A 54899-nucleotide genomic window follows, 5' to 3' on the forward strand; every position below is an offset into this window, starting at 1 on the left:
CGGTAAAACTGGTGGCAAGGGTGCCCGTAAGCAATCGGCAGCAGCACGGCCGAGCGGCACGCCCGACGGGCGGACGGTCAGGTGTTCGCGCGAGACAGAACGGCGACCAGGAAGTCGGAGTCCGGGCCGAAGGGGCGCAGATCCCAGGTCGAGAGCAGGAGGTCGGGGGAGAGGCCGCTCGCGGCGGCGTCGGCGAGGAAGTCGTCGAACAAGTAGTCGCGGCCCGCGCCGAACCCGATCACCGCGCGCCCGCCGGGGGCCAGGTGCCCGGCGAAACGGGCGAGGACCGCGGTCCTGGTCGGTGGTGCGACGAAGGTGAGCACGTTGCCCGCGCACACGACGATGTCGAACTCGCCGGGCAGGTCGAGCTCGGCGAGGTCGCCGACCAGCCAGGTCGGGCCGGGGTGATCGGCGGTCGCGGCCGCGATCAGCACCGGATCCACATCGACGCCGACGACCGTGTGCCCGGCGGTGTGCAGATACCCGCCGACCCGCCCCGGCCCGCAGCCCGCGTCGAGCACCCGCGACCCGCGCGGCAGCATGGCGTCGACCAGCCGCGCCTCGCCGACGATGTCCGCACCCCGCGCCGCGAGCCTGCGGAAGCGTTCGATGTAGCGCGGGGAGTGGGTCGGGTCGGCGGCGGTGATCTCTTCCCACTTGCTCGGGATTCGCGGGTCCATGCTCCCAGTGTGTCCGCACCGGGCCACGGCATACTTGCCGGGTGTTGATCAGGGGAGCCCGCGCCGGCGACGTGGCGGCGATCGCCGCGCTGCACGCCGCGAGCTGGCGCACGGCGTACGCCGGGATGATGCCGGACGAGTTCCTGGACGGTGACCTGCCCGCGGACCGGCTCGCGGTCTGGCGCGAACGCTGCGCCGCCGCCGTCCCGCCCGGCCTGTTCATGGCCGAGGACGGCGGCGAGCTGCTCGGCTTCGGCTATGCGACCGCGACCCCCGACGGCCGGGTACTGCTCGACAACCTGCACGCTGCGCCCGGCCGCACCCGGGCAGGCATCGGGACACGGCTGCTCGGCACCGTCTTCGACTGGGCGGCGGCCGCCCACCCCGACCGCGGTGTCTACCTCGAGGTGCTCCAGGCCAACACCCCTGCCATCGCCTTCTACGAACGCCACGGCGGTATCCGGACCGACACGCGCACAGCCCATTTCGAGCAGGGCTTCGACCTCCCCGAGTTCGAGTACAGCTGGCCCGCCGGCTTCCGGCTGCACTGACGCTCTGTTAGGGTCGACCCCGTGACTGCCGGGTCGGCTTCGTGCCGTGAGCGAGACGGGTTCCCGGCCGCCCCCTGACCTCGGGGCGGGCCCGCGGCCCACCTGTTCCGTCGATGTGCGTATCGAATCATCCACGGAGCAAGGAGCTTTCATGTCACTATCCCAGGTCGAGGTGCGCTTCGACCACACCATCGTCGCCGCGAAGGACAAGCACGAGTCGGCGCGGTTCTTCACCGAGGTCTTCGGGCTGCCCGCGCCGCGGGAGTCCGGATTCTTCGTCGAGGTGCAGCTCACCGACGGCCGGGTCTTCGACTTCGCCGAGCCGCCCATCGACTTCCCCGGCCAGCACTACGCCTTCCACGTGAACGACGAGACCTTCGACCGGGTCATGGCGCAGCTGCACGAGCGCGGCGTCACCTACTGGGCCGACCCGCGGATGAGCAGGCCGGGGGAGATCAACACCAACCACGGCGGGCGCGGCGTCTACTTCGACGACCCGTCCGGGCACCACCTCGAGGCGCTCACCGCCCGCTACGACGGCTACCCGGCGCTGAGCTGACGGTGATGTTCGGCAGGTGACGAGCCGCCCCGGCCTCCGCTGACCCGGCGATGCCCGACATCGCCCTGCTCGACGGTGTGGTGCCGACACTGCTGCCGGTGTCGGCACTCACCGGGCTCGTCTGGCTGCTGGTGCACACCCGGCCGCGGCCGATCACCGCCTGCCTGGTCGCGGCCGCCGCGGTCACCGCGACCGCGGCCTGGCTGGCCACCGACGTGTGGCTGCTGTTCCCGGATCGGCTCGAGCCGCGCACCTACTGCTCGATCGGGGTCGCGGTACTCGCCGCGCTGCTCGCCCTGGCCGGGCGGCGCGCACTCGGCGCCCTGGTCGCGCTGCTGGTGATCGCCGCCTGCGCGAACCGGATCAACGCCGATTTCGCCGCCTACCCGACGCTGCGCTCGGTGTTCGAGCCGCACGCACCGAACGAGATCGCCTTCCGCGACGTGCGCCCCGCGCCTGCCGCGCAGCTCGATCCCGGCCCGCTCGAACAGACCTGGCAGCCGCCGCCCGGACTCCCCGCCACCGGGCGGATCACCCGCACCCGCATCCCCGGAACCGAATCCGGCTTCCAGGCCAGGCCCGCCGAGATCTACCTGCCGCCCGCCTACTTCGCGGTGCCGCGCCCGCGGCTACCGGTCCTGGTGCTGCTCTCCGGCCAGCCCGGCTCCCCGGACGATTGGCTCACCTCGGGCAACCTGGTTACCACCATGGACGGCTTCGCCGCCCGGCACCACGGCCTCGCCCCCGTGGTCGTCGTCGCCGACGGCACCGGCGGGACCTGGAAGAACCCGCTCTGCGCCGACACCGGCCGCGCCCGCGCCGCCACCTACCTCTCGGTCGACGTCCCCGCCTGGATCCACACCCACCTCACCGTGGCCGAGGAGGCCCGCGGCTGGGCGATCGCCGGCTCCTCCTACGGCGGTACCTGCGCGATCCAGCCGGCGCTGGCCCGGCCCGAGGTGTACCCGACCTTCCTCGGCATGTCCGCGGAGTCCCAGCCCAGCCTCGGTGATCCCGAGCGCACCCTGGGCGAGGGGTTCGACGGCGACACCGCCGCCTTCGCCCGCGCCGACCCGCTCGCGCTGCTGCGTGCCAGGAGTTACCCGGACACCGCCGGGGTGGTCTCCGTCGGCACCGCCGCCGACGACACCGTGCCGGAGGCGAAGAAGATCAGCGCGGCGCTGCGTGCCGCCGGCGTGCGGGTCCGGTTCCTCGAGGTGCCGGGCGGGCACGATTGGACGGTGTGGTCGGGGGTGCTGGAACAGGTGCTGCCCTGGCTCGCCGAGCGGTCGGGGGTGGTGGGATCGTCCTGACGCCGCCTCATCGCGCCGGCTCCGCCACCGGGAGGGTGCGGAACCGCATTCGCCACCGGAACACGGTGGCGCCGGTGCGCGATCCACCCCGCGACGATCCCCGACCGGCCCGAGCCCGGCGGGGAAGATCAGGACGGCGGCCAGCACGAGGTTCAGGGCCGCCACCGCCACGGCGTTGCGCGCCCCGGTGCGGGTGTCGCCGGTGCCGCCGAGCACCCCGCGCTGGTGCGCGGTGACCGCGGTGAACGGCAAGCCGCACAGCAGGAACCACAGCACGAGCGTGGCCTCCCCGCGATCCAGCCCGTCCGGCGCGGTGGCCCGCACCAGCAGTGGTGCCGCGACTCCCGCGCCCAGCGCGACCAGCGCGCCGATCACCGCGGTGGCGCGCAGCCCGGCCCGCGCCAGCGCCCGGATCGCCGCGGTGCCGTGGTGACCGAGCAGGGCGGTGTCGGTCGCGCCGAGCACCATCGTCGTGGCCGAGGTGAGCACAACCGGTACCGCGATATCGGCGACCTGCCGAACCCTCCCCATGGAGGGACTGTAGGTCCCGGGTACCGGCCAGCAGGTACCCGAATGTACCGAAACCTGCAATGACATGCGGGAACCGCCGATCGAGAATTCTTCTCACACGTTCGATTCACCGCACACCGAAGGAAGAACACCATGACCGCGACCGTCCGCTCCGATCTGATCCTCTCGCACAAGGTGGTCACCGCCGACGTGACCGCACCGTTCGACCACGTCGACATCGCGACCTGGCTGAAGACGCTGCCCACCCACGAGTACCAGCGCTGCGCCCCCGGCGATCACAAGGCGGCCGGCTACACCGTCGACGACGACGGCACGCCGATGTCGATCAATGTCGAGATGATCGGCACCGGGCTGGTCATCCAGCAGTACCGCTTCGAGGAGGCGAGCGCGCACTACTGCCGGATGGTCTCGCTCTCCGACGTGCTGACCCCCGCGGGCTGGACCACGACGCAGGTCATCTGGGAGCTCGGCATCGAGCAGCTCGAGGGTGACCGGCTGCGCTACATCAACACCGTCACCTCGCACCCGACCGAGCACTTCCTCGAGTTCATCACCGGCACCGGCCAGACGTTCGAGGAGGCGGCCGCCGCCAGGCAGCAGTCCTCGGGCGAGCACTGCGAGCTGGAGACGCCCCACTACGCGCGCAGCATCGCCGAGTACGCGATCGCCCACGCGGCCGCGGTCGCGGCCTGACAAGCGCCGAACTCCCGCCGAACGCCCGCCACAACCCCCGGAGCACCGACCACCATGACCGCAGCCATCCGATTCACCCGCCCCGGACCCCCGAGCGTGCTGCGCCTGGTGCCGGTCGAGCACCGGGCACCGGGGCCGGGCGACGTGCTCATCGCCGTCGAAGCCGCGGGCGTCAACAATGCCGACCTGCTCGAGCGCCGGGGGCACTACCCGGTACCCGCGGACGCACCGCCCGGGCTCGGACTCGAGTGCGCGGGCACGATCACCGCGGTGGGGCGCGAGGTGCGGGACAGGCAGGTCGGTGACCGGGTGTGCGCGCTGCTCGCCGGTGGCGGTTACGCCGAGGAGGTCGTCGTTCCCGCGGGGCAGGTGCTGCCCGTTCCGCGGGGACTCACCATGATCGAGGCGGCATCGTTCCCTGAGGTCGCCTGCACGGTGTACGCCAACCTCGCCATGCTCGCCGGGCTGCGGCGGGGGCAGTCGGTGCTCGTGCACGGTGCGGGCGGCGGGATCGGGTCGTTCGCGATCCAGTGGGCGGCCGCGATCGGCGCGACGGTGATCACGACCGCGGGCAGCCGGGCGAAGGTCGACGCCGCGTACGCGCTCGGGGCGCACACGGCGATCGACTACCGCACCGGCGATTTCGTCACCGCCACCCTCGACGCCACCAACGGCCGCGGGGTCGACGCCGTCCTCGACGTGGTCGGCGCCGACTACCTGCAGCGCAACCTGCGCTGCCTCGCCCCGGACGGGCACCTGGTCATCATCGGCGGCTCGGCGACCCGCACCCCGCTCGACCTGGGGGAGCTCATGGTCCGGCGGGCGAGCGTGTCGGCGACGATGCTGCGCGGGCGGCCGAAGGCGCAGAAGGCCGAGATCGTCGCGGGCGTCATCCGGGACGTGCTCCCGCTGATCGAGGCGGGCAGGATCCGGCCGGTGATCGACTCGGTGTTCCCGCTGGCGCAGGCCGGCCGCGCGCATGAACTGCTGGAGAGCGGGCGCACCGTCGGAAAGATCATCCTCACCTCGGGGGCGGTCTGAGCCGGGTGGCGACCCGCGCGCCGGTGTCGGCGAGCTCGGCCGGTTCGATGACGGCGACCGCGGCCTCGGCCTCGGCCGCCCCCGAGTGCCGGGGGAGCGCGGCGAGTGAACCGGCGAGGAAGCTCACCGCATCGCCGCCCGGGATCGGGCGGGGGGTGAAACGGGAGCCCGCCGGGCGTGGCTCGCCGATCCGGTCGAGCCGGAAGGTGCGCCAGTCGTCGCGGTCACGGTCCCAGGCCACAAGGTACCAGCGACGTCCCGCGGTGACGAGCTGGTGCGGCTGGACGAGCCGCGGGCTCTCCTCGCCGTCGCGGCGTCGGTAGCCGAAGCGCACCTCCTCGCGATCCCGGCACGCCGCGGCCAGTACGGCGAGCGCTCCGGGGTCGACGAGGTCCTCGTCGGTGATCCGCCGCAGCGAGGAGACGCTCGACTGCAGTGCGGATACCCGGCGTCGGAGCCGATGCGGCAGCAGCTGCTCGATTTTGATCGAGGCGCGCAGCGACGTCTCTTCGATTCCGCCGATATCGGCCTCCGCCGCGTAGCGCAGCCCGATCGCCACCGCGACCGCCTCGTCGTCATCGAGGATCAGGGGTGGCATGTGGGTTCCTGCCGCCAAGCGGTAGCCGCCGTATCGACCCGTCGTGGCGTCGACCGGATAGCCGAGCCCGCGCAGCCGGTCGATGTCGCGGCGCACTGTTCGCTCGGTGATCTCGAGGCGTTCGGCGAGTTCGGCGGCGCGCCAGAACCTGTGGGTCTGCAGGAGCGAGAGCAGGTGTAGTGCTCGGCCGGTGGGGTCTGTCGGCATTCGCTCACTGTGCCGCGCCTTCAGGACCGGACATGTCCGGAATGCGTTCTACGGTGGCGGCCGCATCCGAGAGAAGGAGTACGACATGGTCGATTTTCCCGAGCCCACGCTGGTCCCGGTCAATGGCATTCAGCTCGAAGTGTTCGAGGCGGGACGGGAGAATGCCGGGAATCCCATCGTGCTGTGTCACGGCTGGCCGGAACACGCCTTCGCCTGGCGCCATCAGATATCGGCTCTCGCCGAAGCGGGCTATCACGTCATCGTCCCGAACCAGCGGGGGTATGGGAATTCGTCGCGGCCGGTCGAGGTGACGGCGTACGACATCGAGCACCTGTCGGGCGATCTCGTCGGCCTTCTCGATCACTACGGCTATGAGGACGCCGTCTTCGCCGGTCAGGACTGGGGTGCGACCGTCGTCTGGGGCCTGGCCCTGCTGCACCCGGAGCGGGTGCGCACGGTGATCGCGCTGAGCGTGCCCTACCCCGAGCGCGGGGAGAAGCCCTGGGTCGAGTTCATCGCCGACATTCTCGGCAGCGATTTCTACTACGTCCACTTCAACCGGCACCCGGGCGTGGCCGACGCCGTATTCGACGCGAACACCGCGCGCTTCCTCCGCAACATGTTCCGCAAGAACCAGCCTCCCGGGCCGCAGCCGGGAATGGCGCCGATCGATCTCGCGAAGGCGGAGAAGCCCGTCGGCGAGCCCCTCATGAGCGACGACGAACTCGCCGTCTTCATCGCCGCCTTCGAATCATCCGGCTTCACCGGCGGCGTGAACTGGTACCGGAACGCCGACCGCAACTGGCACCTGCTCGCGGACGTCGACCCGATCGTCCGGCAGCCTGCCCTCATGATCTACGCCGACCGGGACGTGGTTCCGCGCGGCGCGAACCTGACGGAGTTCGTGCCCGATGTGGAGGTGGTCGAGCTGGATTGCGGTCATTGGATCCAGCAGGAGAAGCCGGAGGAGACGAATCGGGCGATCCTGAAATGGCTGGAACAGCAGGGATAGCGCGGGCACCAGCGGCCCCCGGCGAAGTCGCCGGGGGCCGCCGGGGAGTCTCGTGGTCGGCGGCGGGGACCCTGCCGCTCCTGCGGTCCGGACCGGGCGCTACTCGGCGATGAAGGCGAGGATGTCGGCGTCGAGCGCCTTCTGGTACTCGCCGTAGATGCCGTGCGGCGCGCCCGGGTAGACCTTCAGCGTGGCGTTGCGGACCAGCTTCACCGACTTCTCCGCGGCGGCGGCGATCGGCACGATCTGGTCGTCGCCGCCGTGCGCGATCAGCATCGGCACGTCGATGGCCTGCAGGTCGGCGGTCTGGTCGGTCTCGGAGAACGCCTTGACGCAGTCGTAGGCGGCGGAAAGGTTGACCAGCATGCCCTGGCGCCAGAAGTCGTCCTTGGCGCCTTGCGAGACCTGCGCGCCCTCGCGGTTGGCGCCGTAGAAGGACTCGGCCAGGTCCCGGTAGAACTGCGAGCGGTCGTTCAGCACGCCCGCGCGGATGCCGTCGAAGACCTCGATCGGGGTGCCCTCCGGGTTCTCCGGGGTCTGCACCATGAGCGGCGGGACCGCACCCGCGGTGATGAGCTTCGCGACCCGGCCGTTGCCGTGCTGGGCCGCATACCGCACGACCTCGCCGCCGCCGGTCGAGTGCCCGATCAGCACCAGGTCGCGCAGGTCGAGCGTGTCGACCAGGGCGGCGAGGTCGGCGGCGTAGGTGTCCATGTCGTTGCCGGTGCCGGTCTTGCCGGAGCGGCCGTGGCCGCGGCGGTCGTGCGCGATGGCCCGGTAGCCGGCGTCGGCGAGCAGCTTGAGCTCGAGCTGCCAGGCGTCGGAGGAGAGCGGCCAGCCGTGGCTGAGCAGCACCGGCTGGCCGGTGCCCTGCTCGGTGTAGTAGATCTCGGTGCCATCGGCGGTGGTGATGTACGGCATGGTGTCCTCCTGAGCGGGGTCTCTGTCCTGCTCAAGACTCGTCCGTGACGGTTGTCGTGTCGTCGCTGCTGACGCCCATTCCGGCCGGGGGCTGCCCGGTGCCCGAGTTTCCGGCTAGCCGGTATTGCCCTTCCCGGGTGGCGCTCCGACGGTGCGGTGCCGGTCAGCGGATCTGCGTCGCGATGGGGATGCGGGCCCGGACCGTTGTGCCTCGCCCCGCCGGGCTCACCAGGGTGAACTCGCCCTCGACGGCCTCGACCCGGTCGCGCAGGCCGACCAGGCCCGAGCCCTTCTCGGCGCGGGCGTCGCCGATGCCGTCGTCGGCCACCGCGAGCAGCAGGTCGTCGCCGTCGAGGTGCGCGGAGATCGACACCTCCGACGCCTGCGCGTACTTGGTGGTGTTGGTCAGCGCCTCGGCGACGACGTAGTAGGCGGTCACCTCGACCGGCTCCGGCAACCGGCCGGGCACCTCGACCCGCAGCGACACCGGCACCCGGGAGCGCCGGGCGAGGGTCTTGAGCGCGGGCCCGAGCCCGCCGCGGGACAGGATCGCGGGGTGGATGCCGCGGGAGAGCTCCTGCAGGTCGGTGTGCAGGTGGGTGACCGCGTCCACCAGGGCGTCGAGCCGGTCGCGCAGCGCGGGCTGGTCGTCGGGGATCGTGGCCTGCGCCGCGCGCAGATCCAGGCCGAGCACCACGACGCGCTGCTGCGCCCCGTCGTGCAGATCGCGCTCGATGGTGCGCCTGGCCTGGTCGGCGGCGGCGATGACCCGGGCGCGCGAGCGGGTCAGCGCGGCCCTGGCCTCGCTGTTGTAGACGGCGGTCGCCACCAGGTCGGCGAAGTCGGCGAGGCGCAGCGACAGCCCCTCGGGTGCGGCGCGCTCGGTGACGCCGACGACGATCGAGCCCCACGGCCGGTCCTCGACCGTGATCGGGACGCCGATGCCGCTCCGGATCCCGCGTGCGCGCAGCCGGTCGGCGATGGGGCCGGTGGCGCCCGCGTAGTCGAGGAGCGCGGGCGCGCCGGTCTCGGCGACCAGGGTGGAGACATTGGTTCCGCCGAGTGGCAGCCGCTCGCCGACCGTCAGGCCGTTGGCGGCCGCCCCCACCGCGGTGTCGTCGCGCGCGGCGAGCACCTCGCCGGTGCCGTCCGGGTGGAAGCGCAGCAGCGTGACGTGCTCGACCCCGAGTTCGTCGGCGAGTTCGGCGGTGACCGCGAGGAAGACCGCGCCCGGGTCGGCGCGGGCCGCGACCAGGGTGGCCACCCGGCGCAGCGCTGCCTGCTGCCGCCCGAGCGCGTCGGTGCGGGCGTAGAGCTCCTGGCGGTCGTGCGCGGCCGCGAGGAGTGCCTCCAGGTTGGGGACCATGCGCTCGACACGGCGGCGGTCGGCGTCGGGGAGATCGGCGGGGAAGACCAGCGCCGCTTCCGGGCGGTCGTCGTCGAACAGCGGGATGCCGCGCCGACCAGGGCCCACCGGCGCAGCGGGCTCGGCGAGGGTGATCCCGGGCAGTTCGAGCATCTCGGACAGGCGCGTGCTCGCCGCCGCGAGCGCGGCCGGACGGTCGGCGGCGCGCAGGACCGTGCGTGCCAGCGCGGCGGAGAGGTCGGCCTCGCGCCTGCGCTGATCGGAGTCGAGCGCGCGTGAGCGCGACTGCCCGACCAGCAGGTTGGTCAGCAGCGCGAGCACGAGGAAGACGACGACCGCTGGCACGAAGGTGCGGCCCTCGCTGCTCTCCACGGCGTGGAACCAGGTGTAGGCGCCCGCGCTGGCCACCGAGGTCGCCACCGCCAGCCGGAAATCCCAGCCCGCCGAGACCACGAGCACCCCGAACAGGAAGACGGCGCCGAACGCGTTCTCCGGAAAGACCTGCTTGAGCAGGTGCACGATCCCGAACTCGGCCGCGATCAGCACCATCGCCGTCAGCACGCCCCAGCGCAGCGGCGGCGCCGTCGGCCGCAGCACGACCGCGGCCGCCCGCTCCCACGGCGACCCGCGGTCGATATTCCGGCTAGCGGGCATGACCCGGCCTGCGCTCTCTGCCACCCTCGACAGTGTGAATGACCCCTACCCCGCGCGCTGCCTGATAGTGGACGACAATCCCACGTTTTGCGCCAAGGCACGCAGCGTGCTGGAGGACGGCGGGATCGCGGTGGTCGGCACGGCGTCGAGTCTGCGCGATGCGGTGGCGCTGGTGCGGTCGGCGCGCCCCGACCTCGCGCTGGTCGATATCGACCTGGGCGCGGAGAGCGGGTTCGACGTGGTCGAGGCGCTGCGCGCCGAGCCGGTCTCCCCGCTCGCGCTCGTGCTCATGTCCACCCACGACGAGCTCGAGTTCGCCGACCTGATCGAGGCGAGCCCGGCGGTGGGGTTCGTGCCCAAGTTCGCCTTCTCCACCGAGCTGATCCGCCGCATCGTCGGCTGAACGCCGCGGGTCAGGTGGTCGCGTCGAGGAAGATGATGACCGCCCGCACCCGGCGGTGATCGTCGGGCGTCTCGGTGAGGTCGAGCTTGGTCAGGATGCTGCGCACGTGCTTCTCCACCGTGCCCTCGCTGATCCACAGCCGCCTGCCGATGCCGGAGTTCGACAGCCCCTCGGCCATCAGGGTCAGCACCTCGCGCTCGCGCGCGCTGAGCGCCTCGAGCGGGTCGTCCCTGCGCCGGGCGGCGACGAGCTCCTGCACCAGGGCCGGGTCGATCACCGAGGCGCCGTTGGCGATCCGGTGCACGGTCTCGACGAAGTCGCTCACATCGGTGACCCGGCTCTTCAGCAGGTAGCCGATGCCCTTCCCGCCGTCCAGCAGCTCCAGGGCCTGGTCGACGTCGACGTGTGCCGAGAGGACGAGGATCGCGGTCTCGGGGAATTCCCTGCGGATGCGCAGGGCGGCGTCGAGGCCCTCGGCGGTGTGGGTCGGGGGCATGCGGATGTCGACCAGGGCGAGGTCGGGGCGTTCGTTCGCGACGATGGTGAGGAGCTGCTCGGCGTCGCCCGCCTGGCCGATCACCTCGACGTCCGCGTTCGTGAGCAGGCTGGCCAGGCCCTCGCGGAGAAGGATGTCGTCGTCGGCGAGTGCTACACGCATCAGGGTCGGGCCTCCGGTCGCGGGCGCATGCTCGGCTCCTCTGGTCTGTTCGCCCGGCCGGGCGCGTGGCATTGCACTGTATCGGGCATCGCGAACCGCCGCTGCCGCGCGTTCGGCACCGATCGGTCGGCATACTCGATGGCTGCCTGCTGTCCGAGCGGCGGGACGGCGCGGGGGTTGTCGCGCCGTGCACGGATCGAACGGTTCCGTACGACCTGGAAAGGCGCGATGACCTACGAACCCGCCCCGTTCTTCCTGCGCCTCGCCGCCAGGATCCTCGATCTCGCCTTCTGCCTGGTCCTCACCTTCGCGGTGGCGATACCGGTGGGGCTGCTGGTCCTTCCGGTAGCGGCCCTGGCCGGCGAATCCGCCGAGGATGCCGTGCTCACCCTCGGCATCTGGCTGTGCTACTTCATCGCCTACGTGGGGCTCGAAGTGTTCCTGCTGATGCGTCGTGACGGCCAGACACTGGGCAAGGGGCTGCTGGGATTGCGGGTCGTGCCCGCGGGGGAGTGGGCGCGGCCGCGCCTGGCCCCGGGACCGGCGACCATCCGCATGCTGATCATCTTCCTCCCCTTCGTCTTCATGTCGCTGGCCGGCTCCTACCCCGAGTCGGAGCTCCTCGACGGAATCGCCCTGGCCGGGGTCTTCGTCTCGCTCGTCAGCCTGGTGCTCGCGACGCTCCCCGGCCGGCGCCGAGCCGTGCACGACCTGGCTGCGCGGAGCCGCGTGGTGCGAGCGCCGCGGCGAAAGATCGAGCTGAGGAAGGATCTGCCGATGGCGCTTCCCGGCAAGGTGGATCTGGGCAAACGTTCCTGAAGTGCCGCGGTACGCACGCGAATCGGCCCGGAGCCGAGGCTCCGGGCCGATTCGGGAGAGCGCGGGTTACCGCACCGCGTTGCGGCGCCCGGTGACCAGGTTGACCAGGAACAGCAGGATGACCGCGCCACCGAGGCAGGTGAAGAAGCTGAACCACAGCCCCCCGCCCTCGACGTCGACGCCGAGCAGCTTCAGGAGGAAACCGCCCAGCAGGCCGCCGATCACGCCGACGACGATGTTGAGCAGGATGCCCTGCTGGGCATCGGTCTTCGCGATCTTGCTGGCGATCCAGCCCGCCAGGCCACCGATGATGATCCAGCCGAGGATTCCGAGACCGAGCATGGCACTCTCCGTTCTTTCCGAAACTGTTGGTGCGCGCCCTCATACGCGCCCCATCCAGTCCGCGGCATACCCCGGCTTCTCCGGCTCAATCACTCCGGTTCCGGCGAATTCACCGCAGGGTGCCCGCGGGTCGCGCCGGTCGGCGCCGAGCAGCTCGGCCATGGCCTGCTTGGTCGTCCCGGCTCGGTCGGCCGAGCCGCTCACGGTGGTGCCGGTGTCGTCCACGTGCTGGAAGACGGCGCTGTGCGCCGCCCGTACCCGGTCGCGGCCAGGCGGGCGAACGCGAGTTCGTCGAGCGCGGTGAAGGCGTCGCGGAGCAGTACCGCGGTGTTGGACGGGCGGGGGCGCCGAGCATGGAGCAGGTGCTCGCGCTGGCCGAGCGGCACGGGATCGTGATGCTCGGGGCCGGTGCCGAGCGGCGGCTGACCGGGGTGTTCCGGAAATCTCCGCACCGGTGCGGGAGTTCTCCGGAACATGCCCGGCGGAGGGGCCGTCAGCCGATCGGCGCCGGAGCGAAACCGTTCGCGCGCAGCACCTCTGCGGTGGCCGTCGCCATTTCCAGCGCGCCGGGGGTGTCGCTGTGCACGCAGAGCGCCAGCGCGGTGGCATCGTCCGGTGCGACGGCCACCATCCCGCCGTCGACCGCGCGCACCCGGCGCTCGGTCACCATGGTCAGCGCCCGCCGGGCGGCCTCCTCGACCTCGGTGACCAGCGCCGCCGGGTGCGCCCGCGACACCAGCCGCCCCTCGGTGGTGTAGCCGCGGTCGACGAAGACCTCCGCGATGGTGGCGATCCCGCGTTCGCGGGCCCGATTCCACACCTCGGTGTCGTACTGGCACAGCAGCGCCAGCCCGGGATCGACCAGCTCCACCGCCTCCGCGATGGCCGCCGCCTGCTCGACGTGCTCGGCGGCCACGTTGTACAACGCACCGTGCGCCTTCACATAGGTCACCTCGGTGCCCGCGATCCGGGCGAAGGCCTGGAGCGCCCCGATCTGATAGACGATCTCGTTGACCAGCGTCGGGCGGGCGACGTCGATGAAGCGGCGCCCGAAACCGGCCAGGTCCCGGTAGGAGACCTGCGCGCCGATGGAGACGCCCAGCTCGGCGGCGAGCGCGGTGGTGCGGCGCAGGATGTCGGGGTCGCCGGCGTGGAAGCCGCAGGCGATATTGGCCGCCGAGACCTGGGCCATGAGCGCGGACTCGTCGTGGTTGCCCCACACGCCGAAGCCCTCGCCGATATCGGTGTCCAGGTGCACTCGCATGCGTAGCCCTCCGGTGCGGTCGCGGGTCGGCGCTCGTATCGTACGCAGTCCGTGCGGCCATCAGGCGCGCCGAGCAGCCCGTGAACGCCGCGCTCGAGCCGGTCGGCGTCACCGTGCCCACCATGACCACGATCCTGACCGAGCAGCGGGAGCGCGGGCTCATCGAGCGCAACCCGCACGAATGGCACCGCACTGTGCCGGAGACCCGGCTGACCCCCGCGGTGGAGAGGTCATCGCAACCCGGGCGGAGCGCTAGTCCGTGGCCCGCGCCGGGCCGGCCAGCTGCAGCAGCCGCACCCAGTCGACCGTGGGTGCGGCGGACCGCACACCCGGCCGGTTCGCGGGAACGCGCACGCGCAGGGCGCCGGGCTCGATCGTGCAGCGCACGGGGGTGTCGAGCAGCAGCGATTCGCCGTCGACGCCGACCGGAATCCGCGGGGCGGCGGTGTCGACGGTGACGGTGGTGGCGTCCAGGCGGGTCAGCCCGTCGGTGCGGGTGCGGCGCAGCAGCCGGATGGCGGCGCCGGTGCTCGCCACCGCGACCGCGGCGACACCGAGCACGCCGCGGTCGAGCCGCTCCCGGCGGCTCAGCCCGGCCAGATCGCCGGAGCCGTAGGGGTTGTTGCTCACCAGGATCGCCTGCGGGGCGACGATTCTCGTCTCGTCCGCGTGCGCGATGAGCAGCGCCGAGCCGGGGCCGGTCAGCAGGTCGGGGAGCCGTGCGAGGACGGTGCGGGTCTTGTCGTCGCGGTAGGCCGGGTCCTCGACGATCTCGGCGTAGACGCCGAAGGAGGCGTTGTTGACGAAGGGGCGCCCATTGATCCGGGCGAGGTCGACGCGCAACTCGACCCCGTCGGTGAGCGCGGTCAGCCCGGCGGCCGGGTCTGCGCGGTCCAGCCCCAGGTCCATGGCGAAGTGGTTGCGGGTGCCCGCGCTGATCACCAGGAACGGCAGCCCGTGCTCGGCCGCCACCCCGGCGACCAGGGCCTGGGTGCCGTCGCCCCCGGCCACCCCGAGCAGGTCCGCGCCGCGCGCGACGGCCGCCCGCGCGAGCGCGACGACATCGATCGGCTCGGGGCCGTCCAGCAGCGCCACCTCGGCACCGAGTTCGGCGGCCCGGCGCGGCAGGTCGAAGGCCACCACCTTCCCGCCGCCGGAGCGCGGATTCATGATCAGGAAGGGGTGCTCGACATCCGGTGCGAGGTGCTCGAGCACGGGGGAGCGCGGCCGGCGCAGCGCCGCCCTGGCGGCGAGCAGGGCCAGCACCGCGAGCCCGGCGGCGAGCAGCACCACCCACAGCAGGTGCCCGCGCACGAAGACGACCACCACGACGATCGGCGCCGCCACCGCCACACCGACAGCCGCCGCCCGCAACACCCCGCGCCGGGTGAGCGCCCAGTACAGCGCCGCCACGGTCAACACGACGCCACCCGCCCCTACCGCGAGCAGCAGTACGGCGCCCCGCAACCCCGCCACCGCGATCGGGAGCACCGCGGCGACCAGCGCGCACAGCAGCGCGGCGCGCGCGAACCAGGGGTGCGCGCTCACGATTCCGCCCGCCGGTCGAACGCCTCGACCGCCGCTTCGACGGTCGGATAGAAGTGGCCCGGACCGAACCGGTCCCCGACGCTGAACCGGATGAGCCGGTCCTTGATCGGCCCCTTCATCTCGGCGAAGGCCAGCCGGATCCCCCTGCCCTCCAGGAAGCGGTCGAGGTCGACGAGTTCGTCGACTGCGGTGGTGTCCAGCCCGGTGATCGGCTCGGCGGCCACGACCACCCACTCGGCAGGCGTCGGGGCGCGGGCCACCACCGAGCGCACGTAGGAGTCGAAGATCTCGCCGTTGGCGAAGAACAGCGGCGCGTCGAACCGCACCAGCACCAGCCCCGGAATGCGGTGGCCGTCGGGGTGGCGCTCGATGTCGTGGAAGCCGGGGCGGGCCGGGGTGCGCACCAGCTCGGTGCGGTAGGGCTGCCAGGCGTGAACCACCACGGCCAGGAACGACAGCCCGATCGCGACCAGAATGCCCTGCAGCACCCCGACCAGCGCGACCCCGAGCAGCGCGGCGGCGGCCAGCGCGCACTCGACCCTGCTCATCCGCCACATCCGGACCAGCCCGCCGACATCGATCAGCGCGGAGGCGGCCACGATCACGACCGCGGCCAGCGTCGCGTCCGGCAGGTAGGCGGTGACACCGGGCGCGACCAGCACGAACAGCAGCACCGCGGCGGCGCCCACCACCCCGGCCAGCTGGGTGTGCGCGCCGCTCTGCTCGGCGACGGGGGTGCGCGAGCCGCTCGCCGAGATCGGGAAGCCGCCGAAGAGTCCGCCTGCGATGTTCGCGACGCCGATCGCCTTCATCTCGGTGTTGCCGTTCACCTCGGTGCCGTGCCTGGCGGCGAAGGTCCGCGACAGCACGCCGGTGTCGGCGAACGCGATCAGCGCGATCCCCGCCGCCGGTCCGACCAGCCGCCCGACCTCGCCCCAGTCGACGCCGCCGAAGGTCGGCAGCGGAAAACCGCTCGGCAGCGCCCCCACCATGCCGATGTCGCCGGTCAGCCCCGCCGCCGCGGACAGCACGACGGCGCCGACCACGGCGACGAGCACCCCCGGCACCGCGGGCAGGAGCAGGCGGAAGCCGACGATCACCGCCAGCGACCCGAGCCCGACGGCCGCCGCGAGCGGCTGCACCGCGCCGGAGCCGAGCGCGCGCCCGATCTCGGCGATCTCACCCAGCAGGCCGTCGGCGTCGACGGCGAAGCCGAGCAGTTTCGGTACCTGCCCCACCAGCACGATGAGCGCGATGGCGTTCAGGTAGCCGAGCCGGATCGGCTTGGAGAGCAGCTCGGTGACGAAGCCGAGCCGGAGGAACCCGCCGAGCAGCAGGATCAACCCGACCAGCACCCCGAGCAGGCCGGCCAGCGCGATCGCGGTCGCCGGGTCGTCCGCGACGGCGAGCGGGAGCACGGCGGCGGCGATGAGCGGCGCGAGCGACGAGTCCGGCCCGAGGACGAGGATGCGCGACGGACCGCAGAGCGCGTAGGCGAGCAGCGGCACGATGGTGGCGTAGAGGCCGGTGTAGGCGGGCAGCCCGGCGGCCTCGGCGTATCCCATGCCCGCGGGGATGAGCAGGGCGGTCAGCACCAGCCCCGCGGTGAGGTCGTCGCGCAGCCACTCCCTGCGGTACTGCCGCGCGGTGACGATGCCGGGCAGCGCGGCGAGCGACGGCAACGGATTCATCGCGCCCGTCCTTCCTGCTCGACGCTGCCGCAAGTATCCGCCCGCGATGCTGGTTCCACCTCACCCATCGCGGGTGACTAGTGCGTGAGAAAGACCTTCACCACGACCACCGCCGTCGCCGCCGCGGTGACGAGCAGCGCCTGGATCAGCGTGGAACGGTGTGGCTTCCGCCCCTGCAACCGCCGGACGACGAAGGCGGTGCCGCCGATCCGGACCAGCACGGTGACCTCCGCCAGCACCTGCGCGGTACGCGGTTCGAGCCAGCCGAGCCAGGCGCAGGCCAGGATCGCGCAGGGCAGCAGCGCCGCGGTCAGGATGGGGAGCGAGTCGCGCAGCTCGCCCCTGCGGTCGACCGAGGTCAGCGTGCGGTTCTCCCGGATGCTCTGCCCGATGCTCTCCGCGAAGGCGTGCGCGACGAAGGTCGAGAGCGCCGCGCCCACCACGATCAGGATGCCCACGTGCCCCGGGCTGACCGGGATCGGGATCAGCGCGGCCAGGATCAGGACATTGCCGTAGACGTAGGCGCTGATCCGCGCGGCCGCCCGGTGCCGGTCGAGCGGCAGCCCGCCGGCGAACAGCGGGCGGTGCAGCAGCGCGGGCCTGCTCACCGGCGGGCGGGGGATCGCGGCACGGAGGCTCCTTCCGGGGAAGCTGCTCCCCAGCGAACTACGCGGCGTGCGCCGTGTCGAGCGATCGCCCGGATCTCACCCGATACGGGTGAGCACCGCCGCCCGCGCGATGGCCGCCAGCTTGGTGGCGACCCCCGGACGCGCGCGCAACCGCGGGTGCTGCGAGATATCGGTGAGCACACCGATCGCCGCCAGCGCGAGCGCCCGCGCGTCCTCGGCGGCGAGCCCCTCGCTGCGCGCGAGGATCGCCTGCACCCACTCGGCGACGTATTCGCGCTGGGTCTCGCGCAGCGCCGTCTGCTCCTGCTCGGGCAGGTAGAGCAGGTCGGCGGCGAGGATACGCATGATCCGGCCGTGCATGCCGAGCGTCTGCCGGATGTATCCGGCGATCAGCGCGTCGAGCACCTCGGCGGGGTCGGAGACCGCGGCGAGGGTCTCCGCGGTGACGTAGAGCAGCCCCTCGGCGCCGCGGTGCAGGATCGCCCGCAGCACCTCGGTCTTGCTGCTCGCGTACTGGTAGAGCGTGCTCACCGACATCTCCGCACCCGCGGCGATGTCGTCGATGCGGACGTCGTAGAAGCCGCGCTCGTCGAAGAGCTCGGTGGCGGCGGCGAGGATGCGTTCGCGCCTGCCCGCCGGGAGGCGGGGCGCGGTGGCGGGCGGTGGCGGTTCGGTGGCGGCGGGCAGTTCGCAGGCGGCGATGGCGCGGGCGATGGCGGACTGCAGTTCGCGCAGCCGCTCCGCGGTGAGGGTGCCGCGGATGCCACTGGTGTTGGAGTACATCGTGAGGACGGCGAAGCCGAGCAGCTCCGCGTCGGGTGCGGGCAGCTCGGGGCGGATGCCGCGGATGCCGTCCGCGATCCGCGCGGTCACCTGGACGAAGTTCTCCTCGAAGACCGCGCGCTGCGCCGGTTCCAGGTGCCGCTGCTCGCGACGCCACAGGGTGGCCTCGTCGTGGTGCGCGGTGAGATCGCCGAGGCCGTCGAGCAGCAGGTCGAAGCGCTGCCGCGGGGTGCCGCCCGCGGTGTCGGCGCGGATGGCGAGCTCGTCGACCATGGCCACCTGCCGCATGAGCGCGGCGACCAGGATGGCGTTCTTGCCCTTGAAGTGCCGGTAGACCGCGGGCCCGGTGAGCCCGACCGCGGCGCCGATCTGGTCGATGCCGACGTTCTGGTAGCCGAGCGTGCGGAAGAGCTCACCGGCGGCGGCCGCGATCTGGTCGGCGCGGCGGCCGCGGCGCGCGGGCGCCGGGGCGGTGTCGGCGGGGCGGGCCATCAGCGTCGCTCGGTGGGCTCGGTCATCGCTCCAGTTTCGCATTCCGCCGCGGCCGGAGTCAGCATGGCGTGCGCGAGGACTCGCCGCTCGGCGTCGATGTCCGGGCGGGTGCGGCCGCGGCCGGTCGGGGAGAGGTCGGTGACGACGCCGATCACCGCGAGCGCGACCGCGGTGACGTAGAGCAGCCCCTCGGCGCCGCGTTCGAGGATGGCCCGCAGGATCAGCGTCTTGGTCGGGCGTTCCCGGCGCCCGGCGGGGGTGCGTTCGGCCGCCCGCGGTGTCGCGGCTCCGGCGCCGCCGGGCAGCGCGCAGCCCACCACCGCGCGGGCGCGCGCGCCCTGCACCGCGGCCGGCCGCGCGTCGTCCAGCCCGACGCGGATCTCGGGGGTGTTGCCGAAGAGCGAGAGCGGGGCCAGCGAGAGCAGCTCGAGGCCGCCGTCGTTGAGGTCGGGCCCGGCGGCCGCGAGCGCGGATCGGGTGTGGCCGAGCGCCTCGTCGATGCTCACGTCGCGGTACCCGGCGTCGCGGAACAGCACCGCGGCCGCCCGCATGATCTGTGTACTGCGCCGTGTCATCCAGTCCCCTCAAGTGTCGGAGTGAATACTAACAGTAGGCAGTATCTGTGCAGTAAATGGCGCTATTGACTCAAGAGGGGATCAAAGTTTACATTCACTCGAGAGACTTGGATCACAGCTAGCGAGGAGCCGCGACATGTACCCCGGCCGACTCGTCTCCGAGCACCCCGACCGGCCCGCGATCATCATGGCCGGTACTCGCGAGACGCTCACCTACCGGCAACTGGACGAGCGGGCCAATCGGCTCGCCCACCACTTCCGCGCCATCGGCCTGCGCCGCACCGACCCGATCGCGATCTTCATTGAGAACCACCTCGAGCTGATCGTGACCATGGCCGCCGCCGAACGCACCGGCCTGTACTACACGCCGGTGAACTCGTTCCTCGCCGCGGAGGAGGCGGCCTACATCGTCCGCGACTGCGGCGCGAAGGTCGTGATCAGCAGCACCGCGAAAGCCGAGGTGGCGCGAAGACTTCCCGGGTTGTGCCCGGACGTCGAGCACTGGCTCATGGTGGACGGCGCCGAGCCGCCGTTCCTGGACTTCGCGACGGTGCTCGCGGGCTACCCGGTGACGCCGGTCGAGCGCGAGCGGCTCGGCACGCCGATGTTCTACTCCTCCGGCACCACCGGGCGGCCCAAGGCGGTCAAGCGGCAGCTGCCCGATGTCGCGCCGGACACCCAGCTCGGCATCGAGGAGATGGGCAAGCGGCTGTTCCACATGCGGGAGGGGATGGTGTTCCTCTCCCCGGCGCCGCTCTACCACTCGGGCCCGCAGTCCACGATCTCCATCGGATTGCGGCTCGGCGCAACGCATATCGTCATGGAGCGGTTCGACGCGGAGGCGTTCCTCGCGCTGCTGGCGGAGTTCCGGGTGACGCACACGATGGTGGTGCCGACCATGTTCTCCCGGCTGCTGAAGCTGCCCGCCGAGGTCCGCGGCCGGTACGACCACTCGACGCTCGAGGTGGCGGTACACGGCGCCGCGCCGTGCCCGCGCCAGGTCAAGCAGGACATGTTCGACTGGTGGGGGCCGGTGATCTACGAGTACTACGGCGGCACCGAGGCCAACGGCACCTGCGGCTGCACGCCGGAGGAGTGGCTGGCACACCCCGGCACCGTCGGCCGCGCCTTCTTCGGCGAGATCGTCATCCTGGACGAGAGCGGCGATCCGCAGCCGCCCGGCACCCCGGGGGACATCTGGTTCCGGGGCGGCAACAGCTCGTTCGAGTACCTCAACGATCCGGGCAAGACCGCCGAGGCCCGCGACCCCGGCGGCACCATGTCCACGATCGGCGACATCGGCTACCTGGACGAGGACGGGTACCTGTTCCTGACCGACCGGCAGGCGTTCGTCATCATCTCCGGCGGGGTGAACATCTATCCGCAGGAGATCGAGAACCTGCTCGTCACGCACCCCGAGGTCATGGACGCGGCCGTGTTCGGCGTCCCCGACGAGGATTTCGGCGAGGCGGTGCAGGCGGTGATCCAGCCGTTCGACCCGGACGGGGCCTCGCCGGAGCTGGCCGAACGGCTGCGGGCGTTCTGCCAGGAGCACCTGGCCCGGTTCAAATGCCCGCGCTCCTTCGACTTCATCGAGGAGATGCCGCGGCTGCCGACAGGGAAGTTGTACAAGCGGACGCTGCGGGATCGGTACTGGCCGCAGGAGTCGCACCGGACGCCGTCCCCGCCGCGCCGAAGTCCGGCGTAACCCGTCGGCGATCAGGGGAACCGAGAAGGCCACGCACCATCGAGGGTGCGTGGCCTTCGTCGATTCCGCGGCGCTCCGGACGGGCGACCGCGAACAGCTGTCCGGGTCGACGGAGCGTCACGCCTGCGTTCCCGCGGTGGTGGCGGCGAGCGCCCGCATATCGGGGACGAACGGCTGGTGCGCCAGCAGCCCGCCGTCCACCCGGATCGTCTCCCCGTTGATCCCGCGCGACTCGTCCGAGGCGAGGAACAGGTACACCTGCGCCAGCTCGGCCGGGCCGTTCAGGTCGGGCGACGGGGTGTGCCGCCGGTAGATGTCGGTGATGGCGGGCGGCAGGTTCCGGGCCGGGGGCGTGCGGGTGGTCCCGGGGCAGATGGCGTTGCAGCGCACGCCCTCCGGCCCGTACTGGGTCGCGGTGTAGGCGGTGAGCGCGAGCAGCGCGGCCTTGGTGCAGCCGTAGCCGGTGAGGCTGGTGTCGCCGGCGAAGGCGTGCGTGGAGGAGGTGTTCACGATCGACCCGCCGCCCGACCGCAGATGCGGGAGGGCGTGTTTGGTGGTGAGCAGGGCGCTGCGCAGGTTCACCGCCATGACGTCGTCCCACACCTCGATCGGCATGGTCGCGACCTCGCCGTCGCCGCCGGGGAAGACGCCGGCGACGTTCATCAGCAGGTGCAGCCCGCCGAAGGTGGAGACGGTGGTCTCGACCAGGGCGGCGATCTGCTCCTCGGAGCGCAGATCGGTCTCCACGGCGAGCGCCACCCCGGACCCGTGCTCGGCTTCGAGCTGCTTCGCCAGCGCCTGGGCGCCGTCGATATCGATATCCGCGAGGACCACGCGCGCGCCCTCGGCGGCGAAGGCGGCGGCGGTGGCACCGCCGATGTTCAGTCCGCCGGGGTCGACGAGGGTGGCGCCGGTGACGATGGCGGTGCGGCCGGTGAGTCTAGCCATGGCGGTGTCCTTCGGTGAGGTGGAAATCGGTGAGGTCGGGGTGGGCGGTGCGGGCGAAGTAGTCCGGGACGGCCCAGGGGGAGTTGGTGACGACGCGGCCGGAGCTGTTGCGGTAGTAGTTCCGCACCCCGTCCTGCGCGTAGACCATGGCGGCATTGGCGGCGTCGAGCTCGGCGTTGTACCGCTCGTAGACCTCCGGCCGCACCTCGACGGCCGCGAGGTCGTCGCGGACCATGCGGGTGAGCAGCTCGACCACGTAGCGCACCTGCGCCTCGGCGGTCACCAGGTAGCTGCCGCCGGGCGGGTTGGTGTTCGGGCCGTAGAGGAAGAACAGGTTCGGGAAGTGTGGCGCGGTGATGCCCAGGTAGGCGCGGCCGTCGTCGTCGCCCCAGGATTCGCGCAGCTCGAGCCCGTCGCGCCCGCGCAGCCGCAGCGGATGCAGGAAGCGCTGCTGCTGGAAGCCGGTGCAGAGCACGAGGGTGTCGATCTCGTGCGTCTCGCCGGACGGGGTGACCAGTGCCCGCTCGGTCAGGTGGTCGATGCCGTCGGTGACCAGGCTGACGTGCGGGCGGCGCAGGGTGGCGAACCAGCCGTTGTCCAGCAGCAGCCGCTTGCCGAAGGGCGGGTGCTCCGGCGTGGCCTTGGCGATGAGATCGGCCCGGTCGCCGAGCTGGGTCTCCAGGTAGCGGGTGAAGAAGCCGCGGAAGGCGTCGTTGAGCGAGCTGACCCGCTTGCCCTTCGCCGCCGCCTTCGGGTCGACGCGCAGCGCGGCGTAGGTGCGCTCGGTGTAGAGCCAGTACAACCGGAACCGGAACCAGGCCCGGTAGAACGGCACCTGCCGGAAGAGCTGGTGCCGCGCCTCCGGCTGCGGCAGGAAGTAGTGCTCGTTCGGCGCGATCCAGTGCGGTTCGCGCTGCAGCACCACGAGCCGCTCGGCCTCGTCGGCGACGGCGCACACCAGCTGCATGGCGCTGGCCCCCGCACCGACCACCGCGACCCGCTTGCCCGCGACCTCGGTGCCCTCCGGCCAGCGCGCGGAGTGCACCACCTCGCCGGTGAAGTCGGCGAGCCCGGTGAAGTCGGGGATGTTCGGGGTCCTGTGCAGTCCGGCGGCGGTGATGAGCGCGGTGCAGCGGATGGTCTCGGTGGCGGTGGTGACGACCCACTCGTTCGCGGCGGCGTCCCACTCCGCGTGCTCGACGGCGACCCCGTACTCCAGGTGCGGCGCCAGCTCGAAGTGGTCGATCAGGTCGTCGATGTAGCCGACGATCTCGTCCCGCCTGGCGAAGTTCTCGCTCCAGTCCCGCGGGAAGAACGAGTACGAGTACAGATTGCTCGGGATATCCACGCGCGCACCGGGATACCGGTTCTCGAACCAGGTGCCGCCGGGCCGGTCGTTGCGCTCCAGCACCCGGAACGGGATGCCCGCCCGCTCGAGGTGCACCGCGGCGGCGAGCCCGGAGAACCCGGCGCCGACCACCACCACCGAGAACCCGGTCGGCAGCCGGGACGAGACGTCCTCCGGCACGAACGGGGTGAACCCCAGCTGCTCGGCCGCGAGCGGCGCGTACGTCTCGGGAATCGGCTCGCCCATGACCGCGCTCATGAGCTCGACCAGCTCGGCCGGGCCCGGCTCCGGATGCACGGCAGGCGTGCCCGCCGACCACGCGGTCACCGCGTCGGCCGCGGCCGCCCGCACCTCCGCGGCGCGCTCGGCGGGCAGCCCGCCGTCGTCCAGGTCCTCGAAGCCGACGGTGCGGGCCACCCGGTACGGCTCGCCGAGCCAGCGCCGGTCCCCGGTGAGCTGGAACAGCACGCCGAGCAGGCACGGGACGTTCGCCGACTCGAGCGCGCGGCGCAGCTCGCCGGGGTCGACGGCGGGGGCGGGGTCGAGCAGGCTGCTCACGAGATCTCCTTGCCGATGGCGACGACCGTGCGGACGGCGTCGAGGCGTTCGGTGGGGTCGGTGGCCATCGGGGTGACGTTCACCAGGGACACGCCGGCCGCGCGCAGCGCGTGCAACCGTGCGCGAAGGTGCGCGGGGTCGCCGATGAGGGTGGTGGCCCGGACCAGCTCGTCCGGCACCGCAGCGACCGCCTCCTTCGTGCGCCCGGCGAGGAAGTGCTCCTGCACCTCGGCGGCTTCGCCCGCGAAGCCGTAGGCGGCGACGAGCCGGTTGTAGAAGTTCTGCTCGCGCGAGCCCATCCCGCCGATGTAGAGCGCGAGCTGCGGCTTGGCGGCGTTCAGCAGCGGTGCCGGATCGCCGTCGGTGACCGCGAGCGGCGCGCGGGCGATGATCTCCAGCGGCGGCAGCGTCTCCGCGCGCTTCGCCTTCCCCGCGGCCAGCGCCGCACCCCAGACCTGCTCGGCGCGCTCGGGATGGAAGAAGATCGGCTCCCAGCCCTCGGCCAGTTCGGCGGTGAGCTCGACCATGCGCGGGCCGAGCGCCGCGATCGAGATCGGAATACCCGGGCGCACGGGGTGATTGATGAGCTTGAGCGGTTTGCCGAGCCCGGTGCCGCGCTCGGGGTCGAGCGGAATCCGGTAGTGCCTGCCCTGGTGCCGCAGCGTCTCCCGGCGCCACACCGCCCGGCAGATATCGATGGTCTCCCTGGTCTTACCGAGCACCCCGTCGAAGGGCAGCCCGTGGAACCCCTCCACCACCTGCGGCCCCGAGGAGCCGAGCCCGAGCCGGGCCCGCCCCGCCGCCACGTGGTCCAGCCCGGCCGCGGTCATGGCGATCAGGGTCGGGGTCCGGGTGTCCAGCGGCAGCACGCCGGTGGCGATCTCGATCGTCTCGGTGCGGGCCGCGAGGTAGGCGAGCTGGGTGACCGCGTCGAAGGTGTAGGCCTCGCCGACGGTGACCGAGGCCAGCCCCGCCCGCTCCCAGGCGGCGACCTCCTCGGCGACCTCGGCCATCGGCCGCCCGAACTCCAGTACTGTCCCGATGCGCATGGCGCGCTCCTCCTCCCGGCTCACAGCCCGAGGCCGCGGCCGACGATCTCTTTCATGATTTCGGTGGTCCCGCCGTAGATCCGGGTGACCCTGGCGTCGGCGAAGGCCCGCGCGACCGGCTCCTCGGCCATGTAGCCGTAGCCGCCGTGCAACTGCACGCAGCGGTCGGCCGCGCGGCCCTGCAGTTCGGTGCACCACCACTTGGCCTTGGCCGCGTCGACGGCGGTGAGCTCGCCCGCGTTGTGCTCGCGCACGCAGGTGTCGACGAAGCACTGGGCCAGGTCGAGTTCGGTGGCGAGCTCGGCGAGCGCGAACCTGGTCGCCTGGAACCTGCCGATCGGGGTGCCGAAGGCGGTGCGTTCGCGCACGTAGCGCAGGGTCAGCTCCAGCACCGCGCGGGTGCAGGCGGTCGCGTGCACCGCGATGGCGAGCCGCTCCTGCGGCAGGTTCTGCTGCAGCAGCTCGAACCCGGCCCCCTCGGCGCCGAGCCGGTTCGTCTCGGGCACGAAGACGTCGTCGAAGACGAGTTCGGCGGTGTCCTGGGCGTGCTGGCCGAGCTTGTCCAGATTGCGGCCGCGCTCGAAGCCGGGCATGTCGCGCTCGATCACCAGCAGCGAGAGCCCGTCGTGCCTGCCGCCGCCGGTGCGGACGACGGTGACCACCAGGTCGGCATTGATCCCGTTGGAGATGAACGTCTTTCGCCCGTTCACCCGGTAGCCGGGCACCCCGTCGACGGTCTGGCGCACCGCGGTGGTGGCGATCCCGGAGAGGTCCGACCCGGTGCCCGGCTCGGTCATCGCCACCGCGGCGATCAGCTGCCCGGTGGCGGCGCCGGGCAGCCAGCGGAGTTTCTGCTCGTCGTCGGTGAGCGTCTCCAGGTAGGGGAGCACCAGGTCGTTGTGCGCGCCGAGCCCGGTGCCCGCACCACCCAGGTGCGCGGCCGCGATCTCCTCGGCGATCACCACGTTGAAGCGGAAGTCGCCGGCCCCGCCGCCGCCGTACTTCTCCGGGCTCTGCATGCCGGTGAATCCGAGTTCGCCCGCACGGGCGAACATCTCGCGCGGCACGATGCCCGCGGCCGCCCACCCGGTGAGGTGCGGCACGAACTCGGCCGCCAGGAAGGCGCGGAAGGAGGCGCGGAAGGCCTCGTGGTCCGCGTCGAAGAGGTCACGTCGCATGGTCGTCCCGGCATCGGAGGGGAGTGCGCACCGCGCACGATTGAGTTAACGCTAACTTTGGCAATATCGGATGTCAACGATGCGATTGAGCGCGCTAGTCAGCGAAAAACTCCGAGAAAGCCCTTCAAATGTTAATCGTGACTATGTTACCGTCGTCACACGGCAGAGCGCGGGGGTGCCGTTACCGACAGAGATCCGAGAGGAAGTCCGATGGCGCGTACCGACCCGCTGGCCCGGGTGGAGAAGATGTATGTCGACGGGTTCCCCGACGCGACCGATGCCTCGATCGAGGACCTGCGGGCGAGCTACGACGCTCTGCTCCTGCAGTTCCCGGTGCCGGAGAGTGCGACGGTCACCGAGGGCGAGGTCGCCGGGGTGCCGACCGTGACCGTGACCGCGGCGGGCGCGGCGACCGACCGGGTGCTGGTCTGGTTCCACGGCGGCGGCTATGTGCTCGGCAGCGCACGGGCGTTCGCCGAGATGGCGCACGGGCTCTCCCGGGCCGCCGGGGTCACCGTGATCCTGCCGGACTACCGCCGGGCCCCGGAGCACAAGCACCCCGCAGCCGTCGACGACGCGGTGCTGGTGGCGACCGCCGTCCTCGAGCAGTACGGCGCGGTGGCGTTCGGCGGCGACTCCGCCGGTGGCGGTCTCGCCGTGGCCACCCTGGTCTCCCTGCGCGACCGCGGCGCCCCGCTGCCCGCCGCCGCGGTGCTCATCTCCCCGCTGCTCGACTTCTCCCGCAGCGGCGCGAGCATCCAGTCCAACGCGGCCACCGATATCGCGGTCTCCAACGCCTCGATCACCGATCTCGGCGCCGCCTACCTACAGGGCCAGGACGAGCGCACCCCGCTGGCCTCCCCGCTCTTCGCCGAGCTCCACGACCTGCCGCCGGTCCTGGCGCTGGTCGGCTCGGCCGAAGTCCTGCTCGACGACTCGCGCCGGCTCACCGAGAAGGTGAACGCCGCGGGCGGCACCGCCGAGCTCTCCGTCTACGACGACATGTGCCACGTCTGGACGCTGTTCGCCTCGATCCTCCCCGAGGGCGCGCAGGCGCTCGACGAGGCGGGCGCCTTCGTCAAGAAGCACATCCAGGCCTGAAATCCCGTTTCTGTAAGGAGTCACCCCCCATGAAGGTCACCTACCAGATGTTCTTCACCGGCAAGTCGCCCGAGCTGAGCGATGCCGAGTTCTACCGCCGCGAGATGGCGCTCGCGGAGCTGGCCGAGCCGCTCGGGTTCGAGGGGATCTGGTGCGTCGAGCACCACTTCGACGGCCCGTACTCCATGTGCCCCGACAACTTCGCGGTGCTCTCCTACCTGGCCGCCAAGACCGAGCGGATCACGCTCACCACCGGCGGCGCCATCCTGCCGTGGAACGACCCGCTGCGGGTCGCGGAGAAGGTCGCGCTGCTGGACAACCTCTCCGGCGGCCGGGTGCAGCTCGGCGTCGGGCGCGGGCTGTCGAAGATCGAGTACGACACCTTCGGCATCGACATGGGCGAGGCCCGCGGCCGCATGGAGGAGAGCCTGGACATGATCCTGGCCGCTCTGAAGACCGGCACCATGGAGCACAGCGGCGAGTTCTACACCCAGAAGGCGGCGCCGATCCGGCCGGGGCCGGTCAAGGCCATCGCCAACCGCGACGTGGTGAGCATCGCCATGTCGCCGGAGTCGCGGGCCACCGCCGCCCAGCGCGGCACCGCCATCGCCTCCTTCGCCCAGTTCCCGATCGAGGTGCACGCCGCCGACTTCGCCGCCTACCGCGAGGAGTACCGCAAGCACCACGACGGCGAGCCGCCGCGCGTGGTGCTGTCGGACTCGGTGTACTGCTCGGAGGACCCGGTCGAGTGCGAGGCCACCTCCAAGCAGGCCATCTACACCCACTTCGCGCTGACCACCGCGCACTACGGGCTGGACAAGGCGGGCCACTTCGACAACATCAGCGGGTACCAGAACTACGCCGCCATGGCCGACGGCATCGTCGCCGCTGGCAAGGAGGCGGCGGCCGAGGGGTACTGGGCAGCGCAGCTCAGCGGCACCCCCGCGCAGCTGGTGCAGCGGATTGCCGAGCGGTACGAGGCGTTCGGCGACTACGACCAGAACTGCGGCTTCTCCTGCGGCGGGCTGGATCACGGCAAGGCCGAGGCCAGCATGCGGCTCTTCGCCGAGAAGGTGATTCCGGAGTTGAGCAAGCTCGGCATTCCGGTGCGCGTGCCGGCCGCGGTCTGATGTCGGCCGACCTGGCCGGTGCGTTCAAGGACGCGATGGCTGCGGTGTGCACGCCCGTGGCGGTGGTGACGGCGATGGACGGTGACCGCCCGCACGGGACCACGGTCAGCGCCTTCGCCTCGCTCTCGGCGAGCCCGCCGTCGCTGCTGGTCAGTCTGGACCGCGGGTCGGATCTGCTGGCGGTGATCACGGTGAGCGGCGAGTTCGGGGTGAACATCCTCGGGCACGGGCAGTCGGAGCTGGCCGGGAGGTTCGCCCGCAAGGGGGCGGACAAGTTCGCCGGGATTTCGTGGTCGGGGGCGGATCGGGTGCCGCGCCTGGACGGGGCGCCCGGGTGGTTCGCCTGCCGGGTGGCGCAGACGGTGGTTGCCGCGGATCACGTGCTGGTGGTGGGGGAGGTGTATGCGGTCGACACCGCGTCCGCCGCGCCGCTGACCTACCACGAGCGGGTGTTCGGAACGCATCACGTACCTGCGTGATCTCTCCGGAGATGGCCGGTCGCGTCGGCGGCCGGCCATCTCCGCGTCAGCTCGTAAGCCCGTGCTCGATGTCGGGGCGAACGATCATCCGACGGTCGTCGAGACCGCCGAAGCCCGCCCCACCGGACTCGATCGGTGCGAACGTGGCGACTTTAATTTGTGATGCTGAGCGGAACCCGCTCCACCACTTGCCACGAGTACAAGCGCCCGCGCTGCTCCAGTGCCACCATCATGACCTCCGACACCGCGACATCGATCCCCTCGATCGTCGCGTTCATCGCCTCCGCGGTTGCCGCTGCTCGCGCCTGTAGCTCCTCGAAGATCGGGTAGGCGATGGTGACGTGAGGTGGGGACGACGAGTCTTTCACCCGTGCATCAGGAAAGACGGAGAGTGTCGCCGCCCGTAGCGTGTCGCGAAGGGAATGGACAGATTCGGCGGGCGAGACGGCGAATCCAACCGCACCGCGAAGATTGGACAGCTGGTCGAACGTGAGCGTGACCGGTGCCCGCTCACCACAGACCAGCCGGGCTGCTTCCGCGATGGATGCGCGCTGCTCCGGGGTGCTGGCGCCGTCGTTGGCGATTCGATCGAGCGTGAGATGAAGTCCGTCGACCGGTGTCGCATCGAAGAAGGCCGGATCGATCGCCTGCTGGCAGGTCTTCGTCAGCGCATGAAGTTCCGGCGCGTCCTCGAAGGTCAGGAACCAGTAGTGGCCAAGCGGGCCGGTGTGCCCTTCACGCAGGTGCAGGCGCGCATCGTCGGTCGTACTCGTCATCGCTCCTCGTGGCCGCTTGCCAACACGTCTTCCACCGACCGCAGTTCCGGAGTCGTTCCCCACCGCGCAGCGGCGTCCTGCACGAACTCGGCGCCCCGCCGCTGAACTTGCAGCATGAGCTTACCGCGCGTCGGCGTCAGCGCTTCGTGCATGACAGCTACCGCGGCGTCCAGATCAGCATCCGCACTGAGGACATGCGACCGTGCCACGTCGATCATCACCAGCGCACGGCCCCACGGAGAATTCTCGTCGCTCATCTCCGACAGAGCCAGTACAGCGTAGTGCTCGACCCGGGCCGGCTTCGCCAGCGACAGGTAGGCCGTGGCGGCGTTACCCGCGATCTGTGCCGGGCTGTAGCTCTCCAGCGAGATACTGGACGGCACTCCCAGCGGCGTGTCAGTCCCCGGCAACAGTTCGTATGCCTTATCGACCGCACGGTGCACGCCGTCGACATCGCCGAGCTTGCCGCTCGCACGGGCAACGCCATTGATCGCCAGCCGAACGCCCTGGGGTTCGGCCGAAGTTCGTGCAAGGCCGTCCTCTGCGTAGTGCAGTGCCGTCTCGAATCGACCCGCATAGTATTCGCAGAAGCTTTGCATCCCGCGTGCCCACGCCGCCAGATTCTCGTCCTGCGCGTAGTCACCGAGCTGGTAGGACTCCTGGCAGTAGGCCCGTGCGAGCGAGAAATGAGCACAGCCAACTCCGATGTAGCCGAGCAAGCCGGAGGTCATGCCGGCGATCTCGTACAGTCGGCTCCGTGTTGCTGGATGCCCACAGTCATCGATCAGTTCAGCGAGCCAGGCACGCTGCTTCCTGAGCGGCGCGACCAGTGTGGCCGGATCGAGCATCTCGTAGTGGGCGATAGTCCGGTATGTACTGCCGTGCAGTTGGTCGACTACGTCGAGATCGATGGTGCGGCTCAGCTTTTGAATACGGCTGAGCACGGCGAGCAATTCATCGGAGACACCAGGGTCGACAGGTGCTGGCGCGTCGAGATCGCCGACGGTGACGTCCAGCGGTGAAGCCGCGGCAGGCGCGAGCCGCACCGAGCGATTGTTTTCCAGCGCACGGTGTCGATCCCGCCACACCGCTTCGCCTTCGGCCACGATTTGCTCGAACCTGGCCCGGTCGTTTTCGGATGCCCGCGACTGGTAGGTCGTATCCAGAATCGCCTGAGTGTTGGAACGCGGGACAACCGTGCTCAGGCCGCTGCGCCAGTTGGCGATCGTGGTGGTATCCACGCCGAGCAGGGCCGCAAAGTCACGGACCGACTTCCTCATGGCCTCCTGCAATGCGGCTGCTTCAAAGCCGGTCCATTCCCGCCCTCGTACCATCGCCCTCTGCCTACTTTTATCGTCCTGACCTGGACAAATCCCCACCCGAGGCCAACAGTACCCCAACAAACACCCAGTCCGGGCCAAACCCCCTGTGAGCCAGAGTCGAAAGCGGTACCCGGCACCGGGCTGACGCCTGGACCCCCGTCCGGCGCACCAGCTCGCCAGAGTGGCAGGCCGGTGGCGAAACGCCCCCGGTGCCGGGTACCACCGCTCATTTCGGTTGTTCCGCCACGGAGGATTCCGGTGACCACGAATTCGCTTGCCATGTACCACCTCATCGCTATGACGCGTCAGGAAGCCCACGCCACACCGATCTCGCCGCTCCGCGTCGAACAGGCGCACCGGATCATGCAATTCCATATGGCCTGCCGGGCCAGACGTTGTGCGCGAAAGGCTGCTGCGTTGAATGCGCTGATCGCGGCTGGGCGTCTGATCCCCGATGCGACGAAGCCGCAGTAAGGGGGGAGATCCGTCATGTTCACATGGGCAACGATTTGTCTGGCCGGCGCGGCTGGGGTTGGGACGATCGGAGTGCTGTCGGTGGCGATGCTGCTGGCGGTTCGTTCGCCCGAGGCCGGCAGTTCGAGGACAACCGGGCCGGCGCCTGGCAGCGATCCTGCATCCACGACCTCTGGGCCTGCGTCAGTATCCGCATCGGAAGACGGCGCGCGACCGAGAATTCGGCCGCATTCCTGGACGCACGATGCGCCGGAGAGTCCGTTCGGTGTCGATGACGCCCACCGCGAAATGCAGGTACATCGGAACTGCCGGCTTGAAGACTGTGCCCGGAAGGCAGCGGCCTTCCAAATGTTGATCGAGGCCGGCCGGGTGACACCGGATACGTCGCGACAGAGGTACTGAACTCACGCGAGATACGGGATGCACCGGCGGATCGCCGGATCAGTGCTGGGTGCGTTTGCAGGCAGCGGTAGCCGTAAGTTCCGCGAGAGAAGACGTGGACTTCACGGATCAGTCCGGTGAGCCACTGGCGCCGTAACTGCCGCGACGAGGTCGGGGTGCATTTGGCCTTGTAGTAGTTCTGCCGGGTGACGCCGAGGACGCGACAGCAGCGGTCGATCACCTGGTAGAGCCGCCTTAGGGGCCGGAGATGTCCTCCCCGACGCATCACGTGCCCGCGTGATCGACGGGGATGGCCGGTCGCTCGGGCGGCCGGTCATCCGCGCGGGGGTGTCCCGGTGTCCTTCGTGCTCGCGCGGGACAGGAATTCGTCGACCTCGCGCGGGTTGCGCAGTCGGTGGACGTCGGCTGCCCCGGCGTGCTCGGCGATGGCGGCAAGGACGATCGGCAGGCTTCGCCTGCGGTAGCCGAGCAGCCAGCGCCAGAACGCGAGGTTCTCGCGGGAGCGGCGAGCGGCGCGCCAGGCGCAGCGCCGGAGCGGGAAGTCCAGGACGATGACGGTGTCGGCGGCGGCCAGCCGCACCGGGAGGACGTCGTAGGGGCCGAGATCGCCGTCGAGTATCCAGCGGTCGGCGGCGATGAGCTGTCGCTGGACGGCCGCCCATCGGTCTTGGTGGATCGGCGTGAGATCGGCGGGCCAGAAGTGCTTGTCGAGTTCGACGACCGGCAGACCGGTGGCAGTGCCGAGCCGTGCGGCGAGGGTGGATTTCCCCGCCTCGCCGCGCCCGAGTATCACGACCTTGTTCATGCCGCCGGGCTGTTGCACGTCCAGCAGTGTGCCACGCCGACGACGCCGTGCAGGTACCCGAAGGCATCCGTGCCGACCGTCAGGCGAAGACTTCGATCACAGTGATCATGCTCAGTGCGACGAAGCCGAGCGCCACCAGCCCGAGGGAGAGGCCGATGACAGCGGGTACCTGTCCGCGTCCGGTGCTCCGCGCGCGAATACTTCCGGAGTAGCCCGCCGCGATCGCGATGCCGATCAGCGGCAGCGGTGCGAAGTAGAAACTCAGCGCATAGCTGAGGGAGGCATCGATCGGCAACGGGGTCACGGCGTTGTTCCCTGCGAGCAAGAACGCCAAGCCACCGCAGACCAGCGCCACCACTGCCCGCCGATTGGAGCGGCGGGCAGGCGGTGGCGGGGGCTGGACGGGGTGTCGCTCGGGTGGAATGGCGTCCGTCATTCATCGATCAGAGCACGGGCCGAAATCGTTGTCCAGAGCCGAATTTCGGAGTCTCCGCAGCTCGATATCGCATTCTGAAGGCCACACTTTCGCAGCGGCGTTGAACTCGCGGACGGCATCGGTCGCGGCGCGGTCAGAGCCGCCCGCCCGCATCCACGATGTGCTGGGTTCCAGTGACGTACCGCCCCGACTCGCCCACGAGGTAGAGCACGGCGTTGGTGATGTCCTCGGACTCCAGTGCCGCCACCGGCAACTTGTTCAATGTCCGCGCCGCCTCCTCGAAGTCGGCCCGGGTCGGCGCCTCCAGATCCGGCCGGAACAGCCGGTAGGTGGCGTCGTTGCGGATCATGTCGGTGGCGACCGTGGTCGGGTGCACGGTATTCACCCGGATGCTCTGCGGCGCCAGCTCCTTGGCGAGCACCCGCATGAGCCCGACCAGCCCGCTCTTGGCGGCGCTGTAGTGCGCCATGTTCTCGTTGGTCGCCTGCGCGGCGAGCGAACTCACCAGCACCACCGACCCGCCGCGCCCGCCGGCGACGATGTGCGGCACCGCGGCGCGGACCGTGCGCCACTGGCCGGTGAGGTTGATGTCGACCATGGTCGTCCACATCTCGTCCGACATCTCCAGCGTGGGCGCCATGCTGGAGATCCCGGCATTGGCGATCACGATGTCGAGCCTGCCGAGCTCGGCCACGCCGGCGTCGGCGGCCTGCCGGAGCGCGGCGAGATCGCGAATATCGGCCTCGAAGGCGAGAATTCGGCGGCCGGTGGCCTCGACGAGGCGGACGGTCTCGGCGAGGTCGTCCGGGGTGGCGGTGGGGTAGACGACGGTGTCGATGGGTCGGCAGATGTCGATGGCGATGATGTCGGCGCCCTGTTCGGCGAGGCGGAGCGCGTGGTTGCGGCCCTGGCCGCGGGCGGCGCCGGTGATCAGGGCGACCTGTCCGGTGAATGAGCTCATGTCGGTTCCTTCGAGAGCGCGCGGTGGACGTCGGGGTAGCGCATGAGGTGCGCTCCGCCGTTGAGGTCGAGGGTTTCGCCGGTGAGCCAGGCGGCGCGGCGCAGGTAGAGCGCGGCGTCGGCGATCTCCTCCGGGGTGCCGGTGCGGCCGAGCGGGGTGTTGGCGAGGTAGTCGGCCTCGAGGCCGGGGAGCTGGAGCGAGGCGGCGGTGAGGGGGGTGTGCACCAGGCCGGGGGCGATGGCGTTCACCCGGATGCCGCGCGGGGCGAGTTCGAGCGCGGCGACCTGGACGAGCATGCCGAGCCCGGCCTTGGCCGAGCAGTAGGCGCCCATGCCGATGCCGGGCTGGCGGGCGTTCAGCGAGGAGAGGACGGCGATGGAGCCGCCGTCGGCGAGGCGGGGCGCGGCGTGCTTGACGGTGAGGAACGCGCCGGTCAGGCAGACGTCGAGCACGCGGCGCCACTTGTGCGCGGGCAGTTCGGTGAGCAGCCCGAGGACGCTGATGCCCGCGGTGTTCACGACGAAGTCGACCGGGCCGGGGACGGCGGCGAAGAGTGCGCCGACCGAGTCCTCGTCGGTGACGTCCACGGCGGCGGCCTGCACGCCGAGTTCGTCGGCGAGCGCCTGCGCGTCGGCGATATTGCGGTCGGCGACCGTCACCGGCGCGCCATCCGCGACGAGCGCGCGCACGATGGCCGCCCCGATCCCGGACGCGCCGCCGATCACGACGGCGCGTCCGGGAGTGTCGCTCGCGGTCACGCGCCCGCTCCGGTGCCTGCGGTCTCCGACCCGGCGATCAGCGCGTGGCCGCGCAGGGTGACGGTGCCGTCGGTGAGTGTCGCGGTGAGCGCGAGGCGCGTGAGTTCCGTTCCGTTCGCGTCGGTTTCGGTGCCGGTCCGCACCGCGGTGATCACCGGCTCGGCGAGCACCGGGGTGATCGCGGTGAAGCGGGTGGCGAGCTCCACCAGCCTGCTCTGCGGGAACGCGTCGGTGAGCGCGCGGCCCAGGTAGGCCATGGAGAGCATGCCGTGCGCGAAGACGTCGTCCACGCCGGATTCGCGGGCGGCGTCGATATCGATGTGGATCGGGTTGTGGTCGCCGGAGGCGCCGGCGAAGAGCGCCAGCGTGGTCCGGGTGATCGGCCCGGCCTTCAGCGAAGGTACGTCGGTCATGCGGGGTTCCCTCCGTTCCGGATGACGGTGACGCTCTCGAGCTCGGCGACCGGGTCGCCGTCCCTGGTCACCTCGGTGCGCCGGACCAGGAAGTCCAGCGCGCCGCCCGCCTTCGAATAGGCGGCGATGTAGCGGCTGGTGAAGCGCAGCACGTCGCCCGCGTGCACGGCGGCGCGGTAGCGGAAGGTCTGCTCGCCGTGCAGCACCCGGCCCAGCTCGACGCCGTGCCTGGCGAGATCGCCGAAGACGTCGGAGTTCTCCAGCTCCAGGCCGAACAGGAAGGTGGGCGGGGCCAGTACATCCGGGTGCCCGGCCGCGCGGGCAGCGTCGCGATCCCGGTAGACGGGGTCGGTCTCGCCGATGGCGACGGCGAACTGACGCAGCCTGCCGCGCTCCACGGTCAGCTCCAGCGGCTCCGGAACCACATCGAGAATCCCCTGATCGAGGCTTATGCCGTGTCGACCTGGTACGAGCGAGGGCCCTCCGTGGCTACGCTCCGCTCCCGCCTCCGGGCCTGACTCGCTCATGTCGTCACCTTCTCGTAGAGCGAGACGACGCAGGCCCCGCCGAGGCCGAGGTTGTGCTGCAACGCGATTCGCGCGCCGTCGACCTAACGGTCACCGGCGCTGCCGCGCAGCTGCCAGACCAGCTCGGCGCACTGCGCCAGCCCGGTCGCGCCGAGCGGGTGCCCCTTGGAGAGCAGCCCGCCGGAGGGGTTGGTCACCACCCGGCCGCCGTAGGTGTTGTCGCCGTCGAGCACGAACTTCTCCGCCGTGCCCTCCGGGGTGAGCCCGAGCGCCTCGTAGGTGATGAGCTCGTTGGTGCTGAAGCAGTCGTGCAGCTCCACCACCGGGATGTCGAGCGGGTCGACCCCGGCCTCGGCGTAGACCTCGGCGGCGGCGCGCTTGGTCATGTCGTAGCCGACCACGGTCATCATGTCGGTGCTGTCGAAGGTGCCCGCACCGTCGGTGACCAGCGACTGCGCCCGCAGCCGGATGCTCGCGTCCAGCCCGCGCGCCTTCGCGAAGCGCTCGCTGCACACGGTCGCCGCGGCCGCGCCGTTGGTGGGCGGGCAGCACATGAGCCGGGTGAGCGGGCCCCAGATCCGCGGGGCGGACATGACCTGCTCCAGGTCGATCGGGTCGCGGAACACCGCGAGCGGATTGCGCCCGGCGTGCGCGCGCGCCTTCACCGACACCCGCCCGAACACCTCGGGGCCGACGTCGTAGCGCTCCATGTAGGTGACGCCCGCGCCGCCGAAGAGCTTCGCGGCCATGGGCGCGGGCACCTCCCCGCCCGGCCGGGCCTGCGCGATCTCCTCGCCGCGCGCGGTCGGGCTCGGCCGGTCGTCGAAGGCGTTGACCAGCGCACCCGGCCGCATCTGCTCGAAGCCGAGCGCCAGCACGCAGTCCGCGGCGCCGGCGGCGACCGCCTGCCTGGCCAGCCACAGCGCCGAGGAGCCGGTGGAGCAGTTGTTGTTCACGTTCACGATCGGAATGCCGGTCAGCCCGACGTCGTAGAGCGCGTTCTGCCCGGACGTCGAATCGCCGTACACGTAACCGGCGTACGCCTGCTGGATGTCGGTGTAGCTCAGCCCGGCATCGGCCAGCGCGGCCGCGACGGCGCCCGCCGCCATCCGCTCGTAGGTCTCGCTCTTGCCCGGTTTGGCGAACGGCACCATGCCGACGCCGCTGATGCACACGGTGCTCATGCGCTCTCCCATCATTGGATCGAATTCGAAATTAACATTACGTCGAGCCAACTGCAATGACATGCACATTGACGACCTCGAGCACTGTAGTTAGTATTCACATTCGTGACTCGGGTCACGAACCGGTCGGAGAGGAGACATCAGGTGAACGCACAGAGGCTGCACGGCAGGGTCGCGCTGGTTTCGGGGTCGGGCCGCGGCATCGGCCGCGCGGTCGCCGAGAAGCTCGCGTCCGAGGGCGCCAAGGTGGTCGTCAACGACCTGGATCCGGAGCCGGCCAAGGAGGCGGTGGCCGCGATCGAGGCGGCGGGCGGTCAGGCGGTGGCCTGCGTCGGCAGCGTCACCGACCCGGAGTTCGCCGACCGCTTCGTCGCCACCGCGGTGGACCAGTTCGGCGGCCTCGACATCATCGTCAACAACGCCGGCTACACCTGGGACAACGTCGTCCAGAAGATGACCGACCAGCAGTGGGACGACATCATCGACGTGCACCTGACCGCGCCCTTCCGGATCCTGCGCGCGGCGCAGCCGGTGATCAGCGCGACGGTCAAGCGCGAGCGCGCCGATGGGCTCGCGGTGCCCTGCCGCAAGGTCGTGAACATCTCCTCGACCTCGGGGCTGCAGGGCAACGCCGGGCAGGCGAACTACTCGTCGGCCAAGGCCGGGCTGGTCGGGCTGACCAAGGCGATCGCCAAGGAGTGGGGCCGCTACAACGTCACCGTGAACGCCGTGGCCTACGGCGTGATCAACACCAGGCTCACCTCGGTGACCACCGAGGAGAAGACCATCAAGGTCGCCGACCGGGATATCAGGGTCGGGGTGAACCCGGCGGTCATGGAGGCCGCGACCAAGCAGATCGCGCTCGGCCGGGCCGGCTCCGCGGAGGAGGCCGCGGGCGCGGTGTACCTGCTGTGCAGCCCGGAGTCGAGCTACATCACCGGCGAGATCCTGGTCTGCGGGGGCGGGCTGTGACGCTCGCGGCCGACCGCGAGTACGAGGAGGTCCGGCTGGAGGTCGCGGACGGGGTCGCGGTGCTGACCCTGGACGCCCCGGCCCGGCGCAATGCCATGCGGGTCCAGATGCTGGTCGACGTGTGGCACGCCCTCGACCGCGCCGACCGCGACCCGGCGGTGCGCGCGGTGATCCTCACCGGCGCGGGCCCGGCCTTCTCGGTCGGCGCCGAGCTGGACGGCCCGGACACCCTGGTCCGCGCGCTGAACGCCGACGTCGACGGCCACACCCCGACCGGCTACCGCGAGCCGGCGGGCCGGATCACCGAGCGCATGTTCAGCATGCAGAAGCCGGTGATCGCCGCGGTGAACGGCGACGCGGTGGGCGGCGGCGCCTCGCTGATCGCCGCCGCCGACGTCCGGATCGCCAGCGACACCGCGCGCTTCGGGTTCGTCTTCACCCGGCGCGGGGTGGTGCCGGAGGGCGGGTCGTCCTGGTTCCTGCCCCGGCTGGTCGGCATCGGCCGGGCCACCGACTGGATCCTCTCCGGGCGGGTCTTCGACGCCGCCGAGGGGTACGCGGCCGGCTACCTGACCCGCATCGTGCCCGCCGCCGACGTGCTCACCGCCGCGCAAGAGTACGCGGCGCAGTTCGCCCGCGACACCTCGCCCACCTCGGTGGCGCTGGCCAAGCGGCTGCTCGCCGCGAGCTGGGCCACGCCGCTGCCCGGGCTCGCCGCCGCCGAGGAATCGCGCACCTACGCGTCCCGGGTCGGGTCGCCGGACGCCCGCGAGGGCATCAACTCCTTCCTGGAGCGCCGCCGCGCCGTGTTCCCGCCGCTCGACCCGAGCCCCGCCCAGCGGTTCTAGACCCGCACCCGAGACGAAGAAGGGCCCATGAGCTTCACGAACTGCCAGTACGGCGCCGACGCCGAGCAGACCCACGGCTTCACCGGCATCGAGAACTACAACGAGAGCGTCTACGTCAACTTCCTCGACCCGGTCTCCCAGCTCGGCGGGCTGCTCCGGATCGGCAACCGGCCCACGCTCGGCTACTCCGAGGCGTCGGTGCAGCTGACCCTGCCCGGCGGCGCCATCGCCTTCCGGGCGGGCCGCGAGCCGAGCGAGACCAACGACGGCTTCGCGAGCGCGGGCCTGGAGATCGCGGTCAAGGAGCCGACCCGCACGGTGCAGCTGAGCTACCGGAACACGGTGGCCCGCCTCCCGATCCCGGCGCTGCTGGCCGACCGCGGCAGGCAGGCGTTGAAGAACGCACCCTCGGAGGAGTGCGAGATCGCGCTGACCTTCACCGCGGGCACCCCGCTCTTCGTCACCACCGACGACGACGGCGACTGCACGCCGGGCCCGTCCACCATCGCCAGCGACCACTACGAGCAGTTCGGCCACGTCAGCGGCACGATCCGGGTCGGTGGGCGCACCTGGACGCTGGAGCACGCCACCGCTTTCCGCGACCACTCCTGGGGCCCGCGCGAATGGGCCTCCTACACCGGTGAGTGGCTCGCGGCCTGGCTGGCCGACGGCACCGCCATCACCGCCTACGGCGAGTTCGAGCCCTCGGGAGTGCGGGCCTCCGGCGGCGTCGTGGTGACCCCGGACGGCGGCTTCCACCCGATCACCGACTACACCGTGCACACCGACTACGCCGGTGAGCCCACCTACGCGGGCCGCCACGTCGCGCTGGTGCGGGCCGAGGGGCTGCCGCTGCTCGTTCTCGACGGCAGCATCAGGCACTTCGTCCCGGTCACCCAGCGCACCGGCGACCGCGCGCTGCGCATGGGCCAGATGACCGTCGACTTCGCGGGCGGACTCGGCGGCTGGGGCATCGCCGAGTTCCTGCGCCCGATCCGGGGCTGAGCGCCGTGCCGCACGACGTCTCCGTCTACGACGCCTTCCGCACCCCGCGCGGCCGCGGCCGGGGCGGCGCGCTGCACGGGGTCAAGCCGATCACCCTGGTGACCGGGCTGCTCACCGCGCTGCGTGACCGCAACCCCGCCCTCGACCCGGCCCGCATCGACGACCTGGTACTCGGCTGCGTGAGCCCGCTGCGCGACCAGGGCGCCGACCTCGCGCGGATCGCCGCGGTCGCGGCCGGGCTCCCGGACACCGTCGCCGGGATGCAGCTCAACCGGTTCTGCGCCTCCGGGCTGGAGGCGGTGAACACCGCCGCGCAGAAGATCGCCTCCGGCTGGGAGTCGCTGGTGCTCGCGGGCGGGGTGGAGAGCATGAGCCGGGTGCCGATGGCCTCCGACGGCGGGGCCTGGGCCAACGACCCGGAGACCGCGCTCGCCACCCGGTTCGTCCCGCAGGGCATCGGCGCCGACCTCATCGCCACCCTGGAGAACTTCACCCGCACCGATGTCGACGCCTTCGCCGCGGAATCGCAGCGCAGGGCCGCGGCCGCCTGGGACGACGGCCGGTTCGCCGGCTCCGTCGTCCCGGTGCGGGATCGCAACGGCGTCGAACTGCTCGCCCGCGACGAGCACCCGCGCCGCGGCACCACCGTCGAGACGCTGGCCGCGCTGAAACCGGCCTTCGCCCGGATGGCGGACTTCGACGCCGTCGCGCTGCAGAAGTACCACTGGGTCGAGCGGATCGAGCACGTGCACACCGGCGGCAACTCCTCCGGCATCGTGGACGGCGCCGCGCTGGTGGTGCTCGGAAATGCCGCTGTCGGAACGGATCTCGGGTTGCGCCCGCGCGCCCGGATCGTGGCGGGCGCGGTGAGCGGCTCGGACCCGGCCATCATGCTCACCGGACCCGCCCCCGCCACCCGCAAGGCGCTCGCCACCGCCGGGCTCACCGTGGACGACATCGACCTGTTCGAGATCAACGAGGCCTTCTCCGCGGTCGCGCTGCGCTTCATGCGCGACCTGGAGCTGCCGCACGAGAAGGTCAACGTCAACGGCGGCGCCATCGCGCTCGGCCACCCGCTCGGCGCCACCGGCGCCATGCTCGTCGGCACCGTCATCGACGAGCTCGAGCGCCGCGACCTGCGCCGCGGGCTGGTGACGCTCTGCGTCGGCGGCGGCATGGGCATCGCCACCATCGTCGAGCGGGTGTGACGCCGTGACCGAAGGGGATTCCACCGTGAACGCACCACTGACTGTCCGGCACGAGGAGAACAGCGTCGCCGTCGTCACTTTCGACGATCCGCGCCGGAGCGCGAACACCGTGACCGCCGCGTGGGCGGACGCGCTCGAGACCGAGCTGAACCGGCTGCCCGAGGGCCTCACAGGCGTCGTGCTCACCTCCGCCAAGCGCACCTTCTTCGCCGGCGGCGACCTGCACGACCTGCACGCGGCGGGCCCGGCGGACGTCGAGCGGCTCACGTCCTTCGCCGACCGGGTGAAGGCGCTGCTGCGCAGGCTGGAGACGCTCGGCGTGCCGGTGGTCGCCGCGTTGGCAGGCAGTGCGCTCGGCGGCGGGCTGGAGATCGCGCTGGCCGCGCACCGCCGGATCGCGGTGGACGATCCCGCGCCGCGGGTCGGGCTGCCGGAGGTCACGCTCGGGCTGCTGCCCGGCGGCGGGGGAGTCGTGCGCACCGTCCGGCTGCTCGGGCTGGACACCGCACTGCATCGAGTCCTGCTGCCCGGCAGCACCTTCCCGGTTCGCGACGCCGTCGAGCTCGGCCTGCTGGACGAACTCGTGCCCGACGCGGACGCGCTGCTTCCCGCAGCCCTCGCCTGGATCCACGCCAACCCGGACGCCGCCCAGCCGTGGGACCGCGGTGCTGTCGCGGCTCCCAGCGACGCCGAACTCCCCGCCTACACCGCCCGGCTGCGCGCGGCCGACCGTGACGCCCCCTCGCCTGCCGCGCGGAACATCCTCAGCGCGGCGGTGGAGAGCACCCAGGTCGACTTCGACACCGCCTGCGCCGTCGAGACCCGCTACTTCGTGGAGGTGGCCACCGGGCAGATCGCCACCAACATCATCCAGGGCACCTTCCTGGACCGGCGCACCGTGCGCTCCGGTGCGAGCCGTCCCCCGGGCTTCGACCCGCACGAAGCCCGGTTCGCCGCGGTGCTCGGCGCGGGCATGATGGGCGCCGGCATCGCGCTGGCCTGCGCCGTCGCCGGAATCCGGGTCGCGCTGAAGGACGTCGACGCGGCGGCAGCCGAGCGCGGCAGGGACCACGCGCGCAAGGTGCTCGGCACAGAGGTCGCCGCGGGCAGGCGCACGCGGGAGAGCGCGGACGCCGTGCTGGCGCTCATCACCCCGACCGCGGACGTGGCCGACCTGGCCGGGGCCGACCTGGTGATCGAAGCCGTCTTCGAGGACCCCGCGCTCAAGCACCGCGTCTTCGGCGAGGTGCTCGACGTGGTCGCCCCGGACGCCCTGCTCGCCTCCAACACCTCCACCCTGCCGATCACCGGCCTGGCCGACGGCGTGCCCCGTCCGGAGGACTTCATCGGCCTGCACTTCTTCTCCCCGGTCGAGCGGATGGAGCTGATCGAGATCGTCGTCGGCGACAAGACCTCCGACGCCACCCTCGCCGCCGCCTTCGACATCGCCGGGCAGCTGGGCAAGACGCCGATCGTGGTCGGCGACGGCCGCGGCTTCTTCACCAGCCGGGTCATCCTGCAGCGGCTGACCGAGGCCGCCGCCATGATCGGCGAGGGTGTCTCGCCGCACTCCATCGAACAGGCGTCGCTGCAGGCCGGGTACCCGCTCGGCACGCTGGCGCTGCTGGACGAGGTGACGCTCTCGCTGCCGCTCACCATTCGCGGCCAGTTCCGCGCGGCGGGGTTCCTGCCCGAGCATCCCGGTGACGCGGTGCTCACCACGCTCACCGCGCTGGACCGGCGCGGCCGGGTCGCCGGTGCCGGGTTCTACGAGTACGCCGACGGGCGCAGGCAGCGGCTGTGGCCGGGGCTCGCCGAGCTCTTCCCGGTCGCCGCCGAGCCCGCCGACCTCGTGGAACTGCGGGACCGGCTGCTCTTCGCCGAGGCGCTGGAGACCGCGCGCTGCCGGGAGGACGGAGTGCTGCGCTCGTCCGCCGACGCCAATGTCGGCTCGCTGCTCGGCATCGGTTATCCGACCTGGACCGGCGGCACCGCCCAGTTCGTCACCGGCTACCCCGGTGGACCGGCGGCGTTCGCCGCGCGGGCGCGAGAACTGGCGCAGCGCCACGGTTCCCGCTTCGAGCCGCCGGAGTCGATCGATGCGTAGGGATCTCTACACCGCCGAGCACGAGGCATTCCGCAGTGCCTTCCGTGCCTTCCTGGACAAGGAAGCAGTGCCGCACGCCGATGCCTGGGAAGAATCGGGCACGGTGGACCGCGCGTTCATCCGCGCCGCCGCCGAGAACGGCTTCCTCGGCTTCGAATTCGACGCCGAGCACGGCGGGCTCGGCATCGCCGACTTCCGCTACAACGCGGTCATGGCGGAGGAGGTCGTCGCCTCCGGCACGGCAGGCGACACCTTCTCCATGCAGAACGACATCATCGTCCCCTACCTGCGCGACCTCACCACCCCCGCCCAGCGCGACCAGTGGCTCCCGCGCTTCACCGCGGGGGACTGCGTCACCGCGCTGGCACTCACCGAGCCCGGCGCCGGCTCGGATCTGGCCGGCATCCGCACCACCGCCCGCCGCGACGGTGACTTCCTCGTCCTCGACGGCGCCAAGACCTTCATCACCTCCGGGGCGACCTGCGACCTCGCCCTGGTACTCACGCGGACCGGCGAACGGGACGGCCGCGGAACTTCGTTCGTCGCCGTCGAGGCGGGAACGCCCGGCTTCGAGCGGGGCAGACCGCTGCACAAGATCGGCCGCCGCGCCCAGGACACCGCCGAGCTGACCTTCACCGGCTGCCGGGTGCCGATCGGCAATATCGTCGGCGAACCCGGCCGCGGGCTCGGCTCGGCCATCGGGAACCTGCCGCGCGAGCGGCTCTCGATCGCCGTCTCCGCGGTCGCCTCCGCCGCACACGCCCTCGGACTCGCGCTCGAGCACGTGCGCGCCCGGGTCGCCTTCGGCGCCCCGCTCGCGGAGTTGCAGTCGGTGCGCATGACGATCGCCGAGCTGCACACCGAGATCGAGGTGGTCCGGCACTACGTCGACCGCTGTGTGCTCGCCCTGAACGCGGGGGAGTTGAGCGCCGAGGACGCGGCGGGCGCGAAGTACCGCGCCACCGAACTGCAGTGGGACGTGGTCGACCGCTGCCTGCAGCTCTTCGGCGGCTACGGCTACATGGAGGAGTACCCGATCGCGCGGATCTGGCGCGATGCCCGCATCCAGCGCATCTACGGAGGGTCGAACGAAGTGATGAAGGATCTCGTCGGGCGCGCGGTGGTGCGCGGATGATCGGGCCGGCGGCGGAGCGCGACCGCGGCGGCGCGCTGGCAGGCCGGATCGCGGTGGTGACCGGCGGATCGCGCGGGGTCGGGCGGGCGGTCGCGCTGCGGCTGGCCCGCGACGGCGCCGCGGTCGCGGTGAACTACCGCCGCGACTCCGGCGCGGCGGACGAGGTGGTCGCGCTGATCCGGGAATCGGGCGGACGCGCCGAGAGCTACCTGGCCGCCATCGGCGACGACGACGCGGTCGCCGACATGGTCGCCGGAATCGCCCGCGACCTGGGCCCGGTGGACCTCGTGGTCAGCAATGCCGGTTCGGCCAGCAAGGGCGCCATCGTCGAGAACACCTCGCAGGCCGACTTCGCCGCGCTCATGCGCGTGCACGCCTTCGGCCCGATCGGGCTGATCCAGGCGTTGCTGCCCGGCATGCGCAAGGCCGCGGCGGGCCCGATCGGCCGTGGTGACATCGTCATGATCTCCAGCAACTCGACCACGACCACCCCGGCCGGCGCCGCCCCCTACACGATGGCGAAGGCCGCCATGGAGACCTGCGTCCGCACCCTCGCCCGCGAGGAACGCCCGCACGGCATCCACGCCAATATCGTGGCCCCCGGTCTGGTCGCCACGGAGATGGGCAAGCGCCTGGTCTCGGCCGCGCGCGGCACCGACCTCGCCGACCTGGCCGTGACCTCGCCCTTCGGCCGCGTCTGTACCCCGGGGGACGTCGCGGGCACCGTCGCCTTCCTGGTCTCCGGCGATGCCGGCTACCTCACCGGCCAGCGCCTCACCGTGGACGGCGGCGGCCCCGACGCGGAGCTCTTCTGATGGACACCTTCCTGGACGACCTGACCGCCACCCTCGACACCGCCCTCGGCGCCGCGGGCACCCTCCGCCTCACCGAGGTGGACCGGCGCGGCGAGGGCAACTCGTGGGAGACCTACCTGGTCGGTGTGAAATGGGACGGCGGCGAGGCCGATTACGCGGTCAAGCGCAGGCCGCTCAGCGGCATCGTCGCCGAGTACGACGTCGAGCGCGAGGTCGCGCTGCTCGGCGCCGCCGCCACGCTCGGGCTGCCGGTGCCCGCGGTGATCACCCACGACCCGGAGCTCGCCCGCGGCCTCTTCGTCATGGCGAAGGTGACCGGCGCGATCCCGCTGCCCGGCACCGTGACCCGGCTCGTGCCCGCCGAGCGCAGGGAGCCGCTCGGCAGGCAGATCGCCCGCGCCATGGCCCTGCTGCACGCCGCCGACCCGGCATCGCTCGGGCTCGACCGCCTCGGCCCGGTTCCGGCCGGCGACCGCACCGGCGTGCGGGAGAACGCGGAGTGGGCGGGCCACTACCGCGAGGTGGCCGACATCAGGATCCCGGTCCTCGATCTGGCCCTGGCCTGGCTCGAGCACCGCGCCGATCGGGTCTCCGGCCGGGTAGCGCTGGTGCACAACGACTTCCGCATCGGCAACCTGGTGGTGCGCGACGACGGGCTCGCCGCCGTGCTGGACTGGGAGACCGCGCACTTCTCCGACCCGGCCGCCGACATCGCCTGGTTCGCCCAGCGCACCAGCCGCGGCCGCTCGCCGCTGCTGTGCAAGCTCATCGCGCTCGAGCCGTTCCTGGCCGAGTACGAGGCCGCCGCGGGCTGGCGGCCGTCGGCGGAGACGCTCACCTGGTGGGCGGTGCAGTCGCTGACCAAGACCGCGATCGGCTGCCTGCAGGCGGTCCGCGTCTACAACCGCGGGGAACGCGACGACCTCCGCTACGCCGCCATGGCGAACAGCGTGTACTACAGCCTCGGCTGGCTCGGGCAGATGCTGCGCGACGGCGAATGGGGGAAGTGAGATGACCGGATACAGCAGTGATCCCGCGCAGGTGCTCGGCACCGTGGTGGAGGCGCTGACGAACCGGGTGCTGCCCGAGGTGCCGGACGGGCCCGCCCGGCTCGAGCTCGGTGCCGTGCTGGAGGTGCTGGGGAATCTCGTCGGGCGAGTGGGGTGGGACGATGTCCGGCTCGGTGCGGTGTGTGCCCGCACCGAGGAGCTGGCTCGCGAGCTGGGGCTGCCCGGTGCCGATCTCCCGCCGACCGTGGCCACGTTGCGCGAGCGTCGCGCGGAGATCGCCGAACGCCTCGCGGCGGCATATCGAGCGGACCGTGGCGCCTGCCCTCCCGGCACGAGGCCGAGCGGCACCGAGCACACCGCTCCCGTCCCCGCCCCGAGCCACGCGCACCCCGATGCCGAGCAGCCCGTCCGCGCCCGCGCCGGAGCCGCCGCAGCGGTTGCCGCACCGAGCCACGCGGACACCGCCGCCATCGCGGCCGCGGTCGCCACCTTCACCGCCGACGACGTCGCCGACCAGATCACCGCCGCCCTCCGCGGCGCCTTCGCCCCGACCGGAGACCCCCGATGACGCCGACCACCCTCGCGGAAGCGGAAACCGCCTGGTCCTCGGTCTTCGGCGACGGCCGCCTTCCCCTCGGCCGGCTCCGGCGCAACCTCGACGCCATGATGTCCGAAACCCCGGTGCCGTCGAGTGTCCCGGTCGCGAGCGACACCATCGCCGATGTGCCGTGCCTCCGAGTCGGCACCGGTACCCGGACCCTCGTCTGGTTCCACGGCGGCGGCTACGTCATGGGCAGCCCGCACGGCTACCGCGCCGCCGCCGCGACGCTCTCGGCCGCGCTCGACGCCCAGGTACTGCTCCCGGACTACCGCCTGGCCCCGGAGCACCCCTTCCCGGCCGCCTTCGACGACGCCACCGCCGTCCTCACCGCCCTCGGCTCCGCCGACACGCTGATCGCAGGCGGAGACTCGGCGGGCGGCGGCCTGGCACTGGCCGCCACGATCGCCGCCCGCGACCGCGGCGCCGCCGTGCCGAGCGCCGTCCTCGCCGTCTCACCCCTGGCCGACTTCACCGCCTCCGGCGACAGCTTCACCACCAACGTCGGCACCGACCCGGTCATCAGCACCCGGGCCCTGCGCGGCCTCGCCGCGAGCTACCTCCGGGGCCACGACCCCCGCGACCCCCGCGTCTCCCCGCTCTTCGCCGGTTTCCACGACCTGCCCCCGATCCTCTTCCTGGCCAGCGACCGCGAGGCGCTGCGCGACGACGCCGTCCGCATGCACGCCACCGCCCGCGCCGCGGGAAACCGGGGCGCGCTCTCGATCCACCCCGATGCCTGCCACGCCTGGACCCTCTTCGCCGACCTGCCCCAGGCCCGCCGGGCCCTGGCCGAGATGACCGACTTCGTGAACGGAGCCCTGCCGTGACCATCCGGGTGACCGAGGAGAACTCTGTCCGCCGCATCGCACTCGACCGCCCCGACCGCCGCAACGCCGTCGACGCGAAAACCCTCACCCTGCTCCGCGAAGCCCTCGAATCCGCGGCCGCGGACCCGGCGGTGCGCGTTGTCGTCCTCGCCGGCGAGGGCCGAACCTTCTGCTCCGGCGGCGACCTCGGCGTCGACGACCCCTTCGACCCCGCCGCCACCGCCCGCACCCTCGACGCCGCCACCGGCCTCGTCAGCGCCATCCGCGCCGCCCCGCGCCCGGTGGTCGCCGAACTCCGCGGCCCGGCCATCGGCGTCGGCGTCTCCATCGCCCTGGCCGCCGATATCGCCGTCGCCCGCGCCGACAGCTACCTGCGCACCCCCTTCACCGCGGTCGGGCTCATGCCCGACGGCGGCGCCACCGCCCTGGTCGCCGCGGCGGCGGGCCGCTCCGTCGCCATGCGCCTGTTCGCGCTCGGTGCGAAGATCGGCGCGCACGAGGCCGAACGCCACGGCCTCGTCGCCGCCGCCTTCGCCGTCGACACCTTCGACGCCGAGTTCGCCGCCGTCGTCGCCACCCTGCGCGACAGCTCGCTCGACGCCTTCGCGCGCACCAAGCACGCCGTGCACGCCGCCACCCTCCCGCACCTGGAGGCCGCTTTCGCCCGGGAGCGGGAAGGTCAGCTCGCTCTCGCGGGCGGCCCCGACTTCCGGGAGGCCATCGCCGCCTTCGCCGCCGAACGTCCCCCGCTCTTCCACCGCCCCGCCGGAACAGGACCCCTGACATGACCGCGATCACCGCCGTTCGCCCCAGCGCCGAGCTCGCCTCCGGCCACACCGTCGTGCTGCTCGACCCGCACACCGGCGAGGGGCACCTGGTGCTCGCCGCCGAGCACGCCACCACCGCGGCCCTCGCCTTCCTCGTCCGGCACACCTCGGGCTTCGTCGAGGTCGCGCTCGGGGACGCCGACTGCGCCCGCCTGCACCTGCCCTCGATGTGGAGCCTGCCCGGCGCGGCCGGTGTCGCCCCCGACCACACCGTCACCCTGGACGCCATCGACGGCGTCACCACCGGCATCTCCGCCGCGGACCGCGCCCGCACCATCAGGGCCATGGCCGACCCGTCGACCGGCCCCGCCGATTTCACCCGCCCCGGCCACGTCGCCCCGGTCCGCGCCCACGGCACCGGCGCGCTCGCCGACCTCGTCGTCGAGTTGGCGGCCGATGCCGGTGCCCGCCCGATCGCGGCCTTCGCGGCGCTCGTCTCACCCGGGCACCCGGCATTGCTCGCGGACGCCGCCGACTGCCGCGCCTTCGCCGAACAGCACGGGCTCCTCGTGCTGGCGCCGTGAGCGGCTACCCCGGGTAGACGGCGATTCCGCGCTCGGCCCGCTCGATGGCCCCGGTGGCTCCCGAGAATTCGACCTCGATCCGCACGAACCAGTTGATCGATGAACGCACCGACTCGGTGATCGGGTCGATATCCTTCGGCAGTGTCATGGGGAAGGGGAATTCCTGGCGCTGCCACCCCATGAAGCGGACATCCTCGCGACTGTGTTCATCGGCCGCACAGAGGAATCGGTAGGACTGCCCGGGGTCTTCTCCACCGGATGCGACTCCTGGATGCGCTGGAACCTCGTCACCGCGCCGGTGCCGATGTGCCGCTGATCGAGAGCATTCGGGTCCGGTGCGGGCACCGGCTCGGCCGAACGGTTGCGCTTGGCGTAGTAGAGCCCGGCATCGGCGGCGGCGAGCAGCGATTCGGCGCCGTTGCGGGCGATCCGGGTGGTGATCGTGCCGATGCTCGCGGTCACCGGCAGCCGGTGGCCGTCGGCGAGCACCGGTTCGCGGAAGACCGCGGCGAGCCGCCGGGAGATGGCGGCGACCCGCTCGGCGGTGGTGGGCGGGGCGATGAGCGCGACGAACTCGTCGCCGCCGATCCGGGCGATCAGGTGGTCGTCGTGCTCGCGGGTGTCGGCGTGCAGGCGGGCGGCCACCGCGGAGAGCACCCGGTCGCCGACGGTGTGCCCGAATCGGTCGTTGATCTCCTTGAAGCGATTCAAATCGAGGAAGCAGAGCCCGGCCAGCGCGCCCTCGTCGGCGGTGGCGCTGTAGCGGTTGACGGTCTCCATGAGGTGCCTGCGGTTGGGCAGGCCGGTGAGCGGGTCGTGCCTGGCCTGGTGGTGCAGCTCGGCCTGGTGCCGGTACTGGTCGGTGACGTCGGCGCCGACGGCGACCAGGTAGTCCGGGTCGCCCTCGGCGGTGCCCTTGGCGAAGGTGATGCCGATGTTCATCCAGCCGATCGAGCCGTCCGCGCGCACCAGCCGCTGCTTGAGCGAGACCGTGCCCTTCCCGGCCGGGATCAGCTGCTCGTAGAGCAGGGTGCGGATGTGTTCGTGGTCGTCGGGGTGCGCGAAGTCGTAGACCGAGATGCCGTCCAGCGCGTCGGGGGCGATGCCGATCATGTCGGCGAGGCTGCGGTTGGCCTCCAGGATGCGGCCCTCGGTGTCGCCGATGGCGATGGCGGCGGCCGAGTTGTCGAAGAGGATGCGGAGCCGGCGCGCCCGCTCGTCCGGGAGTACCGATTCGGTGCGGCGCGCCTGATGCCCCTGACCCAGCGCCACCAGATACCCCGCCGCCACCTCGGCCCGGCCCACGCTGCCCGCGATGGCGAGCAGCACCGGCGCGGAGGCGATCGGCGCGGCCGGATCGGTGAGCCCGGCGTCGACGAGCGCCGCGCCCAGCCCGGCGCCTGCGGCCGGCGCGAACGGCTCGGCGGTGAGATCGCGGATCGCGTGGCCGGTCAGCGCCTCGAACACGACCTCGGGGAGCGCGACCCCGGTGGTGCTCACCGCCTCCCGCCACGACCGAGCGAAGATGGAGCGTTCGCCGCGCGTCACGTCAACCAGACCCTTCGAGCATCGCACGAGCACACCATCGAAGGTGCCGCCGCGCTGCGGCCGATGGCGTTCCCCGCCGGGCGGGCAGCCGACCGGCGAGCAGCCAGGATAGCAGCGCGGCCCGCCGCGGGTTCCGGAACCGCGACGACCCCGGTACCCCAGGGGGACACCGGGATCGGCGGTTCAGCCGTTGACGACGGTGGTGCAGGCGAAGGTGATCTCGAAGGGGATGTTCTTCGGGCCGGCGAGGGGGTTGGTGAGGTCGACCCCGCCGACGCCTTCGCCGGTGACGGTGTAGGTGGTGCCGTTCTTGGTGACCGTGGCCGAGCCGCCGGGGGCGCCTGCGCCGTAGCCGACGGCGTAGGGGGTGCCGTTGCTGCCGCCCTTGGTTCCGGCGATGGCGACGGCCTGGACGCTGTCCTCGCCCTGGAGGGTGGCCGAGACGCTGAAGTTGCCGTAGGTGGCGTTGTTCAGGTCGGTCAGGGCCAGGGCGAGGGTGCCGCCCTGCTCGGCGCAGGTGGTGTCGAAGCGGGCGTCGATGCTCGTGCCGTCGACCTCGACGGTGGAGTTGCCGGAGGTGCTGACCGGGGAAGTGGTGGTGGTGCTGTTGTCGCTGCAGCCGGTGACGAGCAGGGCGAGCGCGGCGGCCGCGGCGGTGGTGGCGGCGGCGAGGCGGGTGGCGTTGGTGCGCATCGGTTTTCGTTCCTTCACTCTCGGGTTGTTCGGCTTCCGGTGAGGCCGTTGAGCTGAAGGTAGGAGGGGTGCGCGCCCTACCGATCCCAGCTTTCCGAGAAAAGGCGTGGTCACCGCCGCGCCGGGTGCTCTACAGTCGACTGCGAGCGGGCCGGATCCGGCCGGTTATCGGTCTCTCGGGTTCAACTCCCGGCCCGGTCGGGACGCACACGCCCGCTCACCCTTCGAGGTACTCGTCCAGCCTCGCCGCCGCGCGCAGCAGGGCGCGGCCGCGCGCGGTGAGCGCCCGCTGCCAGCCGTCGAGCGCGGCGGCGAGTTCCCCGGTGCCTCCCGCCGTTCGGACCTGGTCCACCACCGTCGCGATGTGCCGCAGCGGATAGCCGCCGCGGCGCAGCAGGTGCGCGAGTTCGGCATCGCGGACATCGGCCGCCCGGAAGATCCGGTGCCCGGTCGCCCGATCCCGGACCGGGGCGAGAATGCCCGCACGCTCCCAGGTGCGGAGCGTGGCGGGGCTGAGCCGGAGCCGGTGGGCGAGTTCGCCGATGCTGCGGATGCCGGTGATTCCGTGGTGCTCGGGCTGGGCTGTGAGGTGGCCGATCGCCCGGCGCACCTGGTCCAGGGTGTCGCGGTCGCGGAGGAAGCGGGTGTGCCCGTCGGCGAGCACGGCGAGTGCCCGGTCCACGTCGCCCGCGTGCAGTGCCGTCATGATCCGCCCCGCCGGTTCGTGGCCGGTGGCGGTGACGAGGGCGAGGTAGGCGCGCAGCGCGGCGGCGTGCCGCTCGGTGTAGACGCGGTAGCCGCTGGGGGTGCGCTCGGCGGGCGGGAGGAAACCGTCGCGCTCGTAGTTGCGGACGGCCTGGGTGGAGATGCCGTGCTCGCGGGCGAGGTGGGAGGGGCGGAGTGTTGTCACCGATTGGAGACTTTACCTCCCAGATCAACGGTGTTCGTCGACGAACCTTCACCCGCCCGTTCAAGGATACGATTCAGTGACATGAGTCAGGACATCCGAGATTTCCGCACCCCGTCGTGCACGCTGCTCGGGCTGGGCGAGCCCACCCATCAGGAGCCCGCCTTCGGCCTCCTCCGCAACGACCTCTTCGCCACCCTCGTCCGGCTCGGGTTCCGCTCCATCGCGCTGGAGACCGACCGGGTGGCCGCGCTCGCCGTGGACGATTTCGTGCGTGACGGCATCGGGACGCTGGACGACGTACTCCGCGTCGGCTTCTCACACGGCTTCGGAGCGCTGGAACCGAACCGGGAGCTGGTCGCCCGGATGCGCACGTACAACGAGGGCCGCCCCGCCGTGGACCACCTTTCCTTCCACGGCTTCGACGCCCCGACCGAGAACACCACCGCGCCGAGCCCGCGCCCGTACCTCGAGTACGCCGCCGGCTACCTCGACATCGACCTGGACGGAACCGATTTCGGCCCCGACGACCGCTGGGACCGGCCGGAGGCGATCCTGGACGCCACCCGGTCGATCGGCGCAGGCGCCGAGGCCGCCCGGCTGCGCGCCGAGGCCGACGACCTGCTCGGCACCCTGCACGCCCGCGCCCCCGAGCTGATCGCGGCGACCTCGCGCGCCGCCTGGCACCGGGCCCGCACCCACCTCACCGCCGGGATCGGGCTGCTGCGCTACCACCGGCAAGCCGCGCGGCGGATCGAGGAGGGCGCCCGGATCGCCGGGTTGCTCGCCACCAGGGACGAGATCATGGCGCGGAACCTCGTCGACATCCGCGGCCTGGAAGCGGACCGCGGGCCCACCCTGGTCTTCGCCAACAACGCGCACCTGCAACGGAATCCGAGCAGTATGCGGATCGCGGGGACGGAGCTCGGCTGGTGGTCGGCGGGTGCCATCACCGATGCGCTGCTCGGCGCGCGGTACCGGGTGCTGCTCGGGAGTCTGGGGAGCAGCGAAGCCCTCCGGCTCGGGGCGCCCGAGCCGGACACGTACGAGGGAACCCTGCGGCAGGAGTTCCCGACGTGGGGGCTGACCGCGACGGTCGCGCCCGCCCGGACCCGCACCGACACCAGGCCCGACCAGGGCTACGCGCCGCTCGACCGGTCGCTCGTCGACGCGGCCGACGGCGTGCTCTACCTCGACAGCGCGGCCGCGCTCGACCGCTGACCCGGCATTGCCGGGAAACCCCAGGGAACCGGGAGCTCATGGGCGAACAGCTCCTCGGACCGGGGCCACTCGATCACCGTCGACAGGACGCCTGCCGCGCTCTGGCCGATGGAGCTCTCCGCCCGGCTCTTCGGCTTCTCCAGCTGGAGCATGCTGCTGCCGCAGGTGCTGCTCGGCGTCGGGTCGGTGGCGCTGCTGTGGGTGATCGTTGGCCCGGCGGAGCGCCGGGCCCGGACGCGGGCGGAGCGGCTCCGAACCATGCTGCGCAGCATGATCCGGGACGTCGCGGTCCGGCGGGCGCCCCGCCCGATCCGCGCGTGATCGCGTAACTCCGCACCGACGCGGGCAGCTTCCGCTGGCCCGCAGCGACCGTCGCCTCGATGACCGCGGCCGACCACCAGCTCGCCGCCGACGTCCCGGTCATGCCGATCGGCGGCTTCTCCGCCGGCGACCCCGGCCGCCTTCCGGGAATACGTCGCCGACGGCGACATCCACCGGGTTCCTCGGCGTCGGACCGGGCCGGAACCGGGATTCGAAGGCACCGGATCGCCGAGTGGGTGCGGGACACCTTCACCCCGATCCAGCTCGGCGACGTCACCCTGTACGGCCTCACCGCACCGAGGTGACCTACCGCGCGGACCGCCGGTGCGGCGGCTCAGCTGCCGCCGCCGCCACCGCAGCCGCCACCACCGCAACTCGAGCCGCCGCCGCCGTCGCTCGAGCCGCCGCCGTCGTGGTGGTGACCGTGACCGTGCCCCTGATTGCCGCCGCCCTCGACGAGGAAGCCGGCGCCCCAGGCACTGTCCCGCCCGGCCCGCCGCCGGGATGCCGACCGCCACTGCGCCTGCCCCCGCTGCGCCCGCACCACCGCGAGCGCGACGAGCAGCGCCGCCAGCACGATCAGCGCGATCCCGGCCACCGGATGGACCACGCTCCCCAGCCCGATCCCGAACACCAGAACGAACGCCGCAAGTACGTACAGCATGTGATCCCTCCCCGTTCCGCGCCCGCGCGCGACGATATCGAGCCTACCGGCGCTGCGCCGCGCACCCGTTGGCATTTGCCGTGCCTGTCACCCGCGCCCGCTACGTTCGCCGCACAACGGAAACGGGAGGCCCCATGAGCATCGATACCACCGCACCGCGCTTCACCCCCGACCCCCCGGCCCCGGCCGACGCCGTCGCACCCGGCCGCGACGATGCCCTGCGCGAACTGCTCACCGCGGAAGCCGAACTCGGCGCGGCCGGGTTCACCCGGGTCCCCGGCTCCGAACAGCACGGCGGCAGCGTGTGGGTGGCCGAGGTGGCGTCGGGCTACCCGGCCTGCGACCTGTGGCGCACCTTCCGCGACCGCTTCGAGCAGACCGGCTTCTGGCCGATCCTCGTCGAGGGCTCCACACTCGACCACCCCGGCGAACCGGAAACCGTGCCGGGCCAACTGGACGGCGCCGCCGTGCTCACCGACCGCGCCACCACCCGCGAGTACGGCGACCCGGTGCGCGCGGAGATCGACCTGGGCGACGCCGACGACCCGGACCGCTACGACGGCTTCGACTGGGCCGACACCTGGGCGATCATCGGCGACGAATTCGACCGCATCGCCCTCGTCCCCGCGGCCGCACCCTGGCTGGTGCCCGCCCGGCTCGGCTGGCAGGGCGCCTGCAATGCCGGCCTCGACGGCGCCGAACACGCCGCGGTGCTGCGCCGCTGGCACCACCTGTACCGCGCCGAGCTGCTCGCCATCGGCTTCGACACGATCTGGTTC

59 protein-coding genes and 3 pseudogenes (1 of these 62 only partly in view) are annotated in these 54899 nt (G+C 71.9%); 30 read left to right on the plus strand and 32 right to left on the minus strand.

Translation table 11 applies throughout. The annotated features are described in order from the left end of the window. Positions 1-77: 77 nt before the first annotated feature. Entirely contained in the window at positions 78-680 is a 603-nt protein-coding gene (locus ACFO0B_RS02050; RefSeq protein WP_378610540.1) for a class I SAM-dependent methyltransferase, read from the minus strand. A 41-nt stretch (positions 681-721) separates the two neighbouring features. Between ACFO0B_RS02050 and ACFO0B_RS02055 the strand changes: the two genes are divergently transcribed. The 6 genes from ACFO0B_RS02055 to ACFO0B_RS02080 all read left to right on the plus strand — a co-directional run bounded on the left by ACFO0B_RS02055 (position 722) and on the right by ACFO0B_RS02080 (position 5368). Next, positions 722-1231 (plus strand): GNAT family N-acetyltransferase, encoded by a 510-nt coding sequence (locus ACFO0B_RS02055; RefSeq protein WP_378610541.1) that lies wholly within the window; start codon positions 722-724, stop codon positions 1229-1231. A gap of 151 nt (positions 1232-1382) precedes the next feature. Next, positions 1383-1790 carry a VOC family protein gene (locus ACFO0B_RS02060; RefSeq protein ID WP_378610542.1) on the plus strand — a complete coding sequence of 136 codons (408 nt, stop codon included), beginning with the start codon at positions 1383-1385 and terminating at the stop codon, positions 1788-1790. A 50-nt stretch (positions 1791-1840) separates the two neighbouring features. Further along, complete coding sequence (locus ACFO0B_RS02065; RefSeq protein WP_378610543.1) at positions 1841-3103, plus strand: alpha/beta hydrolase; 1263 nt, start codon at positions 1841-1843, stop codon at positions 3101-3103. A gap of 202 nt (positions 3104-3305) precedes the next feature. Beyond that, the gene (locus tag ACFO0B_RS02070) at positions 3306-3536 is read left to right on the plus strand and encodes a hypothetical protein (RefSeq protein WP_378610544.1); all 231 of its coding nucleotides are present in this window, start codon (positions 3306-3308) and stop codon (positions 3534-3536) included. A gap of 230 nt (positions 3537-3766) precedes the next feature. Further along, positions 3767-4327 carry a hypothetical protein gene (locus ACFO0B_RS02075; protein WP_378610545.1) on the plus strand — a complete coding sequence of 187 codons (561 nt, stop codon included), beginning with the start codon at positions 3767-3769 and terminating at the stop codon, positions 4325-4327. A gap of 54 nt (positions 4328-4381) precedes the next feature. Beyond that, on the plus strand, positions 4382-5368 hold the full coding sequence (locus ACFO0B_RS02080; protein ID WP_378610546.1) for an NAD(P)H-quinone oxidoreductase: 987 nt from the start codon (positions 4382-4384) through the stop codon (positions 5366-5368). Here ACFO0B_RS02080 and ACFO0B_RS02085 read toward each other — a convergent pair. Further along, a complete protein-coding gene (locus tag ACFO0B_RS02085; RefSeq protein ID WP_378610547.1) occupies positions 5349-6173 on the minus strand; it encodes a helix-turn-helix transcriptional regulator in 825 nt (274 codons plus the stop codon). The two genes, ACFO0B_RS02080 and ACFO0B_RS02085, sit on opposite strands and share 20 nt — an antisense overlap. An 85-nt stretch (positions 6174-6258) precedes the next feature. On the opposite strand from ACFO0B_RS02085, the gene ACFO0B_RS02090 reads away from it, so the two are divergent. Next, entirely contained in the window at positions 6259-7185 is a 927-nt protein-coding gene (locus ACFO0B_RS02090) for an alpha/beta fold hydrolase (protein ID WP_378610548.1), read from the plus strand. Positions 7186-7284: 99 nt separating this feature from the next. On the opposite strand, the gene ACFO0B_RS02095 is transcribed toward ACFO0B_RS02090, so the two are convergent. Continuing rightward, positions 7285-8106 carry an alpha/beta fold hydrolase gene (locus tag ACFO0B_RS02095; RefSeq protein ID WP_378610549.1) on the minus strand — a complete coding sequence of 274 codons (822 nt, stop codon included), beginning with the start codon at positions 8104-8106 and terminating at the stop codon, positions 7285-7287. Positions 8107-8269: 163 nt separating this feature from the next. Next, complete coding sequence (locus ACFO0B_RS02100; RefSeq protein ID WP_449289782.1) at positions 8270-10150, minus strand: ATP-binding protein; 1881 nt, start codon at positions 10148-10150, stop codon at positions 8270-8272. 10 nt (positions 10151-10160) lie between these two features. Between ACFO0B_RS02100 and ACFO0B_RS02105 the strand changes: the two genes are divergently transcribed. After that, complete coding sequence (locus ACFO0B_RS02105) at positions 10161-10529, plus strand: response regulator (protein WP_378610550.1); 369 nt, start codon at positions 10161-10163, stop codon at positions 10527-10529. Between the two features lie 10 nt (positions 10530-10539). On the opposite strand, the gene ACFO0B_RS02110 is transcribed toward ACFO0B_RS02105, so the two are convergent. Next, positions 10540-11187 (minus strand): response regulator, encoded by a 648-nt coding sequence (locus ACFO0B_RS02110; RefSeq protein WP_378610551.1) that lies wholly within the window; start codon positions 11185-11187, stop codon positions 10540-10542. 228 nt (positions 11188-11415) lie between these two features. On the opposite strand from ACFO0B_RS02110, the gene ACFO0B_RS02115 reads away from it, so the two are divergent. Then, positions 11416-12006: an RDD family protein gene (locus tag ACFO0B_RS02115; RefSeq protein WP_378610552.1), complete on the plus strand. Its 591-nt coding sequence runs from the start codon at positions 11416-11418 to the stop codon at positions 12004-12006. Between the two features lie 66 nt (positions 12007-12072). Here the strand turns inward: ACFO0B_RS02115 and ACFO0B_RS02120 are convergent, their stop codons facing one another. The 9 genes from ACFO0B_RS02120 to ACFO0B_RS02160 form a co-directional block, all read right to left on the minus strand. Continuing rightward, positions 12073-12348 carry a GlsB/YeaQ/YmgE family stress response membrane protein gene (locus tag ACFO0B_RS02120; RefSeq protein WP_378610553.1) on the minus strand — a complete coding sequence of 92 codons (276 nt, stop codon included), beginning with the start codon at positions 12346-12348 and terminating at the stop codon, positions 12073-12075. Positions 12349-12387: 39 nt separating this feature from the next. Then, positions 12388-12573, minus strand: a complete 186-nt coding sequence (locus tag ACFO0B_RS02125; RefSeq protein ID WP_378610554.1) for a hypothetical protein — start codon at positions 12571-12573, stop codon at positions 12388-12390. Next, on the minus strand, positions 12549-12734 hold the full coding sequence (locus tag ACFO0B_RS02130; protein ID WP_378610555.1) for a hypothetical protein: 186 nt from the start codon (positions 12732-12734) through the stop codon (positions 12549-12551). Before ACFO0B_RS02130 ends, ACFO0B_RS02125 begins: the two co-directional genes overlap by 25 nt. Before the next feature lie 107 nt (positions 12735-12841). After that, entirely contained in the window at positions 12842-13612 is a 771-nt protein-coding gene (locus ACFO0B_RS02135) for a LamB/YcsF family protein (protein WP_378610556.1), read from the minus strand. 252 nt (positions 13613-13864) lie between these two features. Beyond that, complete coding sequence (locus ACFO0B_RS02140; protein WP_378610557.1) at positions 13865-15160, minus strand: diacylglycerol/lipid kinase family protein; 1296 nt, start codon at positions 15158-15160, stop codon at positions 13865-13867. After that, a complete protein-coding gene (locus ACFO0B_RS02145; RefSeq protein WP_378610558.1) occupies positions 15157-16851 on the minus strand; it encodes a SulP family inorganic anion transporter in 1695 nt (564 codons plus the stop codon). The genes ACFO0B_RS02140 and ACFO0B_RS02145 overlap by 4 nt, the downstream gene beginning before the upstream one ends. Before the next feature lie 77 nt (positions 16852-16928). Beyond that, positions 16929-17459, minus strand: coding sequence for a hypothetical protein (locus ACFO0B_RS02150; protein ID WP_378610559.1), 531 nt, complete (start codon positions 17457-17459; stop codon positions 16929-16931). A 96-nt stretch (positions 17460-17555) separates the two neighbouring features. Next, complete coding sequence (locus ACFO0B_RS02155; protein ID WP_378610560.1) at positions 17556-18755, minus strand: TetR/AcrR family transcriptional regulator; 1200 nt, start codon at positions 18753-18755, stop codon at positions 17556-17558. Continuing rightward, positions 18755-19330 carry a hypothetical protein gene (locus tag ACFO0B_RS02160; protein WP_378610561.1) on the minus strand — a complete coding sequence of 192 codons (576 nt, stop codon included), beginning with the start codon at positions 19328-19330 and terminating at the stop codon, positions 18755-18757. The genes ACFO0B_RS02155 and ACFO0B_RS02160 overlap by 1 nt, the downstream gene beginning before the upstream one ends. A gap of 136 nt (positions 19331-19466) precedes the next feature. Between ACFO0B_RS02160 and ACFO0B_RS02165 the strand changes: the two genes are divergently transcribed. Beyond that, the gene (locus ACFO0B_RS02165; RefSeq protein WP_378610562.1) at positions 19467-21038 is read left to right on the plus strand and encodes an AMP-binding protein; all 1572 of its coding nucleotides are present in this window, start codon (positions 19467-19469) and stop codon (positions 21036-21038) included. A 117-nt stretch (positions 21039-21155) separates the two neighbouring features. Here the strand turns inward: ACFO0B_RS02165 and ACFO0B_RS02170 are convergent, their stop codons facing one another. Genes ACFO0B_RS02170 through ACFO0B_RS02185 form a run of 4 tightly spaced genes read right to left on the minus strand, consistent with a single transcriptional unit; the run spans position 21156 to position 26119 of the window. Continuing rightward, the gene (locus tag ACFO0B_RS02170; protein ID WP_378610563.1) at positions 21156-21986 is read right to left on the minus strand and encodes an SDR family NAD(P)-dependent oxidoreductase; all 831 of its coding nucleotides are present in this window, start codon (positions 21984-21986) and stop codon (positions 21156-21158) included. Then, a complete protein-coding gene (locus tag ACFO0B_RS02175; RefSeq protein WP_378610564.1) occupies positions 21979-23892 on the minus strand; it encodes a flavin-containing monooxygenase in 1914 nt (637 codons plus the stop codon). The genes ACFO0B_RS02170 and ACFO0B_RS02175 overlap by 8 nt, the downstream gene beginning before the upstream one ends. After that, positions 23889-24941 carry an LLM class F420-dependent oxidoreductase gene (locus ACFO0B_RS02180; protein ID WP_378610565.1) on the minus strand — a complete coding sequence of 351 codons (1053 nt, stop codon included), beginning with the start codon at positions 24939-24941 and terminating at the stop codon, positions 23889-23891. The genes ACFO0B_RS02175 and ACFO0B_RS02180 overlap by 4 nt, the downstream gene beginning before the upstream one ends. A 20-nt stretch (positions 24942-24961) precedes the next feature. After that, entirely contained in the window at positions 24962-26119 is a 1158-nt protein-coding gene (locus tag ACFO0B_RS02185) for an acyl-CoA dehydrogenase family protein (RefSeq protein WP_378610566.1), read from the minus strand. Positions 26120-26329: 210 nt separating this feature from the next. Between ACFO0B_RS02185 and ACFO0B_RS02190 the strand changes: the two genes are divergently transcribed. From ACFO0B_RS02190 to ACFO0B_RS02200, 3 genes are read left to right on the plus strand one after another with little or no spacing between them, the layout of a single operon-like run. After that, positions 26330-27220 carry an alpha/beta hydrolase gene (locus ACFO0B_RS02190; RefSeq protein WP_378610567.1) on the plus strand — a complete coding sequence of 297 codons (891 nt, stop codon included), beginning with the start codon at positions 26330-26332 and terminating at the stop codon, positions 27218-27220. 29 nt (positions 27221-27249) lie between these two features. After that, positions 27250-28350 carry an LLM class flavin-dependent oxidoreductase gene (locus ACFO0B_RS02195; RefSeq protein WP_378610568.1) on the plus strand — a complete coding sequence of 367 codons (1101 nt, stop codon included), beginning with the start codon at positions 27250-27252 and terminating at the stop codon, positions 28348-28350. Then, on the plus strand, positions 28350-28829 hold the full coding sequence (locus ACFO0B_RS02200) for a flavin reductase family protein (RefSeq protein WP_378610569.1): 480 nt from the start codon (positions 28350-28352) through the stop codon (positions 28827-28829). The genes ACFO0B_RS02195 and ACFO0B_RS02200 overlap by 1 nt, the downstream gene beginning before the upstream one ends. Positions 28830-28981: 152 nt before the next feature. On the opposite strand, the gene ACFO0B_RS02205 is transcribed toward ACFO0B_RS02200, so the two are convergent. Together ACFO0B_RS02205 and ACFO0B_RS02210 are read right to left on the minus strand one after the other, a co-directional pair. Beyond that, positions 28982-29605 (minus strand): 2'-5' RNA ligase family protein, encoded by a 624-nt coding sequence (locus ACFO0B_RS02205; protein WP_378610570.1) that lies wholly within the window; start codon positions 29603-29605, stop codon positions 28982-28984. Continuing rightward, positions 29602-30885 (minus strand): hypothetical protein, encoded by a 1284-nt coding sequence (locus ACFO0B_RS02210; protein WP_378610571.1) that lies wholly within the window; start codon positions 30883-30885, stop codon positions 29602-29604. Before ACFO0B_RS02210 ends, ACFO0B_RS02205 begins: the two co-directional genes overlap by 4 nt. Before the next feature lie 300 nt (positions 30886-31185). Here ACFO0B_RS02210 and ACFO0B_RS02215 point away from each other — a divergent pair, with 300 nt between their 5' ends. Then, positions 31186-31401 (plus strand): hypothetical protein, encoded by a 216-nt coding sequence (locus ACFO0B_RS02215; RefSeq protein ID WP_378610572.1) that lies wholly within the window; start codon positions 31186-31188, stop codon positions 31399-31401. A 715-nt stretch (positions 31402-32116) separates the two neighbouring features. Here ACFO0B_RS02215 and ACFO0B_RS02220 read toward each other — a convergent pair. The 7 genes and pseudogenes from ACFO0B_RS02220 to ACFO0B_RS02250 all read right to left on the minus strand — a co-directional run bounded on the left by ACFO0B_RS02220 (position 32117) and on the right by ACFO0B_RS02250 (position 36887). Further along, positions 32117-32626 (minus strand): adenylate kinase, encoded by a 510-nt coding sequence (locus ACFO0B_RS02220; RefSeq protein WP_378610573.1) that lies wholly within the window; start codon positions 32624-32626, stop codon positions 32117-32119. Between the two features lie 61 nt (positions 32627-32687). Then, entirely contained in the window at positions 32688-33044 is a 357-nt protein-coding gene (locus tag ACFO0B_RS02225; RefSeq protein WP_378610574.1) for a hypothetical protein, read from the minus strand. A gap of 133 nt (positions 33045-33177) precedes the next feature. After that, on the minus strand, positions 33178-34005 hold the full coding sequence (locus ACFO0B_RS02230; protein WP_378610575.1) for a mycofactocin-coupled SDR family oxidoreductase: 828 nt from the start codon (positions 34003-34005) through the stop codon (positions 33178-33180). Then, the gene (locus ACFO0B_RS02235; RefSeq protein ID WP_378610576.1) at positions 34002-34763 is read right to left on the minus strand and encodes an SDR family NAD(P)-dependent oxidoreductase; all 762 of its coding nucleotides are present in this window, start codon (positions 34761-34763) and stop codon (positions 34002-34004) included. Before ACFO0B_RS02235 ends, ACFO0B_RS02230 begins: the two co-directional genes overlap by 4 nt. Continuing rightward, positions 34760-35176 carry a MaoC/PaaZ C-terminal domain-containing protein gene (locus ACFO0B_RS02240; protein ID WP_378610577.1) on the minus strand — a complete coding sequence of 139 codons (417 nt, stop codon included), beginning with the start codon at positions 35174-35176 and terminating at the stop codon, positions 34760-34762. The genes ACFO0B_RS02235 and ACFO0B_RS02240 overlap by 4 nt, the downstream gene beginning before the upstream one ends. Further along, positions 35173-35628 carry a MaoC family dehydratase N-terminal domain-containing protein gene (locus tag ACFO0B_RS02245; protein WP_378610859.1) on the minus strand — a complete coding sequence of 152 codons (456 nt, stop codon included), beginning with the start codon at positions 35626-35628 and terminating at the stop codon, positions 35173-35175. The genes ACFO0B_RS02240 and ACFO0B_RS02245 overlap by 4 nt, the downstream gene beginning before the upstream one ends. Before the next feature lie 71 nt (positions 35629-35699). Continuing rightward, positions 35700-36887, minus strand: a pseudogene (locus ACFO0B_RS02250) (lipid-transfer protein). 144 nt (positions 36888-37031) lie between these two features. On the opposite strand from ACFO0B_RS02250, the gene ACFO0B_RS02255 reads away from it, so the two are divergent. The 12 genes from ACFO0B_RS02255 to ACFO0B_RS02310 are packed head-to-tail and all read left to right on the plus strand — an operon-like array spanning position 37032 to position 48766. Then, on the plus strand, positions 37032-37859 hold the full coding sequence (locus ACFO0B_RS02255) for an SDR family NAD(P)-dependent oxidoreductase (protein ID WP_378610578.1): 828 nt from the start codon (positions 37032-37034) through the stop codon (positions 37857-37859). Then, entirely contained in the window at positions 37856-38707 is an 852-nt protein-coding gene (locus ACFO0B_RS02260) for an enoyl-CoA hydratase-related protein (RefSeq protein ID WP_378610579.1), read from the plus strand. Before ACFO0B_RS02255 ends, ACFO0B_RS02260 begins: the two co-directional genes overlap by 4 nt. Before the next feature lie 27 nt (positions 38708-38734). Beyond that, positions 38735-39712: a DUF7065 domain-containing protein gene (locus ACFO0B_RS02265; protein ID WP_378610580.1), complete on the plus strand. Its 978-nt coding sequence runs from the start codon at positions 38735-38737 to the stop codon at positions 39710-39712. A gap of 5 nt (positions 39713-39717) precedes the next feature. Beyond that, positions 39718-40920: an acetyl-CoA C-acetyltransferase gene (locus ACFO0B_RS02270; RefSeq protein ID WP_378610581.1), complete on the plus strand. Its 1203-nt coding sequence runs from the start codon at positions 39718-39720 to the stop codon at positions 40918-40920. A 25-nt stretch (positions 40921-40945) separates the two neighbouring features. Beyond that, positions 40946-43027: a 3-hydroxyacyl-CoA dehydrogenase NAD-binding domain-containing protein gene (locus ACFO0B_RS02275; protein WP_378610582.1), complete on the plus strand. Its 2082-nt coding sequence runs from the start codon at positions 40946-40948 to the stop codon at positions 43025-43027. Beyond that, positions 43020-44162 carry an acyl-CoA dehydrogenase family protein gene (locus tag ACFO0B_RS02280; RefSeq protein WP_378610583.1) on the plus strand — a complete coding sequence of 381 codons (1143 nt, stop codon included), beginning with the start codon at positions 43020-43022 and terminating at the stop codon, positions 44160-44162. Before ACFO0B_RS02275 ends, ACFO0B_RS02280 begins: the two co-directional genes overlap by 8 nt. Beyond that, positions 44159-44977, plus strand: coding sequence for an SDR family NAD(P)-dependent oxidoreductase (locus tag ACFO0B_RS02285; protein WP_378610584.1), 819 nt, complete (start codon positions 44159-44161; stop codon positions 44975-44977). The genes ACFO0B_RS02280 and ACFO0B_RS02285 overlap by 4 nt, the downstream gene beginning before the upstream one ends. Next, positions 44977-45987 (plus strand): phosphotransferase family protein, encoded by a 1011-nt coding sequence (locus tag ACFO0B_RS02290; protein ID WP_378610585.1) that lies wholly within the window; start codon positions 44977-44979, stop codon positions 45985-45987. The genes ACFO0B_RS02285 and ACFO0B_RS02290 overlap by 1 nt, the downstream gene beginning before the upstream one ends. A gap of 1 nt (position 45988) precedes the next feature. Further along, positions 45989-46555, plus strand: a complete 567-nt coding sequence (locus ACFO0B_RS02295; protein ID WP_378610586.1) for a hypothetical protein — start codon at positions 45989-45991, stop codon at positions 46553-46555. Then, positions 46552-47415 carry an alpha/beta hydrolase gene (locus ACFO0B_RS02300; protein WP_378610587.1) on the plus strand — a complete coding sequence of 288 codons (864 nt, stop codon included), beginning with the start codon at positions 46552-46554 and terminating at the stop codon, positions 47413-47415. The genes ACFO0B_RS02295 and ACFO0B_RS02300 overlap by 4 nt, the downstream gene beginning before the upstream one ends. After that, complete coding sequence (locus ACFO0B_RS02305) at positions 47412-48203, plus strand: enoyl-CoA hydratase-related protein (protein ID WP_378610588.1); 792 nt, start codon at positions 47412-47414, stop codon at positions 48201-48203. The genes ACFO0B_RS02300 and ACFO0B_RS02305 overlap by 4 nt, the downstream gene beginning before the upstream one ends. After that, positions 48200-48766, plus strand: coding sequence for a 3,4-dihydroxy-2-butanone-4-phosphate synthase (locus ACFO0B_RS02310; RefSeq protein WP_378610589.1), 567 nt, complete (start codon positions 48200-48202; stop codon positions 48764-48766). The genes ACFO0B_RS02305 and ACFO0B_RS02310 overlap by 4 nt, the downstream gene beginning before the upstream one ends. A 4-nt stretch (positions 48767-48770) precedes the next feature. Here ACFO0B_RS02310 and ACFO0B_RS02315 read toward each other — a convergent pair whose 3' ends face one another. The 4 genes from ACFO0B_RS02315 to ACFO0B_RS02330 form a co-directional block, all read right to left on the minus strand. Continuing rightward, positions 48771-48914, minus strand: coding sequence for a hypothetical protein (locus tag ACFO0B_RS02315; RefSeq protein WP_378610590.1), 144 nt, complete (start codon positions 48912-48914; stop codon positions 48771-48773). Next, entirely contained in the window at positions 48911-50266 is a 1356-nt protein-coding gene (locus ACFO0B_RS02320) for a diguanylate cyclase domain-containing protein (RefSeq protein WP_378610591.1), read from the minus strand. Before ACFO0B_RS02320 ends, ACFO0B_RS02315 begins: the two co-directional genes overlap by 4 nt. Positions 50267-50497: 231 nt before the next feature. After that, entirely contained in the window at positions 50498-51007 is a 510-nt protein-coding gene (locus ACFO0B_RS02325) for a lipoprotein LpqH (RefSeq protein ID WP_378610592.1), read from the minus strand. 217 nt (positions 51008-51224) lie between these two features. Continuing rightward, positions 51225-51917, minus strand: coding sequence for a MerR family transcriptional regulator (locus ACFO0B_RS02330; RefSeq protein WP_378610593.1), 693 nt, complete (start codon positions 51915-51917; stop codon positions 51225-51227). Between the two features lie 81 nt (positions 51918-51998). Here ACFO0B_RS02330 and ACFO0B_RS02335 point away from each other — a divergent pair, with 81 nt between their 5' ends. The 3 genes and pseudogenes from ACFO0B_RS02335 to ACFO0B_RS02345 form a co-directional block, all read left to right on the plus strand. Beyond that, positions 51999-53135 carry an erythromycin esterase family protein gene (locus ACFO0B_RS02335; protein ID WP_378610594.1) on the plus strand — a complete coding sequence of 379 codons (1137 nt, stop codon included), beginning with the start codon at positions 51999-52001 and terminating at the stop codon, positions 53133-53135. 48 nt (positions 53136-53183) lie between these two features. Then, a pseudogene (locus ACFO0B_RS02340) lies at positions 53184-53345 on the plus strand (glycosyltransferase family 39 protein); the annotation flags it as partial. Between the two features lie 131 nt (positions 53346-53476). Further along, positions 53477-53761: pseudogene (locus tag ACFO0B_RS02345) on the plus strand (hypothetical protein); the annotation flags it as partial. Between the two features lie 29 nt (positions 53762-53790). On the opposite strand, the gene ACFO0B_RS02350 reads toward ACFO0B_RS02345, so the two are convergent. Next, on the minus strand, positions 53791-54120 hold the full coding sequence (locus tag ACFO0B_RS02350) for a hypothetical protein (protein WP_378610596.1): 330 nt from the start codon (positions 54118-54120) through the stop codon (positions 53791-53793). A 134-nt stretch (positions 54121-54254) separates the two neighbouring features. On the opposite strand from ACFO0B_RS02350, the gene ACFO0B_RS02355 reads away from it, so the two are divergent. Next, positions 54255-54899: the 5' portion of a DUF4253 domain-containing protein gene (locus tag ACFO0B_RS02355; RefSeq protein ID WP_378610597.1), read on the plus strand. Its footprint extends 156 nt past the window's final position; the window shows 645 of its 801 coding nt (coding positions 1-645); its start codon is at positions 54255-54257; the stop codon falls past the right edge of the window.

The organism is Nocardia jiangsuensis, assembly GCF_042650385.1.
Lineage (GTDB): Bacteria > Actinomycetota > Actinomycetes > Mycobacteriales > Mycobacteriaceae > Nocardia > Nocardia jiangsuensis.

Coding starts and splice junctions, on each gene's coding strand:
- ACFO0B_RS02075 (WP_378610545.1), top strand. CDS start 3,767: ATGACCGCGACCGTCCGCTCCGATCTGATCCTCTCGCACAAGGTGGTC.
- ACFO0B_RS02180 (WP_378610565.1), bottom strand. CDS start 24,941: ATGCGCATCGGGACAGTACTGGAGTTCGGGCGGCCGATGGCCGAGGTC.
- ACFO0B_RS02060 (WP_378610542.1), top strand. CDS start 1,383: ATGTCACTATCCCAGGTCGAGGTGCGCTTCGACCACACCATCGTCGCC.
- ACFO0B_RS02195 (WP_378610568.1), top strand. CDS start 27,250: ATGAAGGTCACCTACCAGATGTTCTTCACCGGCAAGTCGCCCGAGCTG.
- ACFO0B_RS02115 (WP_378610552.1), top strand. CDS start 11,416: ATGACCTACGAACCCGCCCCGTTCTTCCTGCGCCTCGCCGCCAGGATC.
- ACFO0B_RS02280 (WP_378610583.1), top strand. CDS start 43,020: ATGCGTAGGGATCTCTACACCGCCGAGCACGAGGCATTCCGCAGTGCC.
- ACFO0B_RS02265 (WP_378610580.1), top strand. CDS start 38,735: ATGAGCTTCACGAACTGCCAGTACGGCGCCGACGCCGAGCAGACCCAC.
- ACFO0B_RS02295 (WP_378610586.1), top strand. CDS start 45,989: ATGACCGGATACAGCAGTGATCCCGCGCAGGTGCTCGGCACCGTGGTG.
- ACFO0B_RS02200 (WP_378610569.1), top strand. CDS start 28,350: ATGTCGGCCGACCTGGCCGGTGCGTTCAAGGACGCGATGGCTGCGGTG.
- ACFO0B_RS02090 (WP_378610548.1), top strand. CDS start 6,259: ATGGTCGATTTTCCCGAGCCCACGCTGGTCCCGGTCAATGGCATTCAG.
- ACFO0B_RS02050 (WP_378610540.1), bottom strand. CDS start 680: ATGGACCCGCGAATCCCGAGCAAGTGGGAAGAGATCACCGCCGCCGAC.
- ACFO0B_RS02310 (WP_378610589.1), top strand. CDS start 48,200: ATGACCGCGATCACCGCCGTTCGCCCCAGCGCCGAGCTCGCCTCCGGC.
- ACFO0B_RS02170 (WP_378610563.1), bottom strand. CDS start 21,986: ATGGCTAGACTCACCGGCCGCACCGCCATCGTCACCGGCGCCACCCTC.
- ACFO0B_RS02165 (WP_378610562.1), top strand. CDS start 19,467: ATGTACCCCGGCCGACTCGTCTCCGAGCACCCCGACCGGCCCGCGATC.
- ACFO0B_RS02185 (WP_378610566.1), bottom strand. CDS start 26,119: ATGCGACGTGACCTCTTCGACGCGGACCACGAGGCCTTCCGCGCCTCC.
- ACFO0B_RS02325 (WP_378610592.1), bottom strand. CDS start 51,007: ATGCGCACCAACGCCACCCGCCTCGCCGCCGCCACCACCGCCGCGGCC.
- ACFO0B_RS02085 (WP_378610547.1), bottom strand. CDS start 6,173: ATGCCGACAGACCCCACCGGCCGAGCACTACACCTGCTCTCGCTCCTG.
- ACFO0B_RS02210 (WP_378610571.1), bottom strand. CDS start 30,885: ATGAGGAAGTCGGTCCGTGACTTTGCGGCCCTGCTCGGCGTGGATACC.
- ACFO0B_RS02335 (WP_378610594.1), top strand. CDS start 51,999: ATGAGTCAGGACATCCGAGATTTCCGCACCCCGTCGTGCACGCTGCTC.
- ACFO0B_RS02225 (WP_378610574.1), bottom strand. CDS start 33,044: ATGACGGACGCCATTCCACCCGAGCGACACCCCGTCCAGCCCCCGCCA.
- ACFO0B_RS02205 (WP_378610570.1), bottom strand. CDS start 29,605: ATGACGAGTACGACCGACGATGCGCGCCTGCACCTGCGTGAAGGGCAC.
- ACFO0B_RS02315 (WP_378610590.1), bottom strand. CDS start 48,914: ATGACACTGCCGAAGGATATCGACCCGATCACCGAGTCGGTGCGTTCA.
- ACFO0B_RS02240 (WP_378610577.1), bottom strand. CDS start 35,176: ATGACCGACGTACCTTCGCTGAAGGCCGGGCCGATCACCCGGACCACG.
- ACFO0B_RS02190 (WP_378610567.1), top strand. CDS start 26,330: ATGGCGCGTACCGACCCGCTGGCCCGGGTGGAGAAGATGTATGTCGAC.
- ACFO0B_RS02155 (WP_378610560.1), bottom strand. CDS start 18,755: ATGGCCCGCCCCGCCGACACCGCCCCGGCGCCCGCGCGCCGCGGCCGC.
- ACFO0B_RS02350 (WP_378610596.1), bottom strand. CDS start 54,120: ATGCTGTACGTACTTGCGGCGTTCGTTCTGGTGTTCGGGATCGGGCTG.
- ACFO0B_RS02110 (WP_378610551.1), bottom strand. CDS start 11,187: ATGCGTGTAGCACTCGCCGACGACGACATCCTTCTCCGCGAGGGCCTG.
- ACFO0B_RS02290 (WP_378610585.1), top strand. CDS start 44,977: ATGGACACCTTCCTGGACGACCTGACCGCCACCCTCGACACCGCCCTC.
- ACFO0B_RS02080 (WP_378610546.1), top strand. CDS start 4,382: ATGACCGCAGCCATCCGATTCACCCGCCCCGGACCCCCGAGCGTGCTG.
- ACFO0B_RS02135 (WP_378610556.1), bottom strand. CDS start 13,612: ATGCGAGTGCACCTGGACACCGATATCGGCGAGGGCTTCGGCGTGTGG.
- ACFO0B_RS02145 (WP_378610558.1), bottom strand. CDS start 16,851: ATGAATCCGTTGCCGTCGCTCGCCGCGCTGCCCGGCATCGTCACCGCG.
- ACFO0B_RS02230 (WP_378610575.1), bottom strand. CDS start 34,005: ATGAGCTCATTCACCGGACAGGTCGCCCTGATCACCGGCGCCGCCCGC.
- ACFO0B_RS02300 (WP_378610587.1), top strand. CDS start 46,552: ATGACGCCGACCACCCTCGCGGAAGCGGAAACCGCCTGGTCCTCGGTC.
- ACFO0B_RS02095 (WP_378610549.1), bottom strand. CDS start 8,106: ATGCCGTACATCACCACCGCCGATGGCACCGAGATCTACTACACCGAG.
- ACFO0B_RS02065 (WP_378610543.1), top strand. CDS start 1,841: ATGCCCGACATCGCCCTGCTCGACGGTGTGGTGCCGACACTGCTGCCG.
- ACFO0B_RS02120 (WP_378610553.1), bottom strand. CDS start 12,348: ATGCTCGGTCTCGGAATCCTCGGCTGGATCATCATCGGTGGCCTGGCG.
- ACFO0B_RS02160 (WP_378610561.1), bottom strand. CDS start 19,330: ATGACACGGCGCAGTACACAGATCATGCGGGCGGCCGCGGTGCTGTTC.
- ACFO0B_RS02285 (WP_378610584.1), top strand. CDS start 44,159: ATGATCGGGCCGGCGGCGGAGCGCGACCGCGGCGGCGCGCTGGCAGGC.